Here is a 57,671-nt window from a genome sequence, read left to right as displayed (position 1 = left end):
GATTGGGGTCTTCTGCAAAAAGCTCTTTCATGTGCTTCTTGCTTAGGCTTTTGTGATGCGTTTTGAGTTTGCGGTAAGCAGCCGTCTGGTCAAAAGGAATGGCTTGTAACATCTTTAATAGGATTTTTATGAACATGCAAAAGTAGGATTTTCGACGGCTTTCTGCATGTTTTAGTCCAATAAAGTGTATTTGAAGGCGAATTTGTGAGGTTTTTGTTTCTATTTTTCAAAAAATCTACCTTGAACTAGCTTACGTTCATTCAACCTACAAAAAAATAAATATACAAACAAAGAATATAAAGTTTATTTATATATTTAACAAAAAAAGTCTCATGAGATACTATATACTTTGGATATTGTTTTTATGTTCTTGCGACCTTTTAGCCCAAAATGTCACCATCAAAGGCAAAATCATCTATTCGCCTTCGGATACTATTTCGCTTTACCTGTATCCATTTGCGCACACATCACAAAAGCAGCGTCTTCTATTGGACAAAGATGGTTTTTTTGAACTAAAAACTACCATTCCAGATGTGGCGTACCTTTATGTAGAGTGGACTAATAGTCAAAAACAAACCGAAGATATAAAGTCAATTATTATCGAACCTAATGATACGCTTCTTCTATCATTTGAGGCAGATCACTGCTGGACTTCCCTCAAAACTAACGATGCTAAAATAGAAGCTTACCAAGAAGACTATCTCCAAACTGTACGAAAAGAAGACTGGAAAAAAATAGCACGCTCGTATAAAGATTCGTTAAGCTTGTATTTTGAGTATTTACAAAAAATCGAAAACCTAAAACTCCGTATTCTTGAAAAATACAAGCCACGGGTGAGTAGAACCTTTTACACACTCAGACAGGCAGATATCAAAACCGAAATCAATTCGGAGGTTATTTATACGCTTTATCAATATGCAAAAAGCAAAAATGTACCCCTTTCTGCTACGCTCATTCCTAGTAAGTACCGTGCTCAAAGATGTGAATTGTGGCCTACTCCCAGCCCACAAACGGCCAAAGCAGAAACATTTCCTTTCAATATACTGTATCTTACAATGCTCTCCAAACCTGACAAAAATATCCCTTTTGAAGACTACGAAGCCTATTTTAAAGCGCATCCAACCTACTTTCATCCAGCTATGAGGCCAGTAATAGATTTTGAGTTTTTAAAAAATGAAATCAATGACCAAGGCAATAGCCCTGCCCTTATCAAAAAAGTCAAAAATTTTAAAGCTCAATATCCCAAAAGTTTGTTCGTATCACGACTAGAGCAAAAATTAGAAGAAAGCACACTACTAAGGGCAGGAAAAGAAGCCTTTCCTTTTATATTGGCCGATACCTTAGGAAATAAAATACGTTTATCGGATTTTAAAGGAAAAGTAGTTTTTCTTGATTTTTGGGCAAGTTGGTGCGCTCCTTGTATTGCTGAAATCAAACACACCGCCAAAATCAAAGAGCATTTCAAGAATAATAATGAAGTAGTGTTTGTATATATCTCTACAGATTCAAAACAAGAAAACTGGAAAAAAGCAATTGCAAAATACCAGATAGGAGGCGTACATTTGATAGACCACTCGGAGCAAGGCAAATCAACCGCTCAATGGTACAATGTAAGTGCAATTCCTAGGTATGTGGTGATTGACCGTGAAGGGCGTTTCCATACACTTCAACCACCTCTTCCTAGTCTAAACAATGGGGAAGATTTAATCAAAGTATTGACTGATGCTCTTCTGAAGGATTAGTCATCCTTTTTAGGGCATTTTTTGCAGTGTTTACCCTTCTTTTTATATGCTTTGCAACATTTTTTGAGTTCACAAGCAAAAGCACAACCAATAAATGCGTTAAGAGTAAAAAACTTTTCTTCGGTTTCAACGAAAGAACAAGCAGGTACTTCGATGGAGGTCATTGCTAAATTAGTGTTTCTTCTATGAACGCAAAAATACCTTATTTAGATTAAATACAAACAAAAATTGTCCATTATTTTTTTTCTACTTTTATCAAATATGCCAAATTGCAGATCAAAAAGGCCAAAATCCTTTAAAATTAGCCCTTTCTGGCTTTTATTTGCGCACCTTTTTAACTCGTATGAAAATCAATATTTTAGTTGCTATAATCTTGCTTTTGGCGAGATATACAACCGCTCAAACATATTATGGGTATAGACGGTAAAAATGTAAAGAGCCTCACCAATGAACGATTGGGTTGATTAACACTACTTACCCCACTCAAGCAATCGCTTGTTCCTCCGAGGAGTGGTATAAAACCATAGCGTCGATGCTCATTAAAGTCAAAACTCAATGAACATCGACATATAATCACATCCTTTCTATGATTAAGTATATAAGTTTGATAAGTGACTTTGAATGACAAACTAACTTATCGAATTAACCTATCTTTAATCATGAAAAGTCTCATTGTGATGAGCCTCTTGGGGGCTTTGCTTCACGTATCTCCTCCTGTTTTTTCCCAACAAATTTCGAAAGAAGAATTATTGTTTTTGACTCCTGAGTGGAAGGGAGAAAGGTTCCCTGACGGCCGTCCCAAAGTATCTGATGCCCTCCTAAAACGTATGAGGCTCGTTACCCACGAAGAAGCTTGGGCCGTAATGAAAGGAGAAAACTACAAATTTCAGTATGCCGAAGGCTGGCAATGTATCAACCCCGACAGTGTGTTGGTAGGAAGAGCCTTGACCGCTACATTTATGCCAGGGCGGCCCGATGTCCACCGCGTCATTGACAAAAAAGGCCATGAAAAAGATGGACGTATTAAGTCCCAAAACGCTTGGCCCATCGACATGCTTGTCAGAGGAGATGTATATGTGGTAGATCAGTTTGGAGCGCACGAAAATGGCCCTACTATTGGCGACAACCTGGGTAATTCTATCTATGCCAAATCTGGCAATGGCATCGTATATGAAGGAGCTATCAGAGATATAGCGGGTTTGAAAGAAATCGGGGGATTTACTTCCTTTTTTCGTAGCTATCACCCTTCGCATCACCTCAACAATCCCGACGGCGAACTCAACACTACTTTAGTAGCTATCAATCACCCTACCCGAATAGGCAAAGTGATGGTCATGCCAGGAGATGTGGTACTTGGCCGCGATGGAGCCGTGACGTTTATTCCACCTCATTTGGTCGAAAAAGTAGTCACGACTTCCGAAATCGTACGCTTACGAGATATGTTTGGGCACGAGCGCCTCCGACAGCAAAAATATACGGCAGGGCAGATTGACAACCGCTGGACCCCCGAAATAGAAAAAGATTTTTCGCAATGGCTCAATGCCCATATCAATGAGCTGCCCGTTCCGAAAGAACAAATCCAAGAATACTTAAAGAAAAGGACTTGGTAATTTTAAGTCTTGCCAAATTTCTAACTCAACTTCGTTTCACTTTTTTAACCTTTGATTGAATGAACTCCCGCCGTAAATTTCTTACCAAAAGCGCTTTAGCGAGTGCTTTTGGACTTTCTACCATTCATAGTTTTGGCCAAGGTCTTGAGACCGCCGTTGAACGTGCACCTTTATCTTCTGCCCCATCTGACCTCAAAATTACTGACATCAAATGCGGCTACATCCGTGGCGGTCACAGCTTGTTTGTCAAAATCTACACCAACCAAGGCATCATCGGCCACGGCGAAGGCGTCGATGCTACGCCCGGTACTTATCATTTAGTAAAAATGTTTGGGCAGCGTATCAAAGGGAAAAGTCCCTTGAATGTCAATCGCCTTTTTGAAGATATTCGTCGTTCTGGTTTTTTTGAAGGAGCGCAATCAGGAATGTACATCGCCGTCCTGACTGCCGTAGAGTCTGCCCTTTGGGATCTTACGGGCAAAGCTTTAGGGCTTCCCGTTTATCAACTTCTAGGAGGTAAATTTAGGGATAAAATTAGGGTTTATTGTGATACGGCACTTTACCAAAACAATCTCCCCAAACCGCAAGATTTTGCCGATGCAGCGCTTGAAGCTAAAAAACTGGGTTTTTCGGCGGTAAAATTTGATTTGGATCAAGCCAAAGACCCCAACAAGTATGATGCCTACAACTGGACAGCAAGCCCCGCCGAACTCCAACGAATGTATGACCAAATGGCCGCCGCTCGCCAAGCAGTAGGGCCGAATATTGATATTTGTGCCGATATGCATGGCCGATACGATATGGTAACAGGGCAACAAGTGGCCAAAATGATGGAGCCACTTAAACTTATGTGGCTTGAAGAGCCTATTCCTGCCGAAAACGCCGAAGCGTATAAAATCATTGCCGATTCTACCACTACGCCCATTTGTGCGGGTGAGAATCATTATTTGGCGCATGGTTTTAGAAGATTGCTCGAAATTGGAGCGGTAGATATCATCATGCCCGACTTACAAAAAGCGGGGGGATTGGGAGAAGGGCAGCGAATCGCCAATTTGGCCAATCTATATTATGTACCGTTTGCACCTCATATGGTTGCGTCATATTTAGGAGCTATGGCTGCTTGTCATGTATGTGCTTCGGTGCCCAATTTTATGATCCTTGAATGGCAAATTTATTTTCAAAAAGATCCTATGTTTAAAGAAATCGTGACTTTTGAGGGGCCTATGGTTGAAAATGGCTTTATTAAGTTATCAGAAAAACCAGGAATTGGGGTCGAAATCAACGAGGAAGGCATGAAAAAGTACGCTACTCCTGGAGTACCTTTTTTTGAATAAAGAATCAAAAAAACGCCCCTCCACAAGTCGTATAGAGGGGCGTTTTTAAGTTTGTTACTTCGGCTCACTGAAGCCGGCCTTTATTTAATTCATCTTGCCATTTTTTGAGCTCATCCCATTTACCATCTCGTGCTAGAGCTGCCTGTTCGGGCCATGTGGTTGGATCGTGCATTTGAAATCTAGGACCTCTTGCCTCTAACCATTCCTTTAGATTCACGGTAGAAGTAGTGGCTAACCTAGCGAAGGTCTTCACCCCTTCTGCATTGAGTATTTCTTCTATTTTGGGGCCAATTCCTTCTATGATTTTTAAATCATCGGCTACTTCTTCAATCAGCACTGGCATATCCACTACAGCTACCCTTTGAGAAGTGGCACGTACTTGGGCTGGTTTTGTATCTTCTGACAAGCTGCTTTTTTTGTGGCAATTGTCTAAATCCACTCTACGATTATGGATATCAGCGTGAAGTTGAGCAAGCTGAGTCGAAAAAATACGGCGAGCAATCCACCATCCTAAATACGCAAAAAACGATAGTAAAGCCAATGCTTCTAGCAAGGCCACCCAAAAATTTTGACTAAGCGGAGTTATATCTAAAATAATCATGTTGTCTTGAAGGATTTATTACTTTACCTTATTGATTTGTCCTACCACCTTTGAGTTGTTCTTGCCATTCTTTCAACGCTTCCCACTTTTGGTCACGCGCATAAGCGGCTTGCTCGGGCCAAGTAGAAGGCTCATGCATTTGAAACCTGCTCCCTGCCGCTGTCAAAATGTCTTTGATACGATCAGGAGAAGTATTGGCTAAATCGTCAAATGTTTTGATACCGGCTTCATTAAGCAACTTTTCGATTTTAGGCCCAATCCCTTCTACAATTTTCAAATCATCTATTTTTAAATCCGCTACTGGTACTGCTGCCGCTAAAGGTACCGCAAGAGATTTTTCTTCAGAAATGACGGGTGTTTCCAGAATTTTACGAGTTCTACTATGACAATCATCAACGGCGGCCTCCAATTCTGCCAGCTCATTTTCTAAACCATCGATTTCTCTCACTTTGCTAATATAACCAATAATAAAACCTAATATACTGGCAACCACCAACATAAGAATTTGCTGCCACCAAGCATCAGCTAGTCCAAAAGGATTGAAATGTTCATACATATGAATCAAGAGATTTGAAGAGTGTTTTACATATTAAGAGATACATCTGTCAATAGCTCCGCGTAACTATTGTACTACAATGGACACCCGACGGTTTGCTTTGCGGCCTTCAGGGGTGCTATTGGATGATTTAGGTTGAGTTTCACCTTCGGCCTCAGTTATAAGTTGATCAGCAGTAATACCGTTTTTCACAAAAACCGCTTTTACTTCCTCTGCACGGTTCTTCGAAAGTTTCATGTTGGTATCATCAGGCCCCACATTATCTGTATGACCAGTCAATATCAATTTTTTGTCTTTGTGACTTGCTAAGTACTGTTTGGCTTCGTTCACAAACTGCTGATTGGCTTCTGTCTTAATATAAGAAGCACTTCCCGTTTTAAAATATAAATCCAGAGGTTTGAAGACGCCTTCATATTTTTCAGATGCTGCCAGCTCTTCTTCGGTTTTGGGGAGTATCAAACTATCAAATTTGAACTCCATCCCATGCGTCGAATCCTCAAGGCTAAACGCCAAATCCACTTGTTTACTCTCAGTAGTCAATTGCCCAGAAGGCACCCCCGCCGCTAGCAAATATTGTTTGAGAGCGTCGGCACGCGCCAGCCCCAAATCCGCAAAAGAAGAAGGATTTTGCTCTACCGAAGAGTACAACCCCACAATGGAGAGTTTACGTTGGGGATTTTGTTTAAGATAAGCAGCCAACGAATCGAGTTCTTTCCTAACATTCAAGTAGTTAGGCTCCGCCAATGATTTTTTAAACCCAAAATTCATTGCAGATGTCAAATTCAAGTTTGTCCCATCGACGATGTGAAGAGCTGGCACAGTGTACTCTACCGAGGGAGAAGATACCGATGCTGTCGGTCCGTCGCAGAGTTGCTTAATCTTACAAACATGCCAATAAGTAGAGCCGCCTATCCAACCAATAAGCGCAATCCAAGCTAATGTTTTGATTCCAGATAGCATAAGGAGTTTATAATTGAGTAACAAAAAGAAGTTATTGGGTATTTATGACGTTAAAATTTTAAATAAGTCTCTCATTGACCTTCAAGAAGTTTTTATTTCTTACAAAAACTTACTTCAAAGCAATTTTCAAAATTGTTTTATTTGAAGGCCTACTAAAGAAAAAACAAATATTTTTACACAAAATAAAATTCTGTCAATTATATAATAAAACGTATTTTTTGTATAACTAAATCAATTCAACAGACACTTTAAACACAAAATACAAAACAATATTCCGAATCATAACAAATACAATCACCACTTATACAAAAAAACATCCGTTCATCCATTTTCACTTCTCTAATAAATAACTAAGCCCCAAATTTGCATCATCAAAAACTGATAACAGCCACAACAAAAGACAATTAAATCAAAGTAACCATTATGAAAACGTTAGTAATCACAGCCGCCTTAAGTGTTTTATCACTTGGACATATTGCAGTAGCTCAAGATGGAAAGAGCATCCGCACTCAATCTCAGATTGTAAAAGAAATGTTGGAAGCACTCCCAACCCAAGATACTAATACAGAACCAGCACCTTTGTTTTCAATCAATGACCTGCGTCTTATAGCTTCTCTTCCTACAGTTGATCAAAATGTAGAAACGCCTCAATTGATCAATGAGAAAGAAAGTTTTGTAAAAAACAATGGTGTAGATGCCCCCAAGGCTGAAGTAAAGCCCGCCGGTGAGCTTCGTCGCGCTGACAAATAATCTGATGAAATCAATTCTCCAAGGCCACTGTTATAAGTGGCCTTTTTTTATTGTAAAAAAACAAGACAAATACTTAGCGCATTAGCAATTTATTAGGATTCAGGCAGTAGTAGAGATACGAGTGGCATTCAATACACCGAAATCCCACGAAGAATAGGCATCATGGTATAGCTGTCCTTTTTCAATCACCAATGGGCTCGGGATATTATTATGATAAAGTTGTCCAGTTCCTAAGCCTTGTGGGAGTTGATTGTCAAACTCAGCCGTAAACTGAGCAATGGCATTGAGGCCCACGTTCGATTCCAAGGCCGAAGTAATCCACCATCCAATGTCAAGGCGTTGAGCAGTCTCGACCCATTCGCGGGTAAGCTCAAACCCACCTAAAAGCGTAGGTTTAAGAATAATATATTGAGGTTTGAGACTTTTTAAGAGGCGTCGCTTTTCTGCATAATCAAAAGTTCCGACCAATTCTTCGTCTAAAGCTATTGGAATGGGAGATGTTTCGCAAAGCTCCGCCATAAGAGCCAATTGTTTAGCCTTGATAGGCTGTTCGATAGAATGTATTTCAAATTCTGCCAACTTTTGGAGTTTATCCTTCGCCTCGAAGGGTTGAAATGCCCCATTTGCGTCTACTCTAATGGTGATTTCGTGTGATCCAAAATGACTGCGGATGTGTTTCAAAATCGACCGCTCTTGTTCAAAATCAAGCGCTCCAATTTTCAGTTTAAGGGTATCAAACCCAGCCGCAATTTTTTCTTCAATCTGACGTAGCATAAACTCCTTAGTACCCATCCATATCAGTCCATTGATAGGAATGCGACGATGAGCAGCTACAAAATCATTTGAGAAAATCACACTTTTGCAGCCATTAAGATAATCTAACATGGCTGACTCAAATCCAAATCGAATAGAAGGCCACTGATTACCAATAAGTTGCTCTAAAATAATAGGGATATTCCAACTATATAACTCTAAATCCAGTTGATTGAAACTTTGGCATATAGACTGTAAAGTTTCTTCAAAATCTGGACGAGCATCAATGCTCAGTCCTGCCAAGGGGCCACATTCGCCCAGTCCCACCAATGAAGGCTCACTATCGTCATAGATTTTGATCAACCAAGATACCTTTTCGCTCAAGACACCGCGAGAAGTACCTGCTTCAAAGCGAAAATTTAGCTTATACGGCTGATAATGAACCTGTAATGACATTATAAATATACTGTTTGGGGTAATATGGTGCACAATTTAGAGAAAATTACCTTACTTTGCTTAAGTCACTTTAAGAAAATGTTAAGAAATTTATCAAAAGGTATTAGGCTATTGTTAAGCCCTTTCAGCTTATTGTATTATGCAGTCACATCTTTACGAAATTATGGATACGACGCTGGATTAAAAAAAACCTACCAATCAGCCATTTTTAGCATCAATGTGGGCAATTTGACGGTTGGCGGAACTGGCAAAACTCCCCACATCGAATACATTGCGACTCTTCTAAAACCTCTTTATACTTTGGCAATCCTCAGCAGGGGTTATGGAAGAGATTCTAAAGGCTACCTTAAGGCATCTTCCCAATCAAATGCTGCCGAAATCGGCGATGAGCCTCTCCAAATTTATCGACGATTTGGGCAACAGATACCAGTATATGTATGCGAAAAACGGGCTGTGGGTCTACAACGTATTCAACAAGAAAAACCTTCCCCCCAAATCATATTGCTAGACGATGCCTTTCAGCACCGCGCTATCACCCCTCACCTCAATTTGCTATTGAGCGACTACGGACGACTATTCTACCAAGATTTTCTCCTTCCAAGTGGTTTATTGAGAGAATCACGCGCTGCCGCTAAAAGAGCCGACGCAGTTATCATTACAAAATGCCCTACTACCTTGGAAGCTACCCAAAAAACGCTCATTACAGCCTCAGTAAAGCACTACGCGGGTAGCGATACGCCTGTATTTTTTTCTACTTTCGAATACGGTCTTCCTACTGCTTATGTTCCTCATGCACTTTCTACCTCGGATTTTCCTCGCCAATTTTGGCTAGTATCAGGCATTGCACAACCTCATATTTTTGAAGAAGCAGCCAAAGAGCATTTCCAAATAATGGGACATACCGCCTTTGGCGATCATCATTCTTTTTCCCACGATGACCTCCACAAAATCATCAAGCAGGGTTATCCGATTCTGACAACCGAAAAAGACTGGGTAAAGCTACAGCCTTTGGTAGAAAACATAAAAACAGAAGCGGCCAAGTTCTTTTATTGGCCCATTAAAGTAAAATTTGACACGTCCGATTTTGACAACTTTATTCTTAGCGAAGCAGCGCGACAGTTCCACGTTTAATAAAACTTCTACCCACTTTGTCATTCACAACCACCTTGTAAAAATAATGTCCATTGGGAGCTAGTTGGCCATTGAGTTTACCATTCCAATAGCGGACATTAGGCGTGGTTTTAAAGATAATATTCCCCCAACGATCATAAATAAAAATTTCGGACTCGCCTTCTGCCTCCGTTTTGATTTCAAAGACGTCATTGATACCATCTCCATTGGGGGTAAAAGCGTCTGGAACAAATACTCCTGCTAAAGAAGCACACAAAGCAGCCGGCGGATTGACACAGACTTCATTCGATAAGATTTCCCCGTCTTTCGTACTGAGTTGTAATCGATAACAAGCTTGTTTTCCACATTGGGCCTCGGGGTCATCTTTAGACCATACGGTTTGAGTAGGTGCCCACCAAAAGGCGTTGTTTTTAGTAACCGTTCTTTTTGTTATTTCGGCGGGATAGAGATAAGGAGCAATATTGATACTATTGTAAGTAGAGCTAGGGACTACTTTCAGAAAAGTGGTACACAAAATATTTGACTCAAGTGAAGCAATACAGTTTTCAGTAGGGCGAAATTTGTAGCAAAATATTCGATTCGTATCAACCGTTATCTTTACTTTTTCTTCCTCACTTCTGACAACCGCCCCTGTATTTTGAAAAGAGGTAAGGCCATTTTGACGGTAGAGTGTAAGCTCAAATTGGTTAGGATTGGAGAGTGTCAATTCTCCTGTAGTAGCATCTAGTATTTCAAGCTTCGTAATTTTTGGGGCAACAGTTGCGACATTTAGAGAAACGGTGCGCGTAGCTTTACCTCCGCAGTTGCTAGTTTTATGTTTCCCCTGTACGGTGATCGATTTTGCTTCAAAATTGGTATACTGATGCGGTGCCGACAAATTTAATCTATTGATAATGGACGCATTGCCGTCTCCCCATTCAATCACATATTCTTCATATTGTGGAATATCATGGTTGGTGATTCTGAGCGTGACGTTGCCGTCTGGGCAAGGCACCACCGTGAATTCGGGAGGAGTCGGGTCTTGCACCGTAATCGTCACACAAGCTCTCTGGGGTTGTCCTTGGGCATTTTCTGAGAGTTTCATTACGACATAACTACCCGCCTTCGTATAATTAAAAGAAGCATCACTAGTAGAAGGGTAGCTAGAAGGGTCTCCGCCTTTATAATCAAAAATATACCGAATGTTGGTCAATCCCGTTGGCGATTGGGTATCTATTATTTGATGAGGAGCACATCCCACTGGATTCAAAATTTTGATGGTACCTGGCAAAATACCATTCCCAACACATTGATTATCAGTGGGTGTCTGGGCAGAAATGAACAAGCCTGAGCCATTAAACACAAAAAAAAATAACAGCCACTTTTCTGAACAAAACAAAAAAGTTGGCACGAACGATAGAGTTTTTTTACGATAAATCTTCCTCAAAAATCGCATTCACGTGATCCTTTATTCGTAAAAATAACAAAATAGCGGGACAAAAATTGCGCCCGCTATCGAAAATTACTAGTATTTCTTTAAAAAATCTAAGAATCGTAACTTAATCCGTATTTTTTCAAAACATCTTCAGGTACGCCATCCCAAGCATTAGGGCGGTTTCCGACGTAGCCTAAATATTTAAATCCCACTTCAGTAGTAAAATATCCCGTTGCGGTCAGGTTTCGCATTAGATTAAAAAACGACACACCCTGACTCATTTCTGGTTTGGCTTGACCAGGATAAGCAATTTGGTCAAGCATTTGTATTTGTTGGGCTTTGGGACAAGCGACAAATTTCTTTCCAAACTGTTTGAGGCATTGGTTATCCAACCAACTCAACCCACCACGCATAGGCGTTTGATGCTGGGGCATATCTTTGACGATAAATTCGATAAATTCGGCAACTTTGGCCTCCGTTGCTCCACCAAATTGGCCATCGGCCGGAATGATGAAATCGGCCAATACCCGAATCGTCTGCATTTCGTGAGGTGTAAAAAAGACCGTAGCTGCGAGCTTAGCATCTCTAGCAAGTTCTGCTGCACTTTTGCCATTTTTAAAGTCAGAAAGTGAAGGGGGTGCTACTGCTTTTTTGGGTACATCTGCCTGCGCTTCTGTACCAGCGATGGTAGCCGTAAGGGTACCGAGTGACAATGCTTTTAAGGTATCTCTGCGTTTCATTTTTGTAGCGATTAAATGGTGGGTGGCAAACATCCATACATCCTTGCCACCACACTCCAATTATAAATTCCCTTTCTTTCTTTGGTCAATGATGTATTCTGAAGCACGCATTGAAAGTGCCAAAATCGTCCATGTAGGGTTTTTATCGGCCTGTGACACGAATGTACCTGCATCTACCACAAATACATTGCGAGCATCGTGCAGCTGACTGTAGCGATTAGTCACAGATTTGCTTGGGTCATCTCCCATACGAGTAGTTCCTACTTCGTGGATGATACGGCCTGGCGCTGCTAATCCGTAATTGGTTTCGGGGCCCGGTTTTGGTCCATTAGGGATACCACCCATGGCGGTGATGATTTCCTCAAATGTATCTTGCATGTGTTTGGCCTGCTTGATTTCGTGTTCCGACCAAGTGTATTGGAAACGTAATACCGGAATACCGTATTTATCCACCACATTAGGGTCTATTTCGCAGAAGTTGTCTTCACGAGCAATCGCCTCTCCACGACCTGCCATCCCAAAATTGGCTCCGTAGAAATAACGGTAGTCTTCTTTCAATGAAAGTCCATATCCTCCTGCCGGTTTCATTTTTCCGTCTTTGCCAGGATACTTTCCGTTCATATTTTCCATACCAAATCCAAAACCATAGCCGGGCATTCCCATGCCTCCGCCATACTCGATGTGGTACCCGCGAGGGAAGTCAAGTTTTTTGTCGTTGAGCCACCAAGGCGTATAAACGTGCATCCCTCCTACTCCGTCTTCATTATAGCGCTTACGATCTACCAAATGAGGCAAAAAAGCACTACGTCCTGCACCTGTCGAATCGTGGAGGTATTTACCAAGTACACCGCTTGAGTTACCAAGTCCTTTGGTATGTCTTGACGACTTTGAATTCATCAACAAACGCGCTGATTCACAAGCACTTGCTGCAAGTACCACTACTTTAGCACGAACCGTATACTCTTGAAGATTGTTTTTGTCTACGTAAGATACTCCCGTAGCTTCGCCGTTTTCGTTGGTAATGACCTCACGAGCCATTGCATTGGTAAAGACTTTTACGTTACCAGTCTTTACGGCAGGTTTTACTAATACCGACGAAGAAGAAAAGTCAGCATAGGCTTGGCATCCACGACTACACTGAGAGCAATAAAAACACGAGCCACGCTCATTGTTGATAGGCTTGGTCAAAATCGATAAGCGCGACGGGATAATAGGAATGTTGATTTTTTTACCCGCCTGCTTTAGCATCAACTCATGCAAACGGGGCTTAGGAGGCGGCAAAAATATACCGTCAGGTTCATTAGGAATGTTTTCTACACTTCCAAAAACACCCACAAGTCGGTCTACCTTATCATAGTAAGGTTTTACGTCATCGTAGCTGATAGGCCAGTTGTCACCAAGCCCGTCTACATCTTTACGCTTAAAATCTAAAGGGCCAAAACGCAGCGAAATCCGTCCCCAGTGATTGGTACGCCCACCTAGCATCCGCGAACGAAACCAGTCAAATTGGGTGCCGCTTTTGCGCGTATATGGCTCTCCTTCAATATCCCAGCCACCCCAAGCAGCATCAAAATCCCCAAAAGGACGGTGCGTGCTTGCACCACGGCGAGGCGATTCCCAAGGGTTTTTGAGTTGGGTAATATACTTTGGGTCGGCGGGATCGTACCAAGGCCCTGCTTCAATCAAGGCAACTTTTGCACCCGATTCAGCCAATACTTTGGCCGCCATACCACCACCAGCACCTGACCCTACAATACAAACATCATAGACGGTGGGTTGTTCTTTGATTTGGAAACTCATATACGTAGAAACAAAAGGGTTTTTAAAATTTTTGTTTAATTCTATAAAGGATTTCGCCTTTTACAAATACTGTATAATTTTTTATCAAGACTATTCTGATTGACAAAGTTTTTAAAAGACATTCTCAAACCACCTTTCATTCGCCCCAAATTTAGAATAAAAACTTGTAACAACTTTAGTACCAAAAATCCTATGTAGATGTTTTCTTAAAACAAAACTTTTCCCAAATACGGCCGCTTAATAAAAAGATTTGTCCATTTTGGGTTTATACAAAAAGCTTTTAGAAGCCAAATAAAATTTGGCATTTCGCCAATGTCACCCCCCAATTTCCTTCTCTTCAAATAAGATAGAGGCTTTAAAAGACAGTTTCTTGGCAGGTGAAGAGGGCGATTCCTGATAAAATCTGGGAGTATTTGTCAAAAAAACACTTTTAGATAGACACATAGCAACAAAATCAAAAACATTACTTCCAAATCTTTTTTCAATAAATTTGCGTCAACAAAACTGATGATAGCATTGTTTCAGACACTTTCTACCCACGCAAACAAATACGTACTTTATGGGCTTGTCGCAATTTTGGCACTAGCCGCTGGCCTAAGACTTTTCCGCTTGGATGCTCATGGCATATTTTTTGACGAAAAGGCCACAATGGTGGTGAGTCAGGGAATCGTACAAGATGGCGGCAATCAACACGATGTGTTTGACAAAGGAAAGCTGGTATTTACCAATCAAGAGTTTTGGCGGGAGAAAAAGCTCCCCGATTACTACGAAGCCATGACTCGCAGCGACATCGGCAACAGTTCTTTTTATTATTTTGTATTACATCATTGGCTCAATATCTTCGGCATCTCTGATTTTTCGGCGCGTCTGCTATCGGTCATTTTCAGTGTATTGACTGTTTACTTGATATTTGTTTTTACAAATCACTTTACCAAATCTAGCACACTTGCACTAACGGCAGCGTTTTTGGCCGCTATTGAACCGTTTTTTGTAGCTTACAGTCAGCAAGCACGCAATTATTCTCTTACTTTTTTCTTGACTTTGTTGGCTACGTATTTTTTTCTACGAGCACTTGAAGCCGACACTCAAAAACAAAGCTCTTGGAAGTGGTATGTAGGCTATGGTATTACGATATTGTTGGGACTCTATGCACATTTTCTGGTAGCATCGGTGATGTTGGCCCACGGTGCTTATGTCTTATTTTTTGTCAGAAAACTTAAAAGTTGGATTTCTTTCTCGTTGGCAGGGGCTTTTGCCGTGGGGGGTTTGGCTTGGTGGTTTGTGTATGGAGGCGGTCAATACACCCTTTTTAGTCTCAATCATCAATCAAAAGTGTATCTTGAGTGTGCCCTCAATCGCCCCTACAACAACCCTTACGGTATTATTTTGCCAGCTACGTTCAAAAATGTTTTTGACAAGAGCCTGCCTATCTTTACCGACTTGTGGATTTATTCAAACGGACTTGTGGGTACACTTGAAGGCAAAAAGAACATTGTTTTATCGCTTCTTATGGGAATAGGGCTGATTTTTGCGTTTCGTTTCAGTCAGCGCAAACCCGAAAAAGCCAACACTATTACTTTGATATCGGCAGGGATACTTGGGGCAAGTACTATTGTGTATACGACTCAGCGTCTCGGCTTTGTGATTGCGTCGGTTGCAGTTTTGATGCTCTACTTGGCTTTCTACAAAGTCAAGCTACTTGATAAAAAACTTTTAGGTTTCTTCATTATTATTGCCATTGTGCCCTCCGCTTTTTTGATCTTGAATGCCGTAAGAAGCGGCCACACTTATGGTCTTACGCAAAGATACTCAGGCTTTTCGTTCCCCTACGTTGTCATTTTGGCAGGTATGGCTCTTTGGCAACTATTAGAAAGTAAAGGGATGTTCAAATTCTTGATTATTGCGATTCTCATCGCCCAATTAGGCATGATTACTACTACCATAGGAAGTATCTACGCTGATACTTCTCCCAAGTATAGTTATCGCTCTACTCCTCGCCTTCCCAACCCTCACTACGCTGCAGCTCAAAAAGCATTAAAGCAATATCAACCGGGCGATACGATTGTGTTGCCGGCCCCTTTAGCAAAGTTTGACAACCCTATGGATAAGACTTATCTGCCTTATTCGGTGGTTGATGCACAATATTTTAACTTGTATTTGCCAAAAGACGGTATCTTTGTGCAGCGATTAGATACCGTAAATGTGAATCAAATCATTCTTAAAAAAGCCACAGGCCAACTGATTGAATTAACAGACTTGAAAGGAAAGAGATACTAATGGTAGCAACACAAACAACTTCAATCGACTATAAAAAACTCAGCGGGGACTTGCGTCTGAAAGTACTGAGTCTTTACAAAAAAGCCAATGCAGGGCATATCGGCTGCTCTTTGAGCTGTGTCGATATACTGATTGCGGCCCTGATTCAACAAAAAAGGGTGCAAGATACTTTTATCTTATCGAAAGGGCACGCGGCAGCGGCACTCTATGTGGCACTCAATCACTTAGGCGAAATCTCTGACGACGAACTTGATACATTTTACAAAGACGGAACTACCCTCCCTGCTCACCCCGCTCCTAACAAACACGCCGGTATTCCGTTTGCGACGGGGTCGTTAGGCCACGGCCTGCCGATTGCTTCAGGTATGGCTCATGCCTCAAAACTTGCGGGAGAAGATGCGCTTTCATTCATTCTGATGTCGGACGGTGAAACCAATGAAGGAACGACTTGGGAAGCAGCCCACTATGCGATTCAAAATCAACTAGACAATCTAATTCTCATCATCGACAAAAACGGACTTCAAGGCTTTGGAAATACCACGGAGGTCTTGGGCGAAACCGCCTCCCCTACCAAATGGAAAGCTATTGGCTTTGACGTATTTGAAGTAAATGGCCACGACCCAGCTGCCATGATTGAGCTAATCGAGGAAGTCAAAAGTAGAAACAATGGGATTCCGAAGGCAATCATTGCGCATACTACCAAAGGAAAAGGCGTATCGTACATGGAAGATCGCATGGAATGGCACTACTTGCCTATGAGCGATGATCTATATGAGAAAGCCAAAGCCGACGTCAACCAATTCTATTTTTCTTAACTCCGTCTAGCTTTCAGTGGTAGGCAGTTTTAGAAAGTAAAATTATCTTCTCAAAAAACGCTCGTTTTAAATAATAACGATTTTTTACTTAAGTACAATTATATTTTGATTTACGCCGACAAAATACAGCAGCTCAAAGGTCCTATTTTCGTGTTCGGGGCTAGTGGCTTTATTGGAGCCAATCTTTTCAAAGATATCTTCAGCATTCGTAAGGATGTGTACGCGCTTACCCACGATGCCACCAAAGCATGGCGCCTCAAGCTCATGGATGTTCCCTTTGAAAACATCGTTCACTGCGATATACTTTCCAACAATTCGGTCGAGCAAATTTTTGAAAAGTATAAGCCTCGTACTATTTTCAATTTGGCCGCCTACGGTGCTTATAGTAAACAAAAAAATATCAATCTTACTTACGAGACCAACGTCATCGGGACCGTCAATATTCTGGAAAACTGTACCGACGAGACCGTGTATATTCATGCAGGTAGTAGCTCTGAGTATGGCTTCAACTGCACGGCTCCTAAAGAAACTGACCCCGTCAAACCTAATAGTCATTATGCCGTCTCAAAAGTTTCGGCAGCGTATTTGATTGAATTTTATGCCAAAGTTCACCAGCGCAAGGCTCTTAATCTAAGACTTTATTCCATCTACGGCGGCTGGGAAGAACCCGACCGACTCATTCCGCGTTTGGTCGAAGAAGCCCGAAAAGGCAAATACCCGCCTCTGGTATCTCCTGACATTAGTCGTGATTTTGTGTACATCGACGATTGTGTAGAAGCCTTTGTAGATGCGGCATTAGGAGTCAATTCGTCGATTGCTGGCAATTCCTACAATATCGCTACTGGTACCAAAACCACCATGCGTGAACTCGTGGATGTATCACGTCAGACTTTTAAGATAGCCGATGCGCCTCTGTGGGGAAGTATGCCCAATCGAGGATGGGACTTAGCTGAATGGTACGGTGACCCTACTCAAGCCCAACAAGATTTGGCGTGGCAAGCGCGTACTTCGCTGAGTGATGGCTTGAGGCTTACCAAAGAATGGCAAGAAGCACATCAATACGAAGAGCGTTTGTTGCCTGCTTTTGCCAATCCCAAGCTCAATCCTGTCATCACGGCGATTATTGCTTGCTACAAAGACGCGCAAGCCATTCCGTTTATGTACGAACGTTTGGTGAAGACTTTCAATGAAATGAAGGTCAGGTATGAGATTATTTTTGTCAATGATGCCTCACCCGACAATCAGGAAGAAGTTATCAATCAAATTTGCCAAAAAGATCCGAATGTCATCGGCATTACACACTCGCGTAACTTCGGGTCGCAATCGGCATTTTTGAGCGGTATGGAAATTTCGACGGGCGATGCTGTGGTGTTGATGGACGGTGACTTGCAAGACCCTCCTGAAGTAATTCCTCAATTTTATGAAAAATGGTCGAATGGCTTTGATGTAGTATATGGTGTGCGTGTGCAGCGTGAAATGAAACCTCATATTCACTTTTTTTATAAATCTTTCTACAAAGTCTTCCAAAACCTTAGCTATATTCCTATCCCACGCGATGCCGGCGACTTTTCGATGATTGACCGTAAAGTGGTAAAAGAATTGGTGGCACTTCCTGAAACTGAGCAGTTTTTGCGGGGGCTACGTGCGTGGGTCGGCTTCAAACAAACGGGGGTTGACTATGTACGCCCCGAACGCATGTTTGGCGTATCTACCAACAACTGGCGCAAAAATATTTGGTGGGCTAAAAAAGCTATTTTTTCTTTCAGTTTTGCTCCTTTGGAGTTGATGAGTTATGCCGGTTTTATTCTGACAGCTTGCTCGGTATTAGGAATTTTTTATCAGATACTAGCCAAATACATCATTGCACCTGACACACCGCAAGGATTCACGACGGTAATCATCCTAATTACTTTGTTCGGAGGTTTAACACTGTTAGGAATTTCGTTTTTGGGTGAATATATCAGCAAAATATTTGAAGAAACTAAAAAACGACCCAAGTTTATCAGAACTAAAATTCAAAAAGGGGAAAAGGTATTTCGTACTTCTGACGAGATTATGACGCTTGTCAAACAAAGGAAAAAATAGCTTTTCATCTTACTCAATCAATAATGAAATTCTCTAGTACTATAGCTCGACTAGCCAATATAAGTTTTGTTTTTCCACTGCTCATCTTTTGTCTCTTTTTGGGGTATTTCGCTGCCGATGTACCTCAAGGAGATGATTTTGAGTTGATTTTACATTTTCTAACCAACTATGTATCTACCCAAAGTTTGGGAGAAAAACTCTCCCTCCTAACGGCACAGTTTGTAGAGCACCGGTTGTTTTACACCCGTTTTGTGGTCTTACTTCAGTACTTAGTGAGTGGACAAGTTTCATTTTATTGGATTATTATTTTAGGGAATCTTTCGTTGTTGGGAATTTTGGTGATTTGCTGGCGCCAACTCAAACTCGCCAATTATTCTGCTATTTATTTGTTGCCTGTTTCGATTATTCTCTTTCAGCCTTGCTATTCGTACGATGGTGTTTTGTGGCCTGCCGCTACCCTGGCCTACAATTCGGTTTCTTTCTTTGCCATTCTTACCATACATTGGCTATCAAGTAGGCAACAAAAACACCTTTGGTGGGCGCTTGGCAGCGCATTGATGTGTACTTATACCTTCGGCAATGGAATCCTCATTTTAGGCGTAGGAGCATGTCTTTTAATCGCCCAAAAACGCTGGAAAGACCTTTCGATTTGGGCCCTGGGTGCTTTGGTAATCGCGATTGTTTATTTTACAAATTATACCAAATTTGAAAACCGTAACAATCCTTTCAACAACATCACCCAACATTTCCGATATGTAGTCACCAATCTGCTTGTATTTTTAGGGTCAGCACTCAACTGGAGCGAAGAATGGCCCAAGAAACTTACAGCGAGCGATATAGCTTCGATTTTGGCAGGAGGATTTATTTTAATCTGCTTTGGGTATCTCGTGGTTCGACTTTTAAAATCATATTTCAAAACGCCTATCAACGAAAAGCCCTCTAATCCCAACCGCTTTTTCGATTTTCAAATTGGCAGTTTGGGTTTCTTTGTATTGACAGGCTTTTTGTTGTGTCTTTCGAGGGTTGACAAAGACGAAATCCTGATGCACATCAATCGTTATCGTATTCATTCGGTGGCTGGCTTGGTGTTGGGATATTTTTGTTTGCTCCCTTTTTTGGCAAAACAGAAATTGTTTTTTAGAGGGTTTGTGGGAGCATTAGGCATTTTTTGGCTCATTTCATTTTTTCATTTTTACAAGATTTTTGCCGAATATAGCCGTTCTTATACTGCTGCGCAGCACAATTGGGTAAGTACGCATCAGTGGTTTATTTATCGTGATACTTCCTACTGGGAAGAAGCCTCCAAGCTCGCTATGGACAAAGCAGAAAAGGCCCTTCAATATCGTATTACAAAGTCTCCTTTTGGCAAGGTCTCTGAAAAAGCGACAGTATTCCCCCATTTTAAAATGGATCAGTCTGCCAACGATAAGATTTTAAAAATATCAGCTGACGTACCTAGTTTGTCGCTCAAAGAAGACTATTACATTGCTTTTCGGAATTTATCACAATCCAAAACCTACTTAGTACCCGCAGTGTACAACCGCCGTAGTATTCGATTGGTGATGATGGGGAATGATTACTATTACCCACACTTCAATCTAGAGCTCACCTATCGCCACTTCCCAACCGGGAAATATCAAGTAGGCGTAGGTCATGTTGTAAACAACGCCTTAGCAATCCAATGGCAGTCCGCCTATTTTGATGCCGTGCAGGAAAGTAACCTTACCAATTAAGCATTTATTAGAATTTGGGTAACCCTTTGAATTTTGCTTAATTTGTATTTGTATTCATCAATTATATGAATATCCCTGAGTCGTTGATACACTCAAAAGGATGTAAAAACCATGCGTAAAGAATTTTCAGCCGCCATCGAAAAACTAGCCCTCGCCGATGAATCAGTAGTATTTATCACGGGCGATTTGGGCTACAATGCCTTAGAAAACCTCCAAGAAAAACTAGGTAATCGTTTTATCAATGCAGGAGTAGCCGAGCAAAACATGGTGGGAGTAGCCGCCGGAATGGCTTACAAAGGATACAAAGTATTTTGCTACAGCATTGCTCCTTTTGTGGTGTATCGCTGTCTTGAGCAATTCCGTAATGACGCTTGTTTGCACAATCTCCCCGTTTTTTTGGTGGGCAATGGGGGCGGTTATGGTTATGGCATCATGGGTAGCACTCACCACGCGATTGAGGATTTGGCTTGTTTGAGCAGTCTTCAAAACGTAAAAACTTGGATACCAGCTTTTAGCGATGAGGTAGAGCCTGTTTTGACCCAAATCCTTAAAGACAAAAGCCCCGCCTATCTACGTCTTGGGGTGGGTGGAGCCACTCCCGAAGGAGCCGAACTGTCGGGTTCATTGAAAAAAATCAATTACGCACCCGATGCCTCGACCGCTATCATTGCCCTAGGCCCTATCGTAGCCAATGTCCAGAAAGCCCTGTCTCAGCTGGGTTTGCAAAACGAATGTGATGTATACACTGCCCTTACTTTACCGCTCCAACTTACTCCTACGGTAATCGAGGCTCTCCGCAAGGTAGACAATATACTGGTAGTAGAAGAGCACGTAAGCATCGGCGGATTGGCACAGCAGCTATCTGTCAAAATGCTTGAAGCGGGGATTCATCCTAAAAATTTTAAATCGCTCACTGCCCAAGGCTACCCCAATGGGCTGTATGGCAGTCAAAATTACCATCAGACTCAATCAGGACTAGACGCTTCTCATATTGCGAGTATTATTCAGTCCTTTTCTCATTCTCTCATTCACTGATTGGGTCGATGAACAAACGAGCCTTAGCGTCACTTATCGTTACTTTTGCCCTGATTTTTGTATATTATCAGCTTTGGAATCGCTATGCTATCAACATACCGAAATGGGACGACCATGCTTTCAAAGCAACGATCGAACAATACGAAAACGCCACCGGGCTTGGTGATAAACTACACGCCATTTTTGTTCAGCACAATGAGCACCGTGTTGCACTTACACGCATTGTGGCGATTATAGATTATAAGATTTTTGGCCATATCAATTACGAACATTTGATGTTTGTCGGAAACCTAGCTTTGCTAGTGATTTGGTGGCTACTTACTCGATTTTTCAAACCGCTTCCAGGAGCCGTATGGTATGCGTTGCCGATTGCTACTTTTTGGTTTTCACTCGCATTCTGGGAAAATACTTTTTGGGGCATGGCCGCTATCCAAAACTTTTGGGTAGTAGCTTGGGCGGTACTTACTTTTTGGCGACTCAGCCGCCGCGACAAACATTGGTCATGGGCTGTGCCGATGGCTTTCATGGGGCTTTTTACGAGTGGCAATGGCATCCTGATTTTTCCTTTAGCTTTGGGCGTCCTTCTCCTCCAAAAACGGTGGAAAGTATCCTCTTTTTGGGTAGTTTTTAGTGCCATCAGTATTGGGCTTTATTTTTGGCATTATAAAGCCCCTCCTACCGATTTAGGGGTGAAAGGAAGTAGCAACTTGCTGACCCTCCTCAAAGGTTTTCTTCTGTTTTGCGGATCCTTATTTGAGGGTTTACCTTTTGGCAATACCCCTACCCAAATGCCCTTTTTGATGGGTGGCCTCACTTTATTTGTCAGTTTAAGTATTTTACTTTACATCCTGCGGAGTTATTGGAAACGTCAATTTGAGCTAAATGAGTTTGATTATTTTTACTTAGGTGGCGTACTTTTTGCGTTGGCCACAGCGGTGATTGTGACTTACTCACGCATTGGACTTGGCCCCGAAAATATGCTTACAAGCCGCTATAAGTTATATTCGGCTCTTTTATTAAGCTTTAATATCGCCTATTTGACCCGCTTGGTTAGTCCTAGATTTAGAGAAGTACTCACTTTGACTTTTGTGGTAGGCGCAGCTTTCTTATATGCTAGCAATCAGCACTATCATCTCTATGATACGATTCAGCTACGAAAATTCAATGTGACGAGCTGCTTCAACTGGCGCAATGACCCTACCAATAAGCCCAGCTCCATCTATCATCCTCCTAGGCTGTTGTTTGAAAAAATACAGATTCCACATGACAGTCTCATGGTGGGTAAAACCTGCTCGCTTGTCGGCCAAAAACTAAACTTGGCACAGCCCGATTATCAAGTGTATGACTTGCGCGATGGTGGGTTGTATGTATTGTTATCAAACCAGCAAAATCAGTATATTTTTCCAACTACACCCGAACGAAAGCATTCATTGCGTAATATTATTAATTACAATCGCTTTTTTGCCAAAGGTTCATCCGTTCAAATACCCGCCTCTGAGGTCACCGCAGGTACGTATCGGGTGCGTTGGCTACACTATGACCGTAAGGGGAAGTTATATTTTGAAAATGCCCCCTGCGACGTAGTAACCTTTGAAAAAGTAGCGCAACAAAGTATCAAAACAAATTGGTGAAACAGCACAACAACTATTTAATTCAACTTGACGGATTACGTTTTTTGGCCGTTGGATTGGTACTCTGGGATCACTGGACTCCCGAGCCTCATTTTCTACCTTTTGGCAAATTAGGCGTTAATTTATTTTTTGTATTGAGCGGTTTTCTGATTGCTAGGATTTTGATGAGTAGCCGCGACAAACTCTTTGGGCAATCCAATGGGCTAGGACAATACATGAAAAAGTTTTATATCCGCCGTACCCTTCGGATTTTTCCTATTTACTACCTTTCGTTGGCAGTACTCTGGCTTTTCAACGATCCCTCCGTACGAGGCAAAGAGCTTTGGCAAATTCTGTATGCTTCTAATATTTACATTGCCCTCAAAAAAACATGGCTCGGCGTGACCGACCATTTTTGGTCTTTGGCCGTCGAGGAGCAGTTTTACATTTTTTTCCCGATTCTTATCTTTTTTATCCCAAGACGCTTTCTGGTACCTTTTTTTGGGGTGCTGATTGGAGTAAGCCTCTTATTGCGCACTTATTTTTTCATCACAGGTCAGCCGTGGTTTATTTCATATGTCAGTATGCCCACCGCATTGGACGCTTTCGGGCTAGGAGCAATCATGGCCTACATCCAGCTTTATCATCGAGTTACTTTTCAGTCTATTTTCAACAATCGTCTGTACTTATGGATAAGTTTGGCGGCATTGGCTGTGGTGTTTTATTGGTCTGTCCAAATCACCCAATCGGGCGTTGACCAAGACCACAATCTATCTATCAATATTTGGGAACGATTCTTTGCCTCTGTATTCTTTATGTTCCTTTTAGGGGGCGCTATTGTGGGTTACAAAGGCTGGTTCAAATGGGTTCTGGAAAACCCCGTCAGCAATTACCTAGGCAAAATCAGTTATGGTCTATACGTATATCACAATTTTGTGTATAATCACTACCATTCTCCCGCCAACCACCCCGTGGTAAGGTTGTTGGGGAAACTAAATCGAAGCATCGAAGGATTCCAACAAATGCACGTTGCCCAGTTTTTGATATTATTTTTGCTTACTACCATTGTGGCATCCATTTCATGGCATTTGATAGAAAAACCCATCAATGATCTCAAAGACAAATATGCCCCTTAAAATTTTAGGAAAGCTAGTTCAGAAGTACCACAAAATAAATCCTTCTCTTGTAAACGTAGGGTACACGGCTTTTTTTGAGTAGTTTTGCGAAATTTTACTGTGCTTTGATTCAAAAACGGATAACAAATAACATTTAACTTAAATTACCTCACTTAATGAGCCTTTATTTCTCGATTGTGATGCCTGCATATAATGAAGAAGAATGTATAGAGCAGGTAGTGACTATGTGGACGTCCTTCCTCAAAAATACCTTCCCTGGCAAAGAAACCAAACTCATCGTAATCAATGACGGTTCTAAAGATGGTACCAAAGCTATCCTCGACCGTATCGCCCCAGGTATCGACAATCTACTTGTAGTACATCAGCCAAATGGTGGTCACGGCAACGCCGCCGTCAATGGTTATAAAAAAGCCGTTGAATTGAATTCGGAATGGGTCTTTCAGACCGATAGCGATGACCAATTTGTGACCGAAGACGTCATAAAACTATGGGCAAAGCGTAACGAATCAAACTTTATCATGGGCTATCGTCAAGTACGGTATGATGCTCCTGCTCGCTTGGTGATTACGAGAATTCTTAAATACACTATCTTTTTTGCGTACGGCACTTTCATCAACGACGCCAATATCCCCTTCCGCCTTATCAAAGGAAGTTATCTAAAAAAATTGTTGGCACAGCTGCCCAATCCAGAGCCTTTTGCTCCTAACATCTTCTTGGCAGTTATGGCAAAAAAAGCTGGCGAAAAAACCTTTGATATACCCATTACGCACAAAGAGCGTTTGACAGGTACTGTTTCTATTTTGCGCTGGAAACTTATCAAAGTATGTATTCAAAGCTTTAAAGAATTGCTACGGTTTCGGTTAGAACTAAATAGCAAGGTGAAAGCAATAAAAGCAGCCTAAAAGAGTAAGTAGCATAAATGGTACATTGTTTGCAGCAAAATGGTGTACATTGATTGCTTACTCGTTTTGACCTATGAAAAAAAGAGGACTCATAGTCGGTCTATCCTTAGTATTATTATTTGCAGGGTGGTGGGGTTTTCAACGTTGGCAAATGTACTCTGCCACGGTATGGAAACTGCTACCCGAAAACTCTTTTTTTCTGATTCAAAGTCAGAAACTGCAAGATACTACGTATAAAGTTCAAAAAGGGGGCATCGAAATCCGGGACATTCCTTTGCTAAATTTAGCCGCCCGCCAAATCGATCTTTTTCGACTTCTCACCGACGATAGCACTCGGGCCGAAAAACTCCTCCGAGGGCGTCCGATTAGTTATGTATTACAAAAAACCTCAAGTGGTCGCTTTACTTACTTGATGTTTGTACCCTTAGAAGCATTTCAAAGCTACGGCTGGCTAGAAGGGCCAGTATCTTCCAAAGCCAGAGTAACCTCTCATATTCATAGTGGGCAAAAAATCTACGACGTGACTAGCCCCACTTCAGCCCCTCTCTTTGCTTATACTTTTTTCAACAATTTTTTGGTAGCCTGTGTATCAGGAGATGTATTGGAAGATTGGGTACGATTTGCCCAAAGCCCACTGCGAACCACCAATACCAGTCGTTTTGAGAGTATCAAACAAGAAAACAGCGACCTAAGCATTTATCTCGATAATGTGGTTTTGTCAGAAGCCCTACGCCGTGATGCTGCTGCAAGTAGCGATGCTGGCTTGCTGTATTTTTTGTCATTTTTGCCAAGTACGGAGGGGCTTCACCTAGATAAGTTTTTTTCTTCCAAAAATCCAACGCTTATTTCAAAAGGCAAAAAAGTAAAGCTCGAAGGTTATTTGGAAGCCCTCAATGATCAAAAAGCCACTCCTCTCAAAAGTACCTATTTCATTCCTAACAATACGGCTATTATGTACCGATTGGGGTTTGATAATGCCAGTACTTTTTCGCGTAAGCTACGCGCTCAGTTGGATAATGTCTCCAACGACTCTGTCAATCAGCTACGCCGTAACTTACTCACTCAAATCGGTAACGCTCGCGTTGACTCTTTTTATAGACATCTCAATAAAGAACTGATTTTGTGCCAGTTAGAGCCTAACAATGTGCTTACAAAAGGGCAAATCATTCTTCAACAGGTAACCCCCAAACATGGATTAGAGCCTTTTTTTAAACGCCTAGCTATTCTCTTTAATAAAAATACTGGCCTCCCTTACGAACCCTTTCAAGGTGGATATGTGTATACCATTAATTGGCCAGAACTACCAGCAGTACTTTTTGGTGGTTTGTTCAAAGGCTTTCAGAAGTCGTATATAGCTTTTCACCAAAATTTCATTATCTACAGCAATGACTCACAAGTACTTAAAGACTATCTCATTGATGTAGAGTATCAACGTACCTGGGCCAATTCGACGATTCATCATACTTTTTTGAATAAAACCCTCGGTGCCTCCAACTTTACTTTTATTGTTAGTCCTCGTAAAAGTAAGGATTATTTAGCCGCAGGTTTCATGAATTATCTCTTCACAAACCTCAATTATGACATTACGGAGCAGCTTCCCTTTGACCAGATGGTGTTTCAATCGGCCTATAAAAGTGGGCGCGCCTATTCATCGCTGACGTTTGGGCGCCTTACCAAAGCTGCTAATGCCAAAACGCTCAATAAAGTTTTTCTACAACAAGAACAGGCTTTTGAGCCAGCACCCGCCGGCGGAATTTATACCGTCAGAAATTACCCCAGTGCGCTCGACAAAATGATTGTCGTCACCTCGTCAGGAGAATTGCAAAATCCATTTGTGGAAGAGAAAAAACGTAAAATTGCTCAACTTGATGCTCCAGTTGTGGGCGATATTTATTCAGTAGATTTTCTGAGCATCGGGCGCTTGCAGTATGTATTTGCAACCGAAAAAAGTTTATATGTCATAGACGAAGATGACCGTCAACGATACATGTCGTTGCCTCCTATCAAGCTACCCGCCGGGCGCACCATACGGAGTTTCCAACAACTAGAAAGTGGAATTGAAGGAAGTTTCCGTTTCTTGGTTATCGATAATGAAGGATACCTGTATCTTTGGAACAGTCCTAGTCAAGACCCAATCGTACTCAACCGTTCCCGACCTTTTGCCGAACTACTACTGCCTATTCATGAAGTCGAATACCTAGGCAAACGTCATTTCTTATTTACGCAAGCTTCGGGACAAGTAGGGCTTATCAGCGAAACGGGGGTGATTCCTCCACCCTTCAAAATTGACCTTAAAACCAAATTTACAGGGCCGTTTTTTGGGGTATTTACGCCCGAAACAGGCACCACTCACCTGATAGGTGTTAGCAAATACGGCGAACTACACGATATGACATTGGCAGGTAAAATACTGAGTAAAACGCAGCTTTTCCGCTCCGACCCAACGGCATTTTTCCGCGCACGCTCCTCTACTAACAACCGTGATTGGATATTGTTCCGTGAGTCGGAGACCCAATTTGCCGTACTAGACAAACAAGGGCGAGAATTATTTTCGGCCAAAGGGCTCATTCCCTACCGCAACAATGTGCAGTACCATTTTTTAGGCTCCGAAATTAAGTTTTTAAGCGTAAAATCAGGCAATTTCACCACCCTTTATACCCTCAAAGGCACACAGCTTGGTGACAAGCCGATTCCCAGCGAAATCCCCATACGGATTACGCTCGTAGAAGGCTACAACAAATTGCTCATCCATAGCTACGCCAACAAAAAACTCCAAACTTGGTCTCTCAAAATCAGGTAGTTGTGACACATATTCTCAAATATATTATTCTCTTTGTTTTCTCACTTTTGTGGGTGATAGGCTGCAATCCTACGCTCCGCCAAAAGGCATTTGACCTAGGATTGACCAAAGATTCTTATCGATATGGGGATCTGTACCGCTTGTCTAACCTTCCTGATTTTAAGCAACTTACCAAACCCTGCCCTAAACCGTCGAATCTCCCTAAAACCAATACAGGCTTATATATCATTGGCGATAGCTTTACCGAAAAAGCCCGCGTAGATAGTCTTGATTTTGTGGCTAAGGATTACTTGCGAACGCACTGGAACGAGCCGCTAATCATACAACTAGATACCACAAAACGTAATATACTTGTATTACAAACCGTAGAGCGGCATTTTAGAGAGCACTTCGTCGATTCTGTAAGGGTTCTCAAAATAGGTAAACCCGAGAAAGTTGTGCCCCAAGCTGAGGCAAGCTTTTTTTCACTTGCCTATTGGGACAAGGTATTGGGCGAAAGCGAAGAAGCTTTGACGAGTTTTCTGTTTTCGGGTGATGTATTTCTGACTTTAAAAGAATGGAAGGCAAGCCTTAATCTCGCATGGTTTGCCCGCCACAACGACCAAGTTGCCCTCTCCCCCGACGGTAAGAATATTCTTTTTTGCTGGGATACCGATTCCTCACGTATTACATCTTCTTTTAAGTATTTCCCCGATAGCGAACTAGACAGCCTCATCAAGGGTGTTAACCAAACGCGCCAATATTATCTTTCATTGGGCTTTGACGAGGTGTATTTATCGATTATTCCCAACAAAACCAGCATTGTAGCCCCCACAATGGGGCCTTACAATCACTTGGTAGAGCGTGTACAGCAACACCCTTCTCTCCAAGCACCCGTGCTTGATATTTGGCCGGCTTTTACTCAAAACTCCCAACAAGTGTATTCCCTAAGCGATACGCACTGGACTTGCTTTGGTCAGTCAATTTGGGTCAAGAAAGTAAATGAGGTGTTGAGGTAAAAATAAAAAGCTACAACGCTTCCTTTAAATATAAACTCCTTTCCAAATATCTTTTATTTTCATTGATTATAAAAAAAGGTATAAATATCGACAAATAAAAATACGTCCAATAGAACATTTATATACCAAAGCAAAAAAAAATCAACCCAAAAACTCTTTCAAATCTACCCCATATACCTGTACTATTTTATACATCATTTCTACGTCCAGCTTTGATTGACCACTCTCTAATCTCGAATAAGTAGCTTGCGATATACCTAATTTCATTGCTATTTTCTCCTGAGTATACCCCTTCTCATAGCGAAGTCTCTTTAGTTTTACTTCTATTTTTTCCATGGTTTTTATTTGGTTGGACTAAATACCCACCAATAAGTCACTCATAAAAATTTTATTTTTTATTTATTTTATTCAATTTTGAATAAGGACCAATCATGTCTTTATCTATATTTGCTAACGTTGGTGCGAATCAGTAACAAAGGCAAATACCAAAAGCCTGAAAACGAGCAGGTAAAACCACATACTATTATTGTTGGCTGTTAACTGCTTAAGCTGCATATCATATAGCAGCCTATGACGGAGTGTTGTCCTACATAGTTACTCTGGCACTTACTTAAACAATAGTAGCATATTGATAATCTTGAAAATTAGTAAATGAAGACAACATTAATAGTCGTTCTTGTCATTATTGCCAGTTCGATTGGCAATAATTTTCGCAAGAGAAATAGCCCTTTTCAATAACAATTTTAAATTGAAAAACAATAGGTGTCATTTGCAAATGCAAACTATTAGAGTGACTTGTTTGCTTTATCTATATCCTATTTTTATGTAGGGGATGCTATGTTTAGTTGTATTAATCAAAAAAGGCAATATTCGTTTAGAGTATCCGGTAAACGGATAGTTAACACATAAACACTTATCAAAATGAAGATAGTTACATATATTTTAGAAATATTATACATTTTAAATCAACAAGCTAAAGTTCAGTACTTTAATCAATTCTTAAAATAACATATTTAAAAAGATTATATAAGTAAAAATTAAAATATTACAGTACAAAAAAAATTAAAATTAACCAACAAAATTTCCTTCAAAAATAACTTATTATACCCGTACTCTCTGTACAAAATCTTAAATATTCAACTGAAAAATTATTAATTTAATGAAAAAGTCTACTATATCTTTATACTCTTTTTTTATCTTTTTCGCGCTCCTAATAATCAGCGTATTTAGTGGCATTTTTCCAAAAAAACTCCAAACACTTCTTTTATATTTTGTTGTATATTCCTTACAATATACTTTATCAATAAGGTACAAGAAAAAAAACAAGTAGTTTTTCATTATACATACTTATGTAAAATAACACATTTAATTCTAATTGTACTGAACGCAAAATACACATGAAAAATAGTATTGGGTTTCTACTCTTAATTACTTCGTTTACTCTTTTCTTCTTAAAAATTTACGACCTTTGGATATATATATGCCTCGTGATTATCGGCTTATTTATATCTTATAGTAATTTTATTACCCAAAGTGGACATGAAAGAAAAAAAGATATAATCCTTAAAGTCTTAGGAATTGCTTTCATAGTTGTAGTCTATTGGTATTATTTTAACAAGTAAATTATAGCGATAAAAATTTTGTTTGTTGCTTATGTATGTTTTTTTGATTTTTGTATTTTCATAAAACTATTTATTAACCCACAAAAACCTTTATTTCAACACTTTCGCTAAACTAAGCTTACCTATGACCAAATAGAAAACATAATAAATGGAGGTAAAAATGGGCATGGATAAAAGAAAGCACAAAATCCCCCTTCGAATCCGATTATCACCAATCAAAGTGTTATTTTTTAGACAATGCCGTGTTTTTTTTCATTTTTACAGCGTTGATACACTCACTAAGAAGATTAACAGTTACTATAGAAGGTATCACCGCGATTGCCGAAATGCGTAAAGGGTAGGCTAAAATTAAAACCTTTTTAAAATGAAAAAATTAGAAAGTGTACAGATGGAAAAATTACATGGGAATGGGTACGACCCATTTGGTTGTGCTTTGACTCTTGCAGGTGCAGCTTTAACATTTGCCACTATTCCTACGGGTTTAGGTGCGGGTCTTTTATTACTTGGCGGAGCATCTGTAGTAATTGCAGGGATTGCAACATCATGTAACAATCCTTATAGATGATAAACATTTGTTAGGTACTCTCTAAAAAGTCAAATATTTCTCAGTCAATTAGTTATCGTTTTAATTGTTAACTAATTGACTAAAAAATATTGCGTTTTCAAGGTTTGCTTTAATTGTAAGCTGTACTATTCTAATCAAAAAATAGCCTTAAATTACATTTTTAAAGTACAAAAGAGTACCTAAACATTTGTTTCAATGTTGGCAAAAAATCATTTTGTTTGACCAAATATTAAATGTACTCATTTTCAATAGTTGTTCTAACAAAGTTCCTGTTAAGTATTTTAATTAAAATAATTTTCAAAAAACATGATTCCCTATTTTAAGCAAATAAACCGAAACAAAATTGTCACTATGACAATTTTAGCCATACCTCTTTTTTTATTCATTTATAATACTTGGTTTTCAATACAGAAACTTACTTCTAATCATATATATATATATTACAGTTTTTATACTATAGCTTTAGTGGGAGTGTACAACAATCAACATATTTTTACTCATAACAACTATAGAAGACAATTTTACAACAAAAAAATCTTATCATTATTCGCCTTGTCAGAGTTATGTCTTTTGGATTTTTATATAAATTTTTCATTTTCTACATTAATTAGATTTCAACTATCTTTTTTATTGTTACATATCAACTTACTTGTATTTCTTTTTTATTCTTCAAAAAAAACCAATAAAAAAATGTACGAAATTTTATACTCATCATTGATATTTATTTCAAATTTGCAAATTTTTGCTTTCATTAGCAACAACAAAGAATTAACTAGCCTATTAAAGTGGACTCCAATTAATCTCATACATTTAATTACATTCTTTAGTCCGACTATACTGACTATTATTTTTTCAATTTTTTCATTATTTTATTTTTATCTAATAGATAAATTATCTCCTAGATAATTTACTCCAATTCTCGTTTAAAGCAGTCTTTACAGTTCAGCTGCCCTTTTGATTTGTTATAACTGTTTAGACACCCTAAAAAACACAAAAATCTAATAGTCAATTGGTTATTTTTTCATTATTGAGCATAGTTTGAAAAATATCACATTTTTTAAATTCTAAAGATTTCATTAGACCAAAAATGCACTATTTTAACCAGATACTAATAGCCTTTAAATTGTACTTTTTAAGCAAAAAGAGCACCTAAACAGTTACAAAACATTTATCATGAAACTTTTCAATTTATTAATAATACGAAATGCATTAAATATTATAACAGCAATCTTATATATTTTTTTAATACATTTCCAATACACCAAAAATAGTGAGCATTTTTTACTACATTATTTTAAAATTTTTACCCCAATTTGCCTGCTCATCCTCTGTGTAGTTCCTTATATTATTATCAATAAAACGCGAAAAAATGTATAAATACTTTACTTATATAATATTTATATTGTTATTATTATACCTATCTAACTATTTACTAATTTCGGAAACTTTGTATTTCAATACTTTCGCCGAACAACTCACCTACGAACAAATAGAAAACATAATAAATGAAGGCAAAAAATGGAAATGGGTAAGTTACGTTATTCTTCCCCTTCTAACTCTTATCAAACTTACATTAGTAGCCTCTTGCCTAAGCATTGGCTTGTTTTTTATTACCAATACGTTTTCATTCAAAGCCACTTTTGGCTTAGCATTAGAAGCGGAGTTTGTTTTTCTTATTCCACCGTTTCTTAAAATACTGTGGTTCGCACTTTTCCAAACGGATTATACACTACAAGATTTACAAATTTTTTACCCGCTATCCGCGCTCAATTTTTTTGATTATACTACTGTACAGCCGTGGCTTATCTATCCACTCCAGTTACTAAATGTCTTTGAAATCATCTATTGGGTGTTGTTAGCAAGGGGAGTCAGCCAAGTCATTGAGCGAGATATGCCCCAATCTTTCGAGGTGGTTTTAGCGTCCTACGGCATGGGATTGGTACTGTGGGTGGCAGTAGTGATGTTTATTACGGTGAGTTTTACTCCTTAAAATCTATGAATAAAAAAATAGTCATTGCCACACTTTTGCTAAGTGTAGTCGGGTTAGTCGTGTGGTTGATGTTACAATCTTATCAAACCCTCCAACGCAAAAAAGAGGCCACCTCAAAGATGCAACACCTGCCCACGGTGGCTCTGAGTACATTGGATAGTACGGTCATTAGCCTTTCACAAAAAGGGCAGCCCACTGTGCTATTTTATTTTGACCCTCATTGCGAACATTGCCAACAGGAGGCCAATCAATTAAAAAAACAGCCACAGGCTTTTCAAAATGCCCAACTGTTTTGGCTTTCTACCGAGCGCCTTTGGGTACTGCGAGCGTTTGAGAAAGAATATGCCTTACAAAAAACCATTCCTTCGCTTACCATTGCCCAAATCTCCCCCCAAGCCGCTGATAAACAGTTTGGTTTCCGTACGGTTCCTACTATTTTGATTTATGATGCCGAAGGGAATTTGGTAAAAAAATACGTGGGAGAAACCAAAATGGAGGCGATTGTCAAATACCTAAAATAACCTCAACCCCCGGCCCCCTTCTCCTTTCTGGAGAAGGGGAGTTACCTATTGTTTTATTATGACATATATTCTTAAACTTGCGGCTTACTTGCTTGCATGGGTCATTAAGTACATCACCAACCTACCCACTTTCTAACCATGCCTACTTTAATCAAACGCAGTCATGTACTCCAACAAGATCAGCGCGACTGTGGCGTGGCTTGCCTCTTATCATTGGTACGATTTTATGGCGGCGATAGCAATTTCGAACAAATCCGCCGCTTTTGTGGGGCCGATTTGAGCGGCACGTCGTTGTTAGGTCTCAAAGAAGCTGCCCTCAAATTGGGCTTTGAAGCCGACGGCTACGAGTCTGATATCCCGTCGCTCATAGCACACGGCAAGCCTGTCATATTGCATATCGAGCTTGAAGGAGGTTTGCAGCATTATGTGGTGTGGTACGGCCCCATATCTGACCCCAAAACGGGAGTAAATAAAGCATCCTTTGGGGAGGAAGGAACTGGGTCATCTTTGATAAGCGACCCTGCCCGAGGCGTGGTAGAATGGACAGAAAAAGATTTAAAAAAGCACTGGAAATCAGGGGATTGTTTGGTATTAGAGCCCAACGAATCATTTGTAAAAATTGCCGACCAAGCCAATCGAAAGAAAGAATGGTTTTTGGGATTGATTCGTCAGGATGTGCCTTTGTTGGCCGTGAGTGCGGGCGTAGGTGTATTGATGGCAGTGTTGGGGCTTACAATGGCTATTTATTCTCAACAATTGATTGATAAAATACTGCCTTCCAAAAACTCCACCCGTATTATCCTAGCTACGGTTTTGGTGGTAGTACTGCTATTGGCGCGAGTTGGGATGTCGGTATTGAGGCAGTTTTTGCTCATGCGTCAAAGCAAAGAATTTGGGATACGAATGAACACCGCTTTTTTTGATAAACTACTGTATCTCCCTAAGTCGTTTTTTGATACGCGCAAAATCGGTGACTTTGTGGCTCGCCTCAACGACACTAGCCGTATTCAGAACACAATCGGTATGCTCGCCGGTAATCTACTTGTCGATTTGCTGATGGTTATTGCTTCGTTTGGGTTGTTGTTGTACTACAATTGGCAGGTAGGCTTGGCTAGTTTGTTGATTTTGCCAATTTATTTTTGGTTGATTTATCGTCAAAACAAAGGACTTATCGACGCCCAAACCAACGTCATGGTGGCGTATTCGTTGAGCGAAAGCAATTTCATTAATACGATTCAGGGCATTGCCGACGTCAAAAATCGTAACAAACAACCTTTTTTCAGCAATCTCAATCAGCTTCTATTTGGAAATTTTCAAGAAAGGGTCTATCAATCAGGCACCAAGCAGGTTCGTTTATCGGCTTCTACGGGAGTAGCCGCCACCGTTTTTATCGGCATAGTGCTTGGCATTACCATCTATGCCGTTTATAAAAATCAAATCAAAATAGGCGAAATGACGGCTATACTGGGGGCAGTTTCGTCTCTTCTACCCTCCGTGACTAATTTAGCCCTCATCAGTGTCCCGCTCAACGATGCGAAAATCGCTTTTGATCGGATGTATGAGTTTGTGAATGTCAGCGCCGAAAAAGTAGCTTACGAACAGCAGCGCATTGATTTTCAATCGTTACAGTTTCAAAATATTTCGTTTCGCTTTCCGGGCAAAAAACAATTATTGCAAGACATTGATTTTCAACTTCAAAAAGGCGAAATTATCTCTATCGTAGGCGAAAGTGGCGGCGGAAAAAGTTTGATTTGTCAACTCATTCAGCGTTTTTATGAACCCGAAGCGGGTCGAATACGAATCAATGGTCAATTTGGCTTGGAGGAACTAGACGTGCATCATTGGCGTCAATTGATTGGGATTGTACCTCAGCAGGTACACATTTTCAATGGAACAGTGATTGACAATATCTGTTTTGGCACTACTGAGCAAGAAATTGCTGCCGCATTTCAGTTACTCGACAAGTATGGTTTTGCTCCTTTTCTAGATAGTTTTCCTCAGGGTATTCTGACCATTCTAGGTGAAGAAGGTGTCAATCTATCGGGCGGACAGCGGCAATTGATAGGGCTTGCAAGGGCACTCGTGGCCAAACCGCAGTTCCTGATTCTGGACGAAGCCACGGCAGCCCTTGACCGTCATACCGAAAAGTTTGTGTTAGGACTTTTGAAACAGCTAAAGAGCGAAATGGGAATCATTTTCATCACCCACCGACTTCATACATTACGTAGTATCTGCGACCGCATTTATCTACTAGAAAATGGCGTTTTTGCCCAATCAGGTGCGCACGAACAACTCTTGCAAAGTGCCAATATGTACAGCGATTACTGGGGCGAATGGAATACTACCACAACTCCTGCCTTAAGCGTTTGATAAATGATGGCCGATACCCTACTTTTTTTGATGAGTCCCGCTAAAGGACACCTCAATGCTACCTTTGGATTGGCTCGTTCGGCAGTACAGCAAGGCGACCGCGTGGTATATGGTTTACCATCAGAACTACATCCTTACGTTTCGGTGGTGGGTTTTGAATGTGTTCGCTTAGAGAGTTTTCCTTTTGCATTAAACGGTGAGCAAATACTAGACAAATACACTACTCAATCGCGGATAAAATACCTTGATAATTTGCTGGATCGATTTTATGATAAATTCTATGAGAATCGACAAAAAACGTTTATTTCTATTTTAGAACAAATAAAGCCTACAATTATCTTTTTAGATTCATTTCAGAGTACTGATTTTATCATCCTTTATCCTGAATTGAAAAGACGAAAAATTAGATTTGCTTTTATACAAACGATGCTTTCGCTCTACCCACAATCTGACAATTTGTATAATACCCAATACCCTTTGTTCCCTAAGTTTTATTTCTGTTGTTTTTTCTTCTTTGGACTAAACACCCATAAACAAGCTGCTCATAAAAATTTCATTTTTTATTTATTTTATTCAATTTTGAATAAGCATCAATCTTTTCTCTATTTATATTTGCTAACGTTGATAGATGTTGGAGCACGAGATGTCAAGTCACCGCGATTGCCGAAATGCGTAAAGGGTAGGCTAAAATTAAAACCTTTGTAAAATGAAAAAATTAGAAAATGTACAAATGGAGAAGATTAGTGGGGGAAAATGGTCTTTCACTTCGGGCTGTGTATTTGGGGTATTGGGCATTGTTGGTTTAGGATTAGCAATTGCCGCAGTACCTGCTACAGGGGGTTTAGCTGGTGGTGTTGTGGCTGGTGTACTAATTGATGCTGCTGGGACAGGGTGGAGTATAGGAAGTTGTATTGCCGGTTGATTATTTATCTTTCAATTGTGTTAAAAATTTTAACACAATTGAAAAAATGAATAATTATTACTATAATTTAAAAAAATGTAAAACAATGAACAAAAAACTACTCTTATTCGATGCTTTCTTAGGCATCTTTTTTGGCATAAGCTCATATTACTATATTTCAATCGGCTTTAATTCAGAAACTTTAACATCCCTCATATCTTCATCTGTCCCTATCTTAATCTTTGTTGGATTACTTATCTTTAGGGTGGGGATACATAAAACCTATAAAAATCTTGGCAAAAAGTAGAGTGCATAGTAAAAGGAAACAGTAACTGTTTAGGTATCGACAAAAAATCAATTAGTTGTCATTTTATTGTTAGCCAACTTTGTGAAAAATATTGAATTTTCAAGGTTCCTTTTGTGGAATGTAAGGCTTGCCGATTAGATCATCAATGATGTGTGGAATTGCAACTGCATTAATTATGCATGGCACTTTCGAACAAATTGATGCAGGCATGCTCATCGGCAATATGTTTGGGTGTATCAATTAAAAAGGCAATATCCGTTTACAGCTGTACTGTAAACGGATAGCTAACATATAAACACTTATCAAAATGAGGGTATTTACATACATTTTAGGAATATTATACATTTTAAATCAACAAGCTAAGGCTCAAGAATTTAATCAATTCTTAAAAGAATATATTCAAAAAAATCATGGAAGTGACTCTGCAAAGTTAAATACCACGGTATTGATAAAATTAAAGCCGACCAACGAAATTTCCTTTGGAAATGGATTATCACACCCAAATTCTCTCTATGATTCTACTATTCAGATACAAAAAATACCCTTTCATTATAGAGCTGACTCTTTTTTTGATGATAAGGCAGACTGTCTATGCCAAGAAAATGGAGTTTCGTACATGAGAAATCGAGTCACACATTTCGAAACAAAAAAAAGAGATAAAAACCCAGAAGTTAACTTTACAGGTGAATCTGACTTGATTTTTTTTGATTCAATTGTGGGATGGCAAGGTATAAGCAATCACCCTCCTACCGTAAAAGACACTATCATTGATAAGCAAACATTTTTTAAATTAGAACATCTATCCCGCAATAGAAATTACTACATACACCTTATCGAAAAAACTTCTTATCGTCATTTAAGTACAATAATGACAAAAGAAAATGGAGAAATTAGCATGAAAATCACCAGGGATATATTCAAAAAATCAGGAAATATTTTATATCCAACAGAAATCATAAATGAGGTATATGTAGGTAATCTAATCGTAAGAACGTTTAAAGTAATCGAGGCTATTACCTTTGATGTAGATATGCAGACCGAAGGAGTTTTTGATTGCCGTCTATTATACAAAGACATAAAACTTAAAAAATAGCATACACCGTTATAAAACATCCCTTCAAGTAATAGTGCCTGAGCAAACCGAAGCGGGTGTTACCCTTTTTAACGCATTTTAAAAATGAATAATTTACTTTTACTTCTATTATTTGCACTAACTCAAAAACCTACTTTTGAAGATTTCGACAAGTTCTTAGGCAAAATCTGTCATAAGTTATTTCAAAGATAAAAAAAGCATAAACCCGCCAAAGCTGCTGCCTTGACGGGTCGGGTATGAGCAAAAAGGAAAAATTGAGGCTTGAGTTTGAGGTCAAGCCATACTGATGTTCTAATTTTTTATCAAAACCGCTTTCACTTGGGTATAATAAATCGTCGTAACGCCCTCAAAACCAGAGTCGGTACCTACCAAAAGCCATAATTCTCCTTTGTCGTTAGTTTTGGCGGTAAAAGGTTTTGTCTGATTATTGCGCTTAATGAGCTGATATTTGTATTGGTCGCCTTCAATCCCAATATTTCCTAATACCACAGCGTCTTTACCAGATTCACTTTGAGCACCTTTATCCCAGTTGAGTTTCCAGTCACCTGCGGTATCTTTGGCTTTTTGGGGCGCCGTGCCAGAAGCCCCCGCTTTCAAATAAACAGCACCGCCCGGAGAGCCGCCTACCCCTACTCCTGAGGCAGGATATTGAGAAGCTAATTCCACCTCAAACTCTATTTTGTAGCTTTGATTGGGAGCAAGTCCTGTTAGCTTGCGAGTCAAATACATAAAGGCATCATCACTACGATTGCTGCTTGTGAGCTTGAGACCTTTTTTGGTGGAATCTGTAGGAAGTGCAGTGAGTTTTGAACTAAATTCCATAATCCCTTCTTGCTGAACATTGTAGTCCACGATTCCCGTCTGCCACGTAGTAGTATCTTTGTTGAAATCGGTTGTATGAATAAAATTAGGGCCGACGTTGTCATCTGTTTTGTCACAACTTACCAACCCCGCTGCAAGTAGTACACCTACCGCCCATATCGATTGCTTCATAGCTGATTTTAAACGACTTACTCCTCTCAGGCGTACCGCATACGCCCCCTCTCTTGATTGCATCAATTTCATTACTGTTTTTGGTTTTTTAAGTTAATAATGGTGAAATCAAGGCCTCGAAATCATTCAAAGGACGCCAAGCAAGGGGCAGAAGGTTGGAATCTTTTTTTTAAAATTCTGATTTTGAAGAGAGAAACAAGGGCTTGGCTCTATCAGCAATTATACCCAATCATTTATTTATCAATAAGTTATCATAAAACAAAAATCGCCTCAAAAAATGAAAAAATAAATGGTTTATGAGGCTACTCACCTCACCAAAAGCAGCCAAACAATGACCTGCTTGGCAGTGCTCAAGCTCCAGAAATAAGTACCGTTAAGAGGAGAGTTTTGGGGTTTTTAAGAAATGAACCACCGTAGGGCTTTCAATAGGCCGAGTTTTTTAAGATATTTGCAGTTCGATTAGAACAGAATATGTGTATTTTTTGTTAAAAATATAGAATTAACGCATATACGCGATGAGCAAAGAAGTAGAATTACTAGAAGAAATAACCAACTCCGAATATAAGTACGGGTTTGTCACGGATATCGAAGCAGAAGAAGCCGCTCCTGGGGTAGACGAAGCCACCGTTCGATGGATTTCGGCTAAGAAAAACGAACCTGAGTGGATGACTGAGTGGCGTTTGAAAGCCTTTCGGTTGTGGCAAGGAATGACCGAGCCCAAATGGCCCAATGTACACTACCCTCCTATTGATTATCAAGCGATAAAGTATTATTCGGCTCCCAAGCAAAAGAAAGAAATAGGTTCGTTGGATGAAATAGACCCAGAATTGAAACGTACTTTTGAGCGTTTGGGGATTTCGCTCAACGAACAAAAGCGACTCTCGGGTGTAGCGGTAGATGCGGTTATTGATTCAATCTCCGTAACCACCACATTCAAAGATGAACTTAAGAAACAAGGGATTATTTTCTGTTCAATCAGCGAAGCTATCCAAGAGCATCCTGAGTTGGTTAAAAAATATTTGGGATCTGTTGTACCAGCCAAAGACAACTTTTTCTCAGCCCTCAATTCGGCGGTATTTTCTGACGGGTCTTTCTGTTATATCCCCAAAGGAGTGCGTTGCCCGATGGAGCTTTCGACTTATTTCCGTATCAATGCCTCTGGAACAGGTCAGTTTGAACGTACTTTGATTATTGCGGATGAAGGCTCTTACGTAAGCTATTTGGAAGGATGCACCGCTCCCATGCGTGACGAAAACCAATTGCACGCCGCAGTTGTTGAAATCGTAGCCCACGAAAATGCAGAAGTAAAATATAGCACCGTTCAAAACTGGTATCCCGGTGACAAAGAAGGCAAGGGAGGAATTTACAATTTCGTTACTAAACGCGGTATTTGTGACGGAGCTAATTCAAAAATTTCTTGGACCCAAGTCGAAACCGGTTCGGCTATCACTTGGAAATACCCTTCTGTGATTTTGAAAGGCGACAATTCTATCGGAGAGTTTTATTCGGTAGCTGTTACCAACAACATGCAGCAAGCTGATACCGGTACTAAAATGGTGCACATCGGCAAAAACACCAAGAGCCGCATTGTATCAAAAGGGATTTCGGCGGGCAAAAGCCAAAACTCCTATCGCGGATTGGTTCAGGTATTCAAACGCGCCGCCAATGCTCGTAACTTCTCTCAGTGCGATTCTTTGCTACTAGGAGATACTTGTGGTGCGCATACTTTCCCATATATCGAAGTCAACAATACAAGTGCTACGGTAGAACACGAGGCTACTACTTCCAAAATCGGAGAAGACCAATTGTTTTATTGTAATCAACGAGGCATCCCAACCGAGCAAGCAGTAGCTTTGATTATCAATGGATATGCCAAAGAAGTATTGAATCAGCTTCCGATGGAGTTTGCGGTAGAAGCTCAAAAATTATTAGAGATAAGCCTTGAAGGTTCGGTAGGATAAGATTTGGAGGTAATTTTTAAGCTATTTCATAAAAAAAGCGCGACAAAATGTCGCGCTTTTTTTATGAAAGAAAGACATATTTATATTTTTGGCCAAATTCTTGTGGATTTATAGTTTTTTCCTAAGTTTGCCTTCATAACTTTATAACCTCCCTTCTAGCATGAAAAAATGGATTACTGCCCTTTTTGCACTAACGGCTGTAGTGTCTTTAGTCGCATTGACTCCCTCTCCCAACAACTCACAAGCCGCCGCCGATGCCCGCGAAGATAGCCTCGCAGCTGACCGCGCCAAATACGCTAAAATGGTAAAAGAGGCGATTGCAGGGAAAGAAAAAAACAATGCCGAAGATGTCTTTAAAAATATTAAAATTTTCAAAGGCCGTCCTGCGGAACAAGTAATTGGAATCATGGAAAATGGCTGGAGCAAAGCCCTAGGCGTAAGCTGTAATCATTGCCACAATGTCAACGACTGGGCTTCTGAAGAAAAACACGACCATGCTATTGCTCGCGACATGGTGGCAATGGTAGGTAAAATCAACGATGACGTAATTGCCGCCCTGCCTTCTTATGCTAGCAAAGAGCGCAAGCCACGTATCGGCTGTACTACTTGCCATCGTGGAGAAGCTCACCCAGGCCGTCCTAATGGCGCGCGCCCTGGAGGTCCTCCAAGAAATTAATTTTTTTAGGCTTCAATCAACAAAAACGTCGGGCGATTTTCATTGCCCGACGTTTTTGTTATACATTTATTTACCAATTACAATCCCAACACTTTACGGTTGAAAGCCTCGTCGGCACCCGTTCCTGCAAAATCATCAAAAGCTTTTTCGGTCACTTGGATGATGTGATCAGCGATAAAGGGCGCACCCTCCGCCGCTCCTTGAACGGGAGATTTGATACAGCACTCCCATTCCAAAACCGCCCAGCCGTCGTAGTTGTACTGAGAAAGTTTGGAGAAAATACCGCTAAAGTCCACTTGACCATCTCCCAACGAACGGAAACGCCCAGCGCGGTCGGCCCAGCCTTGAAAACCGCTATAAACACCTTGCTTGCCGCTTGGGTTAAACTCAGCATCTTTGACGTGATAGGCAAAAATACGCTCATGATAGAAATCGATAAATTGGAGATAATCCAATTGCTGAAGTACAAAGTGGCTAGGGTCATAGTTGATACCGGCGCGTGGGTGATTGCCCACTGCTTCCAAAAACATCTCAAACGTGATACCATCATGGAGGTCTTCGCCAGGGTGAAGTTCATAGCCTACATTTACACCTGCTTCGTCAAACGCATTCAAAATAGGCGTCCAACGTTTGCCTAATTCTTTAAAGCCTGTTTCGACCAAGCCCGCTGGACGCTGAGGCCAAGGATACAAAAACGGCCACAACAAAGCACCCGAAAAAGTAACGTGAGAAGTCAAACCGAGATTTTGGGAGGCTTTGGCAGCCCACATCAATTGCTGCACGGCCCATTCGGTACGAGCGGCGGGATTGTTGCGCACTTCAGGAGCTGCAAAACCGTCAAACATAGGGTCGTAGGCAGGGTGAACAGCCACTAGCTGCCCTTGTAAGTGCGACGAAAGCTCGGTGATTTCTACCCCAATTTCAGCCAGTTTTCCTTTGTACTCATCACAATATGTTTTTGACTCAGCCGCAGTTTTAAGGTCGATACAGCGGCTATCCCAAGTAGGAATTTGGATGCCTTTGTAACCCAAGTCGGCCATGTAAGCAGCGATGGTATCCAAAGAATTGAAAGGGGCTTCGTCGCCCATAAATTGCGCCAAAAATATGGCAGGCCCTTTGATTGTTTTCATTGATTTTAATAAGTAAAAGACTACAATTTTGTGTTTATGCCCGCAATTAAGCAAATCGCTGCAAGCTTTTGATAAAAAGATAAAGTAAAAAATACTATTTTATTACTGCTTTCATTGGGGGTAATTGTCACCTCTGCTATTTGATTAAACGCTTCAAAAAGTCAAAGTCTACAAACACACCCATTGTAAGCATTCGCTAAAATGTCATAATGATGTTTTTTATCTCATTTTAGTCTTTATGACTAACAATTCGCCAAAAATTCAGTTAAAATCTCATACAATGCTAGTACTTATTGGTACGTTGTGTATCTATCCACCTTACAACAAACTTTATTGAACAACATGACGACGATACTTCTTCAAAGAACAGTTTGGGGCAAAAACTGCGTATATATATGAACAATACCACTACCATGCCCGCTCCATTCACGACGCTCACATTTCTTTTGCTTTGCACTTTTGCTTTAGTAAAGCCTACTTTTGGTCAAGAGAGCTGGGTCAAGCGTTTTATCAAAAAAACGATTTCGGATACTACCTCTTTTGGAAAGCCGAGTTTTAGGGTATATCCTACTGTGGCCTATGCTCCCGAAACTAGTTTTGAGATAGGCTTATCATCACTCTTGCTTTTTCAGGCCAAAAACGACACCCTCAACCGCCTCAGCGAAGTACAGGCGTTTGGGTTTGTTACGTTCAAAGCTCAATATGGTTTATGGATAGACAATGCCATTTACGGTGACAAAGACAAATGGTTTTTTTTGGGCCGAACTCGATTTCAAAAATTCCCTCTTTTATACCACGGCATTGGCCCTGCCCCTGCGGGTAAGGAGCCGGCTTTGGTAGATGCCAATTATCTTTTGTTTAGGCAACGTGTTTTGCGCAAACTCGTCCCTAATCTTTTTATGGGTCCTGAGCTAGATTATCAACAATTATATAATGCCTCTTTTGTACAGCCCAAGGATCATTTTTACGAAAAACCGCTAGGCTCCAACGGTACTATCAATGTGGGGCTTGGAGTAGCCTTGGTCTACGACAACCGTCACAATGTCCTTAATGTCCGAAAAGGTTTATTTGGAGAATTAGCATTTCTTAAATACCATCCTAGTGTTGGCAGCGATTATACCTTTTATGGCGTCAATTTAGACGTACGCTCTTACCATCCCACCAATCAAAACAACGTTCTGGCATGGCAGCTATACGGCAATTTTTACGGAGGCGATATACCGTTTAATCAGCTAGCGCTCATGGGTGGCGAAATGATCATGCGCGGGTATTATTTGGGGCGCTATCGCGACAAAAACATGCTCGCTGCCCAAATCGAACATCGATGGCTACCTTTTGGTTTTAGCAAACGATTTGGCGCGGCGGTGTTTGCGGGAGCCGCTGCCGTAGCACCTACCATTAATACGTTCAGTACCAAATACATCCGTACCACTGGCGGTGTAGGTCTACGCTATCTGCTTTTTCCCAAAAAAGACATTTATCTTCGCTTCGATGTGGGTTTTTCAGAAGATGGCCCCAACTTCTATTTGTTTACGGGCGAAGCATTTTAAATTGACAGGATTTTCGGTAAAGCAAAAAACTCAAACTCTACTTTTCAATCACAATCCCTTCAAAATCTTCGAGTTTATCGAGTTTTAATTCTACATAGCCGTTTTTCCAAACATAAGGAACAGGCTTGGAGGCCACCATAGTAAAGACCCGCTTGGGTTTGAAAGAGGCAGGCACTTTAAAAGTAAGCTGATACACTGGCAAAGGTGCAAAATAGGTATTGCCACTAAAGCCGGTGAGATTGACCAAATGAATGATCAAACCTTCGGGGGTATTTTTAAGGTGATTTTCGGGGGTATTTTTAAGATACTCTTTCACAATTACTTCTATCCGCTCAGGCGCATTGGTGAAGAGCTGCTTCGCTGCCTCTGGGTAGATATAATCGATGGCATCTAACAAAATATTTTTGTGCTGCTCATAGCCATGAATATAATAAAGCCGCCCTAAATTGATAGGTAATATCACGGCTTTGCTACTTGGATGCTCTTTGATTGACATCCCAAAATACCCCGTCGGCTCGTGTCCACCGATGATTTCGGGCGGCCCAGGGCGGCCTTTGCTGAGTATAGGCAAAAAAGTTTTATCCGCCCCCGACATATCATAAAGCCCCAAATTGAATTTCCAGAAAAGCATTTTTTGTTTATCCAATCGCTTAAATACCTCTTTTTTGTCAGGTGTGAGATAGAAGCCGCTGCCTTCGTGGTCTTTGTTGATAATCTTTACCCCAAACAAATCGCGCAGGGCCTCAGGATTATCAAACAAAGTATGATTGGTAGCGATGAGATGCACGCCCTGACGAGAGGCTTCTTTGAGCACCTGCACCGAAGCTTGACTGAGATAAGTAATGTCAGGGAGAATCACCAAGCCGTACTTTTTTATTTTGGCGGCAAGATGTTCTATTTGAGCATCTTCCACAATATCAAAAGGGATATGTGCCTCTCTGAGCATGAGCTGTATACCGCGATATTCTTGCATAGGAGCACCGCTAGGCCAAGCACCGGGCGCAATCACCGCGACTTTGGCCGTAGAAGTATATTTGCCAAAATAAGGCTCGTATTTTTTGTGATGGGCGTAGATTTTACGAATCACCCCATAATTGCGCTCATCTTCGTAGCCGCGCATATCGCCCATCATACTGATGTCAAGTCCTGAGCCATTGGCAATATTTTCGTAAAGCCGAATGGAAACTTCTTCGGGTTCGACGGCATTGTAGCGCGACTGAAACGAAATTTGCTGAATGCTACTGTTGCTGATGATATGGTCGGGGAAGGAGTTGGCGGCATTGCCTACATTGTCGGAAGCAGAGTAAGGCCAATAAGGCAAGCTGTTGGTTTGGGACTCGTGCCGAATGATGTCTACATACTTATCCATGTATGTACAAATGGCAATTTGATTACTTTTTGATTTTACCAACGCATGCAATCGTTTTGACCAATCTTCTACCGTAAACTTTTTAAAAGCTAAATACTTCTGAAATACCGCGTCTGCTTTGTTTTCTTCGGTAGGGAGCGCTTGCCCCCCGCTGTATTCGGCAAAACGCTTTTTGTCATATTCATTTTGATCAATACCGTGGTATTTCCCCTCATAGGGATTGTTGACTTGGTAGCCTGGCATGTTTAAGAAAATGCCGTCAATTCCATAATTGTCAATCACTTCCTCGATAATTTTGAAAGCACAATCTTGCACATAAGGCGCATTGATAGACACCACGTACATATCGGTATTGATGATACGTTCGCCTTTGGGCGAGATGTAGCACCAATCGGGATGCGCCTTAAAAATACTTTCATGAACTCTGCTAAAATCAAACCGTACAATGACTTTGATGCCGTTGCGATGACAGCGCTCAATGACATCTTTGAGCATATTGCCTTTCATGTAAGGATTGGTATAATGAAAAGGAAGCTTGGTCGGATAGAAAGCCATAATACCGCCCGCGTTGATAAGCAGGGTATTGGCCGAGCAAGCCTTCAAGTCTTTGAGGAGTGAATCGGGATGTAAAGTAGCGGCTTCATAGGCGGGCAAATTGGTCTGAATCACCCTGAGATTATTCTTTTTCCACCAAGGCAAGTCGGTTGGCCAAGAGAGATTTTTTTGGGTAAAAGCATTTTGAGAAATCAACAAAAGAAGCCAAAAAGAGAACAAATATTTCATCAAGCAAAGAGGATTTTTCATAGGTTTAGTGGGTTTGCGAACATGCATAGGATTGTAGTTCATTTTTGAAAAGTAAAATTTTGGTGTTTTTTACCCCTCTCCCAATATCCCTCTTAACTACGCCTGTGGCGCTATTTGTCAAGTTTCTAAAAGGCTTTTTTGGGGCGAAGTTGGTGTACCTTATTTGAGAAGTCGCGATAAGTACGTTAACTTTAGGAAATATTATCCGTCCATGTTCAACTTATGAATCTACTCTCAAGCGCCCAAAAGAATATTTTCTTAGCAGATGACGATTTTGATGATCGTCTTCTTTTTGAGGATGCGCTGCGGGAAGTAGCTCAGTATACACATCTTACTACCGCCAACGACGGTAAGCAACTGATGGATATTCTTAGGGAAACCGTCCCTCCTCCACCCGATGTTATTTTCTTAGACCTCAACATGCCACGTAAAAACGGCTTTGAATGTTTGAGAGAAATCAAGCAAACCGAGAAACTGAAAAACATCCCTATCATTATTTTTTCTACCACTTCCCAACCCGACGCTGTAGATAAGGTATACGCCCAAGGCGCCCATTTTTTTGTATCAAAACCAGGGTCGTTTCAGCAACTTAAGTTGCTCATCCAAAAAATTCTGGCGATTGACTGGAGCCAGCACTATACCCAGCCGAGCCGAGAGAAATTTTTATTGGTATATTGAAATTAGTTGGTTTTCTAGGACAGTATAGTGTTATACTTTTTTTTTCTTTCATTTAGAGCATGACGAGCTACTGCTGGTATCATAAGCTACAATAAAATATCCTACATCCGATGATGAAACAACTTCTAAGAATCATTGTATGGCTACTATCATTTGCCCATTTGACAGATCATAATACCATTTATGCTCAATCTATTACTACTTCTATACCCAAAACTATTGACACCCATAAAATTTATTTATTTTACTTGCATGGAGGTATCGTTCAGGATGAAGGCCCCCATGCTGTCAGCAAATACTATGGGAAGTATGAATATTATCCTATTCTTGACTCCCTATCAATGAAGGGTTTCCATGTAATTAGCGAAGTGAGGCCCAAAGGGACAAATGAAGTTGAATATGCCAAGAAAATCAGCCTCCAAATAGATACTTTGATCTCATTTGGAGTTCCCATGCAAAACATCCTAATTGTAGGTGCTTCGTTGGGAGCCTATATTGCACTTGAGGTTGCTTTAATTACCAAAAAAACTCAACTCAATTACGTGCTGATTGGGCTTTGCAGTAAATATGCAATAGATTATTATTCACAGCATTCCGACATTTTCCAAGGAAAATTTCTTTCAATTTATGAAAAAACAGATACAAAAGGCTCGTGTTCAAAAATATTCACAAATAAAAGAAACGTTGAATTTGAGGAAATTGAATTAAATATGGGAATTGGCCATGCTTTTTTATTTAAGCCATTCAAAGACTGGATTGAGCCCTTGACATCAATGGGTCATCAACTAAAGATCCAAAAGAAAAGCCATCTAAAACCTTGACCAAAAACCATATAAACCACCGAAAATCAATCTTCAAGTTTACCTAACAACTTTATAAGCAATGTGTGTATAGCAAAAATATCAATATATAATGCTATTAGACGATTTTAAACGTAAGTATATACAAGCTTTTAAATAATGGCCAATTAAGGTCACCAATCCGCCCATTTGTACATCCATGAATTTGATTCAACTTGATTTTCAAAAGGCCAAAACTCGGCACATCTTATTTAAGACCAGATTGCGCTCACTACTCTACGGCGCTTCACTGGACGAAAGTAGCGTGGTATCGGTAGTAGAATGCCCCTTTGGCAAGTGGCTACACGACCATGCGCTTCAAGTGTACAGTCATATCCCCAGCATACAAGTGCTTGAAGAAACCCATCACGAAATTCATTTTGAAGCTAAATCTCTAATTGAACTCTACAAAAACGGCAAAATTGGTGAAGCGCGCGAAGGGCTGCTTAGGATTGATGAACTATCAAATCAACTCATAGAGGTACTTCTTTCGATAGAAAAACAAGTATTACAAGAAGACCTAGAAACAACTACCTCCGACAATCCCCAACAACTTTGGATCAATTGTCAAGAACTGCTCGAACTTCATCAAACGATACAACAGCTCGATGAACAAATCAAACAACAAACCTTCTTAGCGCATAACATTCGAAAAGAAGCCGACCAAAACGCCCGCAAGTTTCTAAATACTGTCCGACAAGCACCCGTAGGTATTATTATTCTTCGGGGCAAAGATTTTATTGTAGAAATGGCCAACGAAACTTATCTACACATCATCGATCGTAAAGAAGAAGTATTTGTAGGGCGTTCGCTTTTTGATTCTTTACCCGAAGTAAAAGACATTGTTGAACCTTTATTAAGGGGCGTCATCGAAACTGGACAACCTGCTTACGGTCATGAGTTTGAGGTAGAAATCAATCGTTTTGACAACAGAGAACGAACCTTTTTCAATTTTGTATACCAACCCCTCTACCAACCCGACGGCACCATAAACGGCGTAATCGTCGTAGCCACTGAAGTCACCAAACAAGTAGAGGCTAAGTTTACTCTTCAGCAAAGTGAAGCCCAATTTCGAAACATTATCAATCAGTCTCCCATTGCCATGACCATTTTTAGGGGACGTGACTTAGTAATTGACTTAGCCAACCAAACGATGCTCAAAAATGTTTGGCGACGAAAATTGGAAGAAGTACAAGGCCGAAAACTACTCGACGTCTTCCCCGAATTGAGGGGGCAAAAATACCCCGAGCTGTTGTTACAAGTATTTGAGAATGCCCAAACCCACCAAGAAAAAGAATCGCTCGCTTATATAGATTCGCATGATGGGCGGCGGGCGTTTTATCTTGATTTTGAATACGCTCCCCTTTTTGATACTAGCCACGAGGTATCAGGAATCATGGCAACTGTATACGATGTAACCGAAAAGGTAGAAAGTCGCAAAAAAATCAAAGAAGCAGAAGAACGTTTACGAATGGCCGTTGGTATCACTGGGTTAGGTACCTTTGAAGTTGAATTAGCCAGCCAACAAATGAGTTTCTCAAAGCGGTTTTTAGAAATTTTTGGATTTGAGCCAAACGACACTCCTACCCGAGAAATACTCGTTCAAAGAATTCACCCCGACGACCTTGCTGTACGTCAGGCAGCGCATGAAGCTTCTGTACGTAAAGGCATACTCGAATACGAAGCGCGCGTCATTCATCCAGATCAGTCTATCCGCTGGATGATTGTGAAGGGTAAAGTACTTTTTGACCACCAATCTAAACCATTTCGTTTGCTAGGAACGGTGCTAGACGTAACCGAAGAAAAAGTAGCACGCCACCAAATCGAACAAAGTGAAAAACAACTAAGAGAACTAGCCGAGTCGCTAGAAATCAACGTGGCTCGACGAACACATGAGCTTAAAATCACTAACGAACAGCTCGCTAAATCAAACGATGAACTGGCGCAATTCGCTTACGTGGCAAGCCACGATTTGCAAGAGCCGTTACGCAAAATTCAGGCGTTTTCGAGTCGTATTCTCGAATACGAATGGAATAATCTTTCGCTGACAGGGCAAGACTATTTCAGGCGTATTCAATCGGCTTCAAAGCGAATGCAGCAGCTCATTTTGGATTTGTTGGCTTATTCGCGGGCTAGTACCACTGATCAGTCTTTTGAGGCAACCGACCTTTCGGTATTGTTGAAAACAATTTTTTTGAATCTACAAGAAGAAATCAACCAAAAAAACGCATCTATCGAATGTGGGTCGCTCCCAACACTTAAAATCATCCGTTTTCAATTTGAGCAATTATTTACGAATTTAATTAGCAACGCACTCAAATTTTCGCAAAAAGGCACGCCGCCTCGTATCCACATCGAAGCTAAAGTCGTAGCAAGTCCGAATATCCATTCTTTCGCTCCTTTGGTTCATTCTCATTATCACTGCCTCACCGTCTCCGACAACGGCATCGGTTTTGAAGAGGAATTTACTGAGCGTATTTTTCAAGTTTTTCAACGCCTCCACGGACGCGATACTTACGAAGGAACAGGTATTGGCTTAGCGATTTGCAAAAAAATCGTTGAAAACCATGACGGTTTTATCACCGCCCACAGTCAGCCCAACCAAGGTGCTACTTTTTATATTTATTTACCTGTTGAATAAACCTTGGCGGCGTCTGAAACACCGCCAAGGTTTATGAAAAATCAATACTGGTCGCCAGCACCCCCGCCCCCAAAATCGCCCCCGCCCAATCTCACGCCGTGGTCAGCATTCTGGGTTTGCTGCGTCAGTTGCGCCAATACTACGGCTTCCAAGCCTACACGCTCTTCTTGCTCCGCATCAGCCACTGATACAAAACCCGCTTTGGGCTGTTTGAGCCCCTTGATGAGTCGATAAGTGATGCCCACCAATACCAAGCCTCCGAGTATCATCATCCATTCTACGGATAAAAAAGGATGATACTGGTGTAACGTAATCACTGAGCATACCACCGCTACACTTCCTAAAAAGAGTAAGCTACGGTCGCGTTGCTTGATACCTCCGTACAAATACAGAGCGGGAACACTAAAAGTCAACAGCCAAAAAATGGCGGCAAAAGGAATCTCAGGGGCAGGAGCAGGCAGGCCATTCAACTGGGCATTGGCTTCGCGTACAAAACCATAATTTCCTGCCAAATAAAACACCACCAACGATGCTATACTTAGCCATTCGAGGGCTGTTTGCCAGTAAAAAGAGGCTGGTTTTTGCAAAAACCAACGAATCGCTCCGTACAAACCTCCCGTCACCAACATCAATGCAAAAGGCAACAGGGCTTTTCCCCAGGCAGTTTGCATTAACCATGAAGCAATGATAAACAATCCACTACCAAGCATTCCTACTGCCACCAAAGGTTCGCCGAATATATACACCATAACCAACAAAATAGGCATTATCAAAGCCACTCCACTCCAAGCAGAAGTCAGCTTCAAACCACTGTATATTTCAAAAACTGCCGGAAGAATAGCCCCAATAATTCCATAAATGAGGGCATTGTCAATGCCCGAAAAATGAAATTTGTTTTGTCGAATCAACAATTTTAGCAAAAAAAACACCCCTACCCCATATACCAAAGACGTGACAGCAAAGCCTCCTCCTTCGCCCAACACCACAAAGGCCATTCCGGCCCCAAAGCAAAACGCAATTCCTCCAAAAAGAAAAAGACCAATTTTGATGAATATATTAGGATTGTGGGGTACTTCGGCATGAAGCTGCTTGAGGTCGTTCCACTGAGAGTCGTTAAGGAGTCCTTCACGCTTCCAACGTTGAGCCATCGATAAAGCATATTGATTGCGCAGCCAAGTTTCGTTGTATGCTTTCATGATACTGTTATTTTTTTTTGAGCAATTTTTTGAAATTTACCAAAAACCATACTACGCAAGCTGCACTCCCTACGAAATAAAAAAGCCCCAGAAAAACCCACAAACTTTCGTCCATCACCTTAAAAATCAAGTAGGTAAAAGCGACGTATCCGTATACTGCCGCCATCAACAAAAACAAAAACGATTGATATTGGCGGGCATACCACACAAAAAACCAACTCCATCCTCCTATCAATACCACATACAAGGGCCATTCTTCAAGGCTAAACATACCTACCAATGCGCTCACAAACAACAGATTACCATTAAGTAATAAATAGGTATAAGTAAAATGCTGCTTTATATTGAACCTATGAAGTACCAGCCCCACTCCTATCAGCACTTGTCCAAAAACCAAGGCGGTATAAATAGCCGAGGCTCCCGAAAAATCGTTGGCCTGCCATACTTCTAAAGGAGTAATCGTAAGACCTACCCACGAAGCCAAAGCCGTAAGCCCCATCGACAATACCCCACGGTGGTCGAAGCGGTAGGCACAAAACATAAACAGGATCGCTGGCAGCACCGTTGCCAGGCCATATCGAGTACCAAAGAGATTGTATTGCCATTGGACGTAGCCCTCCAACGACAAAAACAAAGTGCACCCCAAGAGTAGCGCAAAATCCACAAATTTTGTTTCGGTCTCGACTTCTTGTTTTGAAAACGGCGCACTGTGTCGATAGGTATAATAAAAACACCCCAACATCAGCACCGACAACAAGCCGATGATGGCTTGATGCCCAATGGTATCGATGTTTTTGTAAATCAACAGACCCGCCCCAGACGTAAATAGTAAAATTCCGACATACAACCACGTACGCAACAGCCACCAAACGGATACAGGGCGGTGTTTTTCGAGGGTTTGGAAGCGCTGACGCTCCTCAGTAGAAATCAAGTGGAGTTGCTCCCACTGGGCTAAAATATCGGCTAACGGGTTCATAATGACAAAGATGAGGGTTTGTTTTGATATACCGAAATCCACTTATTTTTCGTACAAATATTATTTTTTTGGAGTATTCATGGGTTAAAAAGATTTCATCCGCTAATTTTGCACAATTTTTGAGCTGGCATCATCTAGCCGATAACCCCAAAACAAAAAAAATGCCCAAGAATCCCAACATCAAATCAGTCCTTATTATTGGTTCTGGCCCTATCATCATCGGCCAAGCGTGCGAATTTGACTACTCAGGCTCTCAGGCCGCTCGTTCGCTTCGAGAAGAAGGCATTGAGGTCATCTTGATAAACTCCAACCCGGCGACTATCATGACCGACCCCATCAATGCCGATCATGTATATCTCAAACCCCTCGAGAAAAAATACATAGTCGAAATCTTAGAGAAACACAAAGTAGACGCCGTTTTGCCAACTATGGGAGGTCAAACGGCGTTAAATTTAGCGATTGATTGCGACAAAGCGGGTATTTGGAAAAAATACAATGTACAAATCATCGGGGTGGATATCAAAGCCATTGAAACCACCGAAGACCGCGAAAAATTCCGCCTAAAAATGATCGAATTAGGCGCGGGCGTTTGTAAAGGTCGCACCGCAAAATCGTTTTTGGAAGGAAAAGAAATTGCCCAAGAAATCGGTTTCCCACTCGTCATTCGCCCCTCTTTCACCCTTGGTGGTACGGGTGGTGGCTTCGTCAACGCTCCCGAAGATTTTGACAAAGCCCTCCAACACGGCCTCCTTGCCTCGCCTGTTCATGAAGTACTCATCGAGCAAAGTGTGTTGGGCTGGAAAGAATACGAGCTTGAGCTCCTCCGCGATGGCCTCGGCAACCTCATCATCGTATGTTCGATCGAAAACTTCGACCCTATGGGTATCCACACGGGCGATAGCGTCACGGTAGCTCCTGCCATGACTCTCCCCGATACCCTCTACCAAAAAATGCGCGACTTGGCGATTTTGACCATGAATGGTATTGGTAAATTTGCGGGTGGATGTAACATTCAGTTTTCGGTCAATCCCGAAACCGACGACATCATCGTTATCGAAATCAACCCACGCGTATCACGCTCTTCGGCCTTGGCCTCAAAAGCAACGGGCTACCCCATTGCCAAGATTTCGGCCAAAATGTCGATAGGATACAACCTCGACGAGCTCATCAACCCTATCACAGGTAGCACGTCGGCGTTTTTTGAACCTACCATCGATTACGTCATCGTGAAAGTACCTCGCTGGAACTTCGACAAATTCCCCGGTGCCGACCGCTCTTTGGGATTGCAGATGAAATCGGTAGGTGAAGCAATGGGTATCGGACGCAACTTCCAAGAAGCGCTCCAAAAGGCTTGTCAGTCGCTCGAAATCCGCCGCAATGGCCTCGGTGCCGATGGCAAAGAGCTTACCGACGTAGAAGCTATCAAATATAGTCTCGCCCATCCTAGCTGGAACCGTCTCTTCCACATCTACGATGCCTTCAAAGCAGGGCTTTCGTTCAAGACGATTCGTAACCTTACCAAAATCGACCCTTGGTTTTTACACCAAATCGAAGAGCTAGTCGAACTCGAAAAAGAAATCCAAAGCTACGAGCTTGAAGATATTCCGGCAAGCCTCGTGCTCACTGCCAAACAAAAAGGCTACGCCGACCGCCAAATAGCGCACCTCTTGGGCGTGAAGGAAAGTCGGGTCTATAAATTCCGCCAAGAACACAACATCAAACGGGTATTCAAATGCGTGGATACTTGTGCGGCGGAGTTTGAAGCCAAAACACCTTATTATTATTCTACTTTTAGCGTGTCGCAAGATGAACCCGAAAACGAATCGGTACCTTCTGACCGCAAAAAGGTAGTCGTACTAGGCTCTGGCCCCAACCGTATCGGACAAGGTATCGAGTTTGATTACTCTTGCGTACACGGGGTATTGGCGGCCAAAGAGGCGGGTTATGAGACGATCATGATCAACTGTAACCCTGAGACGGTATCGACCGACCCTGATATTTCGGACAAACTCTACTTTGAGCCGGTATTTTGGGAACACGTGCACGCTATCGTACAACACGAAAAAGCCGAAGGTGTCATCGTGCAGCTTGGTGGACAAACGGCCCTCAAAATCGCCGAAAAACTTCATCAATACGGCATCAAAATCATCGGAAGTAGCTTCGATACCCTCGACTTGGCCGAAGACCGTGGGCGCTTCTCCTCGCTCCTTCGCGATTTGGGGATTCCTTATCCCAAATTTGACACGGTACGCACCGCCGACGCTGCTGTCGAAATCGGAAAAGCCCTCGGCTTCCCGCTGTTGGTACGGCCTAGCTACGTGCTCGGTGGGCAAAGCATGAAGATTGTCATCAACGAGCAAGAACTCGAACAGCACGTGGTGAAAATCCTCAACGACATTCCCGACAACAACATCCTCCTAGACCACTACCTCGAAAACGCTATCGAGGCCGAATCGGACGCGATTTGTGACGGCGAAAACGCCCACATCATCGGTATTATGGAGCATATCGAGCCAGCAGGTATCCACTCAGGCGACTCACACGCTACTTTGCCACCTTTTGATTTGACACCCGACGAAATTCGCCAAATCGAAGAGATTACGCTCAAAGTGGCCAAAGCGATGAAAGTAAAGGGCTTGATTAACATGCAGTTTGCGGTCAAAAACGGCGTGGTATATGTGATTGAAGCCAATCCACGTGCTTCGCGCACGGTGCCGTTTATTTGCAAAGCCTACCAAGAGCCGTATGTCAACTACGCAACGAAGTTTATGCTGGGCGACAAAAAAGTAGAAGACATCGAATTTAAGCCCGTGAAAAAAGGATGGGCGATTAAGATTCCGGTGTTTTCGTTCAACAAATTCCCGAACGTAAACAAAGAACTCGGCCCAGAGATGAAATCTACGGGCGAGGGGATTTATTTTATCGATAGCCTCGAAGATGAATTCTTCCAAAAAGTTTACGGCGAGCGCAATTTGTATTTGAGTCGTTAAGGTCACCATACTTTTGTCACCCTGACCACCATATTTTTGTCACCCTGACGTAAGGAAGGGTCTAAAGCCGCTGCAGAAACAGCGGCTTTTTTTGTGTCATACAAGAAGCCCCTAACAAATACACATAACACCCACTAGACGAGTTGGAAATTTAGTTATGTTTAATTACGTTTGAGTCTATCTTCATCGGGATAGTTTCCCGCAGAACTACACCCATAGCAGATATAAACGAAATTAATTACATTTACAGGGATGTTAGCGGTAATTTTTGTGAAACACTCTAAAATTCTAAACAATGAAAACATATAAGGCTTCAGAAGAGTTAGTGCAGATTTTTAAACAAAATGGCTTTATTGACATTACAAATGAAATGTACCCAGAGCATTTTGACCGAATTTCTAATAACGGATATGACCCTAATCGAGTGAAACGAGTTTTAGCCATAAATAAAAACAACTACGTAAAGTTCGACTATATCACAATTTTACCTTGTTACAAAAGGGGCTGTAGTGGCGAAGAAATGAAAACCGAATTGACTCCAGAGGAATTAAAATCAATAATTGCGTTTTTTAATTTACCGACGCAGACAAAAAGTTCATTAAAAAGACATCGCCAAAATATATTAGACTTACATAAAAAATATTACGACATTAAAGAGAACCCCAATTGGTATAAGGATAAGCAAAGCAAGTTAATCATAGAAAGTTTTGAGAAAGCTAAACTGAATTAAAATAAAAAATACTAATGTCACACAAGCGAAAAGGACAATTAACAGTTTCAACAGAATGGTGGAAACACCTACGAAAGTATTTGAAACGAAAATATTGGAAAGCTGAAAGAAGAGCAGAACAAAGGCAAATCAAAAAAGCTTTAATTGAATAAAACTACACCCGACATGGGTTTGTGGCAAGTGGGGCGGACGGGGGCGCAAACCAAATTGTCGCTTAAGCGGCGTGTTTGAGGCCCATTTTTAGGGCGATTACATTGCGTAAGCTATCTCTTTTCTGACTTTTAAAAACGGTACGCATATTGAGTACTGCGCTTAGTCCTTTAGTCCAACGTTGTCCTACGAGCTTGCACCTTTGCTGCACCACTGTGCTAATGGCCGATTCAATAGCCCCACTCCCAATACAGCCCGATATTCATGGTATTTCATTCGGTATCGATTATGTTGGTAGTACTTCATAAGGCTATCTGCCTGCTGCTTGAGATGCTGACTTTTGCAGGTATTTTTTTTATCAGTTATGGCTTCAATGACCCA

At 41.1% G+C, this 57,671-nt stretch carries 46 protein-coding genes (1 of these 46 running past the window's edge); 30 read left to right on the top strand and 16 right to left on the bottom strand.

All coding sequences use genetic code 11. The features are described 5' to 3' along the window. A protein-coding gene (gene pgi / locus G563_RS0112875; RefSeq protein ID WP_028665673.1) for a glucose-6-phosphate isomerase crosses the window boundary here: on the bottom strand, positions 1–112 show its start. The gene continues 1,538 nt to the left of window position 1, outside the view; 112 of the gene's 1,650 nt are visible here — the first part of the coding sequence; the start codon lies at positions 110–112; its stop codon lies beyond the left edge, outside the window. 220 nt (positions 113–332) lie between these two features. On the opposite strand from pgi, the gene G563_RS36990 reads away from it, so the two are divergent. Beyond that, on the top strand, positions 333–1,742 hold the full coding sequence (locus tag G563_RS36990; RefSeq protein WP_051210950.1) for a TlpA family protein disulfide reductase: 1,410 nt from the start codon (positions 333–335) through the stop codon (positions 1,740–1,742). Here the strand turns inward: G563_RS36990 and G563_RS38035 are convergent. Continuing rightward, positions 1,739–1,906 (bottom strand): hypothetical protein, encoded by a 168-nt coding sequence (locus G563_RS38035; RefSeq protein WP_157585294.1) that lies wholly within the window; start codon positions 1,904–1,906, stop codon positions 1,739–1,741. The two genes, G563_RS36990 and G563_RS38035, sit on opposite strands and share 4 nt — an antisense overlap. A gap of 495 nt (positions 1,907–2,401) precedes the next feature. On the opposite strand from G563_RS38035, the gene G563_RS0112860 reads away from it, so the two are divergent. Both G563_RS0112860 and G563_RS0112855 read left to right on the top strand, forming a co-directional pair. Beyond that, positions 2,402–3,352, top strand: coding sequence for an RraA family protein (locus tag G563_RS0112860; protein ID WP_028665672.1), 951 nt, complete (start codon positions 2,402–2,404; stop codon positions 3,350–3,352). A gap of 59 nt (positions 3,353–3,411) precedes the next feature. Beyond that, complete coding sequence (locus G563_RS0112855; RefSeq protein ID WP_028665671.1) at positions 3,412–4,686, top strand: mandelate racemase/muconate lactonizing enzyme family protein; 1,275 nt, start codon at positions 3,412–3,414, stop codon at positions 4,684–4,686. Between the two features lie 64 nt (positions 4,687–4,750). Here the strand turns inward: G563_RS0112855 and G563_RS0112850 are convergent, their stop codons facing one another. The 3 genes from G563_RS0112850 to G563_RS0112840 form a co-directional block, all read right to left on the bottom strand. Further along, positions 4,751–5,287: a helix-hairpin-helix domain-containing protein gene (locus G563_RS0112850; protein ID WP_051210949.1), complete on the bottom strand. Its 537-nt coding sequence runs from the start codon at positions 5,285–5,287 to the stop codon at positions 4,751–4,753. A 28-nt stretch (positions 5,288–5,315) separates the two neighbouring features. Next, a complete protein-coding gene (locus tag G563_RS36985; protein WP_051210948.1) occupies positions 5,316–5,843 on the bottom strand; it encodes a helix-hairpin-helix domain-containing protein in 528 nt (175 codons plus the stop codon). Positions 5,844–5,909: 66 nt separating this feature from the next. Further along, entirely contained in the window at positions 5,910–6,803 is an 894-nt protein-coding gene (locus tag G563_RS0112840) for an OmpA family protein (protein ID WP_028665668.1), read from the bottom strand. A 423-nt stretch (positions 6,804–7,226) separates the two neighbouring features. Here G563_RS0112840 and G563_RS0112830 point away from each other — a divergent pair, with 423 nt between their 5' ends. After that, a complete protein-coding gene (locus tag G563_RS0112830; protein WP_028665667.1) occupies positions 7,227–7,553 on the top strand; it encodes a hypothetical protein in 327 nt (108 codons plus the stop codon). 99 nt (positions 7,554–7,652) lie between these two features. On the opposite strand, the gene G563_RS0112825 is transcribed toward G563_RS0112830, so the two are convergent. Next, positions 7,653–8,762 (bottom strand): o-succinylbenzoate synthase, encoded by a 1,110-nt coding sequence (locus tag G563_RS0112825; protein WP_028665666.1) that lies wholly within the window; start codon positions 8,760–8,762, stop codon positions 7,653–7,655. A 78-nt stretch (positions 8,763–8,840) separates the two neighbouring features. Between G563_RS0112825 and lpxK the strand changes: the two genes are divergently transcribed. After that, on the top strand, positions 8,841–9,893 hold the full coding sequence (gene lpxK / locus G563_RS0112820) for a tetraacyldisaccharide 4'-kinase (RefSeq protein WP_028665665.1): 1,053 nt from the start codon (positions 8,841–8,843) through the stop codon (positions 9,891–9,893). Here lpxK and G563_RS0112815 read toward each other — a convergent pair. The 3 genes from G563_RS0112815 to G563_RS0112805 form a co-directional block, all read right to left on the bottom strand. Then, positions 9,862–11,283, bottom strand: a complete 1,422-nt coding sequence (locus tag G563_RS0112815; RefSeq protein WP_169579754.1) for a T9SS type B sorting domain-containing protein — start codon at positions 11,281–11,283, stop codon at positions 9,862–9,864. The two genes, lpxK and G563_RS0112815, sit on opposite strands and share 32 nt — an antisense overlap. A 134-nt stretch (positions 11,284–11,417) precedes the next feature. After that, entirely contained in the window at positions 11,418–12,047 is a 630-nt protein-coding gene (locus tag G563_RS0112810) for a gluconate 2-dehydrogenase subunit 3 family protein (RefSeq protein WP_028665663.1), read from the bottom strand. A 60-nt stretch (positions 12,048–12,107) separates the two neighbouring features. After that, the gene (locus G563_RS0112805; RefSeq protein ID WP_028665662.1) at positions 12,108–13,847 is read right to left on the bottom strand and encodes a GMC family oxidoreductase; all 1,740 of its coding nucleotides are present in this window, start codon (positions 13,845–13,847) and stop codon (positions 12,108–12,110) included. Positions 13,848–14,354: 507 nt separating this feature from the next. On the opposite strand from G563_RS0112805, the gene G563_RS0112800 reads away from it, so the two are divergent. The 10 genes from G563_RS0112800 to G563_RS0112755 all read left to right on the top strand — a co-directional run bounded on the left by G563_RS0112800 (position 14,355) and on the right by G563_RS0112755 (position 29,238). Beyond that, the gene (locus G563_RS0112800; protein WP_037326747.1) at positions 14,355–16,124 is read left to right on the top strand and encodes a glycosyltransferase family 39 protein; all 1,770 of its coding nucleotides are present in this window, start codon (positions 14,355–14,357) and stop codon (positions 16,122–16,124) included. Then, positions 16,124–16,939: a transketolase gene (locus G563_RS0112795; protein ID WP_028665660.1), complete on the top strand. Its 816-nt coding sequence runs from the start codon at positions 16,124–16,126 to the stop codon at positions 16,937–16,939. The genes G563_RS0112800 and G563_RS0112795 overlap by 1 nt, the downstream gene beginning before the upstream one ends. A 105-nt stretch (positions 16,940–17,044) precedes the next feature. After that, positions 17,045–19,024, top strand: a complete 1,980-nt coding sequence (locus tag G563_RS0112790) for an NAD-dependent epimerase/dehydratase family protein (protein ID WP_229598501.1) — start codon at positions 17,045–17,047, stop codon at positions 19,022–19,024. Positions 19,025–19,047: 23 nt separating this feature from the next. Further along, positions 19,048–20,757 carry a hypothetical protein gene (locus G563_RS0112785; protein ID WP_028665658.1) on the top strand — a complete coding sequence of 570 codons (1,710 nt, stop codon included), beginning with the start codon at positions 19,048–19,050 and terminating at the stop codon, positions 20,755–20,757. Between the two features lie 111 nt (positions 20,758–20,868). Then, positions 20,869–21,792 carry a transketolase family protein gene (locus tag G563_RS0112780; RefSeq protein ID WP_028665657.1) on the top strand — a complete coding sequence of 308 codons (924 nt, stop codon included), beginning with the start codon at positions 20,869–20,871 and terminating at the stop codon, positions 21,790–21,792. Between the two features lie 8 nt (positions 21,793–21,800). Beyond that, positions 21,801–23,423 carry a glycosyltransferase family protein gene (locus G563_RS0112775; RefSeq protein ID WP_028665656.1) on the top strand — a complete coding sequence of 541 codons (1,623 nt, stop codon included), beginning with the start codon at positions 21,801–21,803 and terminating at the stop codon, positions 23,421–23,423. After that, a complete protein-coding gene (locus tag G563_RS0112770; protein WP_229598500.1) occupies positions 23,420–24,538 on the top strand; it encodes an acyltransferase family protein in 1,119 nt (372 codons plus the stop codon). The genes G563_RS0112775 and G563_RS0112770 overlap by 4 nt, the downstream gene beginning before the upstream one ends. 155 nt (positions 24,539–24,693) lie before the next feature. Further along, positions 24,694–25,440 carry a glycosyltransferase family 2 protein gene (locus tag G563_RS0112765; protein ID WP_028665654.1) on the top strand — a complete coding sequence of 249 codons (747 nt, stop codon included), beginning with the start codon at positions 24,694–24,696 and terminating at the stop codon, positions 25,438–25,440. 73 nt (positions 25,441–25,513) lie between these two features. Further along, positions 25,514–28,240 carry a hypothetical protein gene (locus tag G563_RS0112760; RefSeq protein WP_028665653.1) on the top strand — a complete coding sequence of 909 codons (2,727 nt, stop codon included), beginning with the start codon at positions 25,514–25,516 and terminating at the stop codon, positions 28,238–28,240. 2 nt (positions 28,241–28,242) lie between these two features. Further along, positions 28,243–29,238 carry a hypothetical protein gene (locus G563_RS0112755; RefSeq protein ID WP_028665652.1) on the top strand — a complete coding sequence of 332 codons (996 nt, stop codon included), beginning with the start codon at positions 28,243–28,245 and terminating at the stop codon, positions 29,236–29,238. Positions 29,239–29,379: 141 nt separating this feature from the next. Here the strand turns inward: G563_RS0112755 and G563_RS34615 are convergent, their stop codons facing one another. Continuing rightward, positions 29,380–29,574: a helix-turn-helix domain-containing protein gene (locus G563_RS34615; protein ID WP_051210947.1), complete on the bottom strand. Its 195-nt coding sequence runs from the start codon at positions 29,572–29,574 to the stop codon at positions 29,380–29,382. A 1,650-nt stretch (positions 29,575–31,224) separates the two neighbouring features. On the opposite strand from G563_RS34615, the gene G563_RS0112735 reads away from it, so the two are divergent. The 7 genes from G563_RS0112735 to G563_RS0112695 all read left to right on the top strand — a co-directional run bounded on the left by G563_RS0112735 (position 31,225) and on the right by G563_RS0112695 (position 38,607). Further along, positions 31,225–31,425 (top strand): hypothetical protein, encoded by a 201-nt coding sequence (locus G563_RS0112735; RefSeq protein ID WP_028665649.1) that lies wholly within the window; start codon positions 31,225–31,227, stop codon positions 31,423–31,425. Between the two features lie 1,447 nt (positions 31,426–32,872). After that, on the top strand, positions 32,873–33,415 hold the full coding sequence (locus tag G563_RS0112725; protein ID WP_051210946.1) for a hypothetical protein: 543 nt from the start codon (positions 32,873–32,875) through the stop codon (positions 33,413–33,415). Positions 33,416–33,420: 5 nt separating this feature from the next. Then, entirely contained in the window at positions 33,421–33,936 is a 516-nt protein-coding gene (locus G563_RS0112720; protein ID WP_028665647.1) for a TlpA family protein disulfide reductase, read from the top strand. Positions 33,937–34,074: 138 nt separating this feature from the next. Continuing rightward, positions 34,075–36,306, top strand: coding sequence for a peptidase domain-containing ABC transporter (locus G563_RS0112715; RefSeq protein WP_028665646.1), 2,232 nt, complete (start codon positions 34,075–34,077; stop codon positions 36,304–36,306). A gap of 3 nt (positions 36,307–36,309) precedes the next feature. Next, positions 36,310–37,011, top strand: a complete 702-nt coding sequence (locus G563_RS0112710) for a glycosyltransferase family protein (RefSeq protein WP_028665645.1) — start codon at positions 36,310–36,312, stop codon at positions 37,009–37,011. A 1-nt stretch (position 37,012) separates the two neighbouring features. After that, positions 37,013–37,228, top strand: a complete 216-nt coding sequence (locus tag G563_RS0112705; RefSeq protein ID WP_028665644.1) for a hypothetical protein — start codon at positions 37,013–37,015, stop codon at positions 37,226–37,228. 593 nt (positions 37,229–37,821) lie between these two features. After that, positions 37,822–38,607 (top strand): hypothetical protein, encoded by a 786-nt coding sequence (locus tag G563_RS0112695; RefSeq protein ID WP_028665643.1) that lies wholly within the window; start codon positions 37,822–37,824, stop codon positions 38,605–38,607. Positions 38,608–38,898: 291 nt separating this feature from the next. Here G563_RS0112695 and G563_RS0112690 read toward each other — a convergent pair whose 3' ends face one another. Further along, the gene (locus G563_RS0112690) at positions 38,899–39,663 is read right to left on the bottom strand and encodes a hypothetical protein (protein ID WP_169579753.1); all 765 of its coding nucleotides are present in this window, start codon (positions 39,661–39,663) and stop codon (positions 38,899–38,901) included. Between the two features lie 452 nt (positions 39,664–40,115). On the opposite strand from G563_RS0112690, the gene sufB reads away from it, so the two are divergent. Continuing rightward, positions 40,116–41,561, top strand: a complete 1,446-nt coding sequence (gene sufB / locus G563_RS0112680) for a Fe-S cluster assembly protein SufB (protein WP_028665640.1) — start codon at positions 40,116–40,118, stop codon at positions 41,559–41,561. 160 nt (positions 41,562–41,721) lie between these two features. Next, positions 41,722–42,237, top strand: coding sequence for a c-type cytochrome (locus tag G563_RS0112675; protein ID WP_028665639.1), 516 nt, complete (start codon positions 41,722–41,724; stop codon positions 42,235–42,237). A 77-nt stretch (positions 42,238–42,314) separates the two neighbouring features. On the opposite strand, the gene G563_RS0112670 is transcribed toward G563_RS0112675, so the two are convergent. Next, the gene (locus G563_RS0112670; RefSeq protein ID WP_028665638.1) at positions 42,315–43,367 is read right to left on the bottom strand and encodes a sugar phosphate isomerase/epimerase family protein; all 1,053 of its coding nucleotides are present in this window, start codon (positions 43,365–43,367) and stop codon (positions 42,315–42,317) included. Positions 43,368–43,762: 395 nt separating this feature from the next. Between G563_RS0112670 and G563_RS0112665 the strand changes: the two genes are divergently transcribed. Beyond that, the gene (locus G563_RS0112665) at positions 43,763–44,917 is read left to right on the top strand and encodes a BamA/TamA family outer membrane protein (RefSeq protein WP_229598499.1); all 1,155 of its coding nucleotides are present in this window, start codon (positions 43,763–43,765) and stop codon (positions 44,915–44,917) included. 37 nt (positions 44,918–44,954) lie between these two features. Here G563_RS0112665 and G563_RS0112660 read toward each other — a convergent pair whose 3' ends face one another. Further along, positions 44,955–47,090 (bottom strand): alpha-amylase family protein, encoded by a 2,136-nt coding sequence (locus tag G563_RS0112660; RefSeq protein ID WP_028665636.1) that lies wholly within the window; start codon positions 47,088–47,090, stop codon positions 44,955–44,957. Between the two features lie 222 nt (positions 47,091–47,312). Here G563_RS0112660 and G563_RS0112655 point away from each other — a divergent pair, with 222 nt between their 5' ends. From G563_RS0112655 to G563_RS34605, 3 genes are all read left to right on the top strand, one after another. Further along, complete coding sequence (locus G563_RS0112655; protein ID WP_028665635.1) at positions 47,313–47,768, top strand: response regulator; 456 nt, start codon at positions 47,313–47,315, stop codon at positions 47,766–47,768. Between the two features lie 110 nt (positions 47,769–47,878). Further along, positions 47,879–48,589: a hypothetical protein gene (locus G563_RS36980; protein ID WP_157585292.1), complete on the top strand. Its 711-nt coding sequence runs from the start codon at positions 47,879–47,881 to the stop codon at positions 48,587–48,589. Between the two features lie 178 nt (positions 48,590–48,767). Beyond that, on the top strand, positions 48,768–51,248 hold the full coding sequence (locus tag G563_RS34605; RefSeq protein ID WP_051210943.1) for a PAS domain-containing protein: 2,481 nt from the start codon (positions 48,768–48,770) through the stop codon (positions 51,246–51,248). Positions 51,249–51,289: 41 nt separating this feature from the next. On the opposite strand, the gene G563_RS0112640 is transcribed toward G563_RS34605, so the two are convergent. Both G563_RS0112640 and G563_RS0112635 read right to left on the bottom strand, forming a co-directional pair. Then, positions 51,290–52,444, bottom strand: a complete 1,155-nt coding sequence (locus G563_RS0112640) for a hypothetical protein (protein WP_028665634.1) — start codon at positions 52,442–52,444, stop codon at positions 51,290–51,292. Positions 52,445–52,451: 7 nt separating this feature from the next. Beyond that, complete coding sequence (locus G563_RS0112635) at positions 52,452–53,420, bottom strand: DUF2157 domain-containing protein (RefSeq protein WP_028665633.1); 969 nt, start codon at positions 53,418–53,420, stop codon at positions 52,452–52,454. A gap of 161 nt (positions 53,421–53,581) precedes the next feature. On the opposite strand from G563_RS0112635, the gene carB reads away from it, so the two are divergent. Next, on the top strand, positions 53,582–56,410 hold the full coding sequence (gene carB / locus G563_RS0112630; RefSeq protein ID WP_028665632.1) for a carbamoyl-phosphate synthase large subunit: 2,829 nt from the start codon (positions 53,582–53,584) through the stop codon (positions 56,408–56,410). A 295-nt stretch (positions 56,411–56,705) separates the two neighbouring features. Then, on the top strand, positions 56,706–57,140 hold the full coding sequence (locus G563_RS0112625) for a hypothetical protein (RefSeq protein WP_028665631.1): 435 nt from the start codon (positions 56,706–56,708) through the stop codon (positions 57,138–57,140). 336 nt (positions 57,141–57,476) lie between these two features. On the opposite strand, the gene G563_RS38435 is transcribed toward G563_RS0112625, so the two are convergent. Beyond that, positions 57,477–57,671: hypothetical protein (locus G563_RS38435; RefSeq protein WP_028665709.1), on the bottom strand; the 195-nt coding region annotated here is incomplete at its 5' end.

Origin of the sequence: Runella zeae DSM 19591 (assembly GCF_000423565.1) — a bacterium.
GTDB classification, from domain to species: Bacteria; Bacteroidota; Bacteroidia; order Cytophagales; family Spirosomataceae; genus Runella; species Runella zeae.
Note: the sequence above shows the minus strand (reverse complement) of the source record. Positions and strands in the feature narration are given on the sequence as shown.

Excerpts from the sequence above, each read along its gene's own strand:
- G563_RS38035 (WP_157585294.1), bottom strand. The coding sequence starts at position 1,906 with ATGACCTCCATCGAAGTACCTGCTTGTTCTTTCGTTGAAACCGAAGAA.
- carB (WP_028665632.1), top strand. The coding sequence starts at position 53,582 with ATGCCCAAGAATCCCAACATCAAATCAGTCCTTATTATTGGTTCTGGC.
- G563_RS0112855 (WP_028665671.1), top strand. The coding sequence starts at position 3,412 with ATGAACTCCCGCCGTAAATTTCTTACCAAAAGCGCTTTAGCGAGTGCT.
- G563_RS0112720 (WP_028665647.1), top strand. The coding sequence starts at position 33,421 with ATGAATAAAAAAATAGTCATTGCCACACTTTTGCTAAGTGTAGTCGGG.
- G563_RS0112850 (WP_051210949.1), bottom strand. The coding sequence starts at position 5,287 with ATGATTATTTTAGATATAACTCCGCTTAGTCAAAATTTTTGGGTGGCC.
- G563_RS0112735 (WP_028665649.1), top strand. The coding sequence starts at position 31,225 with ATGAAAAAATTAGAAAGTGTACAGATGGAAAAATTACATGGGAATGGG.
- G563_RS0112765 (WP_028665654.1), top strand. The coding sequence starts at position 24,694 with ATGAGCCTTTATTTCTCGATTGTGATGCCTGCATATAATGAAGAAGAA.
- G563_RS36990 (WP_051210950.1), top strand. The coding sequence starts at position 333 with ATGAGATACTATATACTTTGGATATTGTTTTTATGTTCTTGCGACCTT.
- G563_RS0112780 (WP_028665657.1), top strand. The coding sequence starts at position 20,869 with ATGCGTAAAGAATTTTCAGCCGCCATCGAAAAACTAGCCCTCGCCGAT.
- G563_RS0112760 (WP_028665653.1), top strand. The coding sequence starts at position 25,514 with ATGAAAAAAAGAGGACTCATAGTCGGTCTATCCTTAGTATTATTATTT.
- G563_RS34605 (WP_051210943.1), top strand. The coding sequence starts at position 48,768 with ATGAATTTGATTCAACTTGATTTTCAAAAGGCCAAAACTCGGCACATC.
- G563_RS0112795 (WP_028665660.1), top strand. The coding sequence starts at position 16,124 with ATGGTAGCAACACAAACAACTTCAATCGACTATAAAAAACTCAGCGGG.
- G563_RS0112635 (WP_028665633.1), bottom strand. The coding sequence starts at position 53,420 with ATGAACCCGTTAGCCGATATTTTAGCCCAGTGGGAGCAACTCCACTTG.
- G563_RS36980 (WP_157585292.1), top strand. The coding sequence starts at position 47,879 with ATGATGAAACAACTTCTAAGAATCATTGTATGGCTACTATCATTTGCC.
- G563_RS34615 (WP_051210947.1), bottom strand. The coding sequence starts at position 29,574 with ATGGAAAAAATAGAAGTAAAACTAAAGAGACTTCGCTATGAGAAGGGG.
- lpxK (WP_028665665.1), top strand. The coding sequence starts at position 8,841 with ATGTTAAGAAATTTATCAAAAGGTATTAGGCTATTGTTAAGCCCTTTC.
- G563_RS0112805 (WP_028665662.1), bottom strand. The coding sequence starts at position 13,847 with ATGAGTTTCCAAATCAAAGAACAACCCACCGTCTATGATGTTTGTATT.
- G563_RS0112840 (WP_028665668.1), bottom strand. The coding sequence starts at position 6,803 with ATGCTATCTGGAATCAAAACATTAGCTTGGATTGCGCTTATTGGTTGG.
- G563_RS0112810 (WP_028665663.1), bottom strand. The coding sequence starts at position 12,047 with ATGAAACGCAGAGATACCTTAAAAGCATTGTCACTCGGTACCCTTACG.
- G563_RS0112690 (WP_169579753.1), bottom strand. The coding sequence starts at position 39,663 with ATGCAATCAAGAGAGGGGGCGTATGCGGTACGCCTGAGAGGAGTAAGT.
- G563_RS0112800 (WP_037326747.1), top strand. The coding sequence starts at position 14,355 with ATGATAGCATTGTTTCAGACACTTTCTACCCACGCAAACAAATACGTA.
- G563_RS0112675 (WP_028665639.1), top strand. The coding sequence starts at position 41,722 with ATGAAAAAATGGATTACTGCCCTTTTTGCACTAACGGCTGTAGTGTCT.
- sufB (WP_028665640.1), top strand. The coding sequence starts at position 40,116 with ATGAGCAAAGAAGTAGAATTACTAGAAGAAATAACCAACTCCGAATAT.
- G563_RS0112665 (WP_229598499.1), top strand. The coding sequence starts at position 43,763 with ATGAACAATACCACTACCATGCCCGCTCCATTCACGACGCTCACATTT.
- G563_RS0112670 (WP_028665638.1), bottom strand. The coding sequence starts at position 43,367 with ATGAAAACAATCAAAGGGCCTGCCATATTTTTGGCGCAATTTATGGGC.
- G563_RS0112775 (WP_028665656.1), top strand. The coding sequence starts at position 21,801 with ATGAACAAACGAGCCTTAGCGTCACTTATCGTTACTTTTGCCCTGATT.
- G563_RS0112825 (WP_028665666.1), bottom strand. The coding sequence starts at position 8,762 with ATGTCATTACAGGTTCATTATCAGCCGTATAAGCTAAATTTTCGCTTT.
- G563_RS36985 (WP_051210948.1), bottom strand. The coding sequence starts at position 5,843 with ATGTATGAACATTTCAATCCTTTTGGACTAGCTGATGCTTGGTGGCAG.
- G563_RS0112830 (WP_028665667.1), top strand. The coding sequence starts at position 7,227 with ATGAAAACGTTAGTAATCACAGCCGCCTTAAGTGTTTTATCACTTGGA.
- G563_RS0112655 (WP_028665635.1), top strand. The coding sequence starts at position 47,313 with ATGAATCTACTCTCAAGCGCCCAAAAGAATATTTTCTTAGCAGATGAC.
- G563_RS0112710 (WP_028665645.1), top strand. The coding sequence starts at position 36,310 with ATGATGGCCGATACCCTACTTTTTTTGATGAGTCCCGCTAAAGGACAC.
- G563_RS0112660 (WP_028665636.1), bottom strand. The coding sequence starts at position 47,090 with ATGAAAAATCCTCTTTGCTTGATGAAATATTTGTTCTCTTTTTGGCTT.
- G563_RS0112715 (WP_028665646.1), top strand. The coding sequence starts at position 34,075 with ATGCCTACTTTAATCAAACGCAGTCATGTACTCCAACAAGATCAGCGC.
- G563_RS0112625 (WP_028665631.1), top strand. The coding sequence starts at position 56,706 with ATGAAAACATATAAGGCTTCAGAAGAGTTAGTGCAGATTTTTAAACAA.
- G563_RS0112695 (WP_028665643.1), top strand. The coding sequence starts at position 37,822 with ATGAGGGTATTTACATACATTTTAGGAATATTATACATTTTAAATCAA.
- G563_RS0112640 (WP_028665634.1), bottom strand. The coding sequence starts at position 52,444 with ATGAAAGCATACAACGAAACTTGGCTGCGCAATCAATATGCTTTATCG.
- G563_RS0112705 (WP_028665644.1), top strand. The coding sequence starts at position 37,013 with ATGAAAAAATTAGAAAATGTACAAATGGAGAAGATTAGTGGGGGAAAA.
- G563_RS0112785 (WP_028665658.1), top strand. The coding sequence starts at position 19,048 with ATGAAATTCTCTAGTACTATAGCTCGACTAGCCAATATAAGTTTTGTT.
- G563_RS0112860 (WP_028665672.1), top strand. The coding sequence starts at position 2,402 with ATGAAAAGTCTCATTGTGATGAGCCTCTTGGGGGCTTTGCTTCACGTA.